Annotated in this window: 50 protein-coding genes and 3 tRNA genes (2 of these 53 running past the window's edge); 35 read left to right on the top strand and 18 right to left on the bottom strand. The window is 54.6% G+C overall.

Going from position 1 to position 57,671, the window contains the following annotated elements; genetic code table 11:
• The 3 genes from infA to aat all read right to left on the bottom strand — a co-directional run.
• A protein-coding gene (gene infA / locus JYB85_RS10185) for a translation initiation factor IF-1 (RefSeq protein ID WP_006081934.1) crosses the window boundary here: on the bottom strand, nucleotides 1–55 show its start. Its footprint begins 164 nt before the window's first position; only the first 55 of its 219 coding nucleotides appear in the window; it begins with the start codon at nucleotides 53–55; its stop codon lies beyond the left edge, outside the window.
• Nucleotides 56–167: 112 nt separating this feature from the next.
• Nucleotides 168–881 carry an arginyltransferase gene (locus tag JYB85_RS10180; protein WP_207324025.1) on the bottom strand — a complete coding sequence of 238 codons (714 nt, stop codon included), beginning with the start codon at nucleotides 879–881 and terminating at the stop codon, nucleotides 168–170.
• Nucleotides 868–1,581 (bottom strand): leucyl/phenylalanyl-tRNA--protein transferase, encoded by a 714-nt coding sequence (aat, locus tag JYB85_RS10175; RefSeq protein WP_207379222.1) that lies wholly within the window; start codon nucleotides 1,579–1,581, stop codon nucleotides 868–870. The genes JYB85_RS10180 and aat overlap by 14 nt, the downstream gene beginning before the upstream one ends.
• Nucleotides 1,582–1,632: 51 nt before the next feature.
• On the opposite strand from aat, the gene JYB85_RS10170 reads away from it, so the two are divergent.
• The gene (locus tag JYB85_RS10170; protein ID WP_207379221.1) at nucleotides 1,633–2,097 is read left to right on the top strand and encodes an outer membrane lipoprotein; all 465 of its coding nucleotides are present in this window, start codon (nucleotides 1,633–1,635) and stop codon (nucleotides 2,095–2,097) included.
• Nucleotides 2,098–2,161: 64 nt separating this feature from the next.
• Here JYB85_RS10170 and JYB85_RS10165 read toward each other — a convergent pair whose 3' ends face one another.
• Complete coding sequence (locus JYB85_RS10165) at nucleotides 2,162–2,524, bottom strand: hypothetical protein (protein WP_207379220.1); 363 nt, start codon at nucleotides 2,522–2,524, stop codon at nucleotides 2,162–2,164.
• Nucleotides 2,525–2,712: 188 nt separating this feature from the next.
• Between JYB85_RS10165 and JYB85_RS10160 the strand changes: the two genes are divergently transcribed.
• A complete protein-coding gene (locus tag JYB85_RS10160; protein WP_207379219.1) occupies nucleotides 2,713–3,465 on the top strand; it encodes a Nif3-like dinuclear metal center hexameric protein in 753 nt (250 codons plus the stop codon).
• 80 nt (nucleotides 3,466–3,545) lie between these two features.
• Here JYB85_RS10160 and tnpA read toward each other — a convergent pair whose 3' ends face one another.
• Together tnpA and metG are read right to left on the bottom strand one after the other, a co-directional pair.
• A complete protein-coding gene (tnpA, locus tag JYB85_RS10155) occupies nucleotides 3,546–3,992 on the bottom strand; it encodes an IS200/IS605 family transposase (protein ID WP_207381940.1) in 447 nt (148 codons plus the stop codon).
• 170 nt (nucleotides 3,993–4,162) lie between these two features.
• Nucleotides 4,163–6,187, bottom strand: coding sequence for a methionine--tRNA ligase (gene metG, locus JYB85_RS10150; RefSeq protein WP_207379218.1), 2,025 nt, complete (start codon nucleotides 6,185–6,187; stop codon nucleotides 4,163–4,165).
• 159 nt (nucleotides 6,188–6,346) lie between these two features.
• Between metG and apbC the strand changes: the two genes are divergently transcribed.
• Genes apbC through JYB85_RS10105 form a run of 9 tightly spaced genes read left to right on the top strand, consistent with a single transcriptional unit; the run spans nucleotide 6,347 to nucleotide 13,263 of the window.
• Nucleotides 6,347–7,459: an iron-sulfur cluster carrier protein ApbC gene (apbC, locus tag JYB85_RS10145; RefSeq protein WP_207379217.1), complete on the top strand. Its 1,113-nt coding sequence runs from the start codon at nucleotides 6,347–6,349 to the stop codon at nucleotides 7,457–7,459.
• Nucleotides 7,460–7,470: 11 nt separating this feature from the next.
• Nucleotides 7,471–8,109: a uridine kinase gene (gene udk / locus JYB85_RS10140; protein WP_207319942.1), complete on the top strand. Its 639-nt coding sequence runs from the start codon at nucleotides 7,471–7,473 to the stop codon at nucleotides 8,107–8,109.
• A 26-nt stretch (nucleotides 8,110–8,135) separates the two neighbouring features.
• Nucleotides 8,136–8,720: a dCTP deaminase gene (gene dcd, locus JYB85_RS10135; protein WP_207319941.1), complete on the top strand. Its 585-nt coding sequence runs from the start codon at nucleotides 8,136–8,138 to the stop codon at nucleotides 8,718–8,720.
• A gap of 2 nt (nucleotides 8,721–8,722) precedes the next feature.
• Nucleotides 8,723–9,538, top strand: coding sequence for an aminodeoxychorismate lyase (gene pabC / locus JYB85_RS10130; protein WP_207379216.1), 816 nt, complete (start codon nucleotides 8,723–8,725; stop codon nucleotides 9,536–9,538).
• Nucleotides 9,535–10,545: an endolytic transglycosylase MltG gene (mltG, locus tag JYB85_RS10125; RefSeq protein ID WP_207379215.1), complete on the top strand. Its 1,011-nt coding sequence runs from the start codon at nucleotides 9,535–9,537 to the stop codon at nucleotides 10,543–10,545. The genes pabC and mltG overlap by 4 nt, the downstream gene beginning before the upstream one ends.
• Complete coding sequence (tmk, locus tag JYB85_RS10120; protein ID WP_207379214.1) at nucleotides 10,542–11,168, top strand: dTMP kinase; 627 nt, start codon at nucleotides 10,542–10,544, stop codon at nucleotides 11,166–11,168. Before mltG ends, tmk begins: the two co-directional genes overlap by 4 nt.
• Nucleotides 11,169–11,227: 59 nt before the next feature.
• On the top strand, nucleotides 11,228–12,103 hold the full coding sequence (holB, locus tag JYB85_RS10115) for a DNA polymerase III subunit delta' (RefSeq protein WP_267459512.1): 876 nt from the start codon (nucleotides 11,228–11,230) through the stop codon (nucleotides 12,101–12,103).
• A 1-nt stretch (nucleotide 12,104) separates the two neighbouring features.
• Nucleotides 12,105–12,431, top strand: a complete 327-nt coding sequence (locus JYB85_RS10110) for a PilZ domain-containing protein (protein ID WP_207319936.1) — start codon at nucleotides 12,105–12,107, stop codon at nucleotides 12,429–12,431.
• 43 nt (nucleotides 12,432–12,474) lie between these two features.
• Nucleotides 12,475–13,263 carry a TatD family hydrolase gene (locus JYB85_RS10105; RefSeq protein WP_207379212.1) on the top strand — a complete coding sequence of 263 codons (789 nt, stop codon included), beginning with the start codon at nucleotides 12,475–12,477 and terminating at the stop codon, nucleotides 13,261–13,263.
• 306 nt (nucleotides 13,264–13,569) lie between these two features.
• Here the strand turns inward: JYB85_RS10105 and rsmF are convergent, their stop codons facing one another.
• Nucleotides 13,570–14,973 carry a 16S rRNA (cytosine(1407)-C(5))-methyltransferase RsmF gene (gene rsmF / locus JYB85_RS10100; protein WP_207379211.1) on the bottom strand — a complete coding sequence of 468 codons (1,404 nt, stop codon included), beginning with the start codon at nucleotides 14,971–14,973 and terminating at the stop codon, nucleotides 13,570–13,572.
• Nucleotides 14,974–15,045: 72 nt separating this feature from the next.
• Here rsmF and JYB85_RS10095 point away from each other — a divergent pair, with 72 nt between their 5' ends.
• The gene (locus JYB85_RS10095) at nucleotides 15,046–16,272 is read left to right on the top strand and encodes a nucleoside recognition domain-containing protein (protein ID WP_207379210.1); all 1,227 of its coding nucleotides are present in this window, start codon (nucleotides 15,046–15,048) and stop codon (nucleotides 16,270–16,272) included.
• A 130-nt stretch (nucleotides 16,273–16,402) separates the two neighbouring features.
• Here JYB85_RS10095 and JYB85_RS10090 read toward each other — a convergent pair whose 3' ends face one another.
• The 3 genes from JYB85_RS10090 to JYB85_RS10080 are packed head-to-tail and all read right to left on the bottom strand — an operon-like array spanning nucleotide 16,403 to nucleotide 20,232.
• Nucleotides 16,403–19,000: a PqiB family protein gene (locus tag JYB85_RS10090; RefSeq protein ID WP_207379209.1), complete on the bottom strand. Its 2,598-nt coding sequence runs from the start codon at nucleotides 18,998–19,000 to the stop codon at nucleotides 16,403–16,405.
• On the bottom strand, nucleotides 18,987–19,613 hold the full coding sequence (locus JYB85_RS10085; protein ID WP_207379208.1) for a paraquat-inducible protein A: 627 nt from the start codon (nucleotides 19,611–19,613) through the stop codon (nucleotides 18,987–18,989). The genes JYB85_RS10090 and JYB85_RS10085 overlap by 14 nt, the downstream gene beginning before the upstream one ends.
• Nucleotides 19,606–20,232: a paraquat-inducible protein A gene (locus JYB85_RS10080; protein ID WP_207379207.1), complete on the bottom strand. Its 627-nt coding sequence runs from the start codon at nucleotides 20,230–20,232 to the stop codon at nucleotides 19,606–19,608. The genes JYB85_RS10085 and JYB85_RS10080 overlap by 8 nt, the downstream gene beginning before the upstream one ends.
• A gap of 191 nt (nucleotides 20,233–20,423) precedes the next feature.
• Here JYB85_RS10080 and JYB85_RS10075 point away from each other — a divergent pair, with 191 nt between their 5' ends.
• The 14 genes from JYB85_RS10075 (at nucleotide 20,424) to bdpA (ending at nucleotide 42,997) form a co-directional block, all read left to right on the top strand.
• Nucleotides 20,424–20,708 carry a YebG family protein gene (locus JYB85_RS10075; protein ID WP_207379206.1) on the top strand — a complete coding sequence of 95 codons (285 nt, stop codon included), beginning with the start codon at nucleotides 20,424–20,426 and terminating at the stop codon, nucleotides 20,706–20,708.
• Nucleotides 20,709–20,736: 28 nt separating this feature from the next.
• Nucleotides 20,737–21,195 carry a GAF domain-containing protein gene (locus JYB85_RS10070; RefSeq protein WP_207319929.1) on the top strand — a complete coding sequence of 153 codons (459 nt, stop codon included), beginning with the start codon at nucleotides 20,737–20,739 and terminating at the stop codon, nucleotides 21,193–21,195.
• A gap of 236 nt (nucleotides 21,196–21,431) precedes the next feature.
• A complete protein-coding gene (proQ, locus tag JYB85_RS10065; protein WP_207379205.1) occupies nucleotides 21,432–22,121 on the top strand; it encodes an RNA chaperone ProQ in 690 nt (229 codons plus the stop codon).
• A 30-nt stretch (nucleotides 22,122–22,151) separates the two neighbouring features.
• Nucleotides 22,152–24,194, top strand: coding sequence for a carboxy terminal-processing peptidase (gene prc / locus JYB85_RS10060; protein ID WP_207379204.1), 2,043 nt, complete (start codon nucleotides 22,152–22,154; stop codon nucleotides 24,192–24,194).
• A gap of 73 nt (nucleotides 24,195–24,267) precedes the next feature.
• Nucleotides 24,268–26,829 carry an aminopeptidase N gene (gene pepN, locus JYB85_RS10055; protein ID WP_207379203.1) on the top strand — a complete coding sequence of 854 codons (2,562 nt, stop codon included), beginning with the start codon at nucleotides 24,268–24,270 and terminating at the stop codon, nucleotides 26,827–26,829.
• Nucleotides 26,830–26,877: 48 nt separating this feature from the next.
• A complete protein-coding gene (locus JYB85_RS10050; RefSeq protein ID WP_207379202.1) occupies nucleotides 26,878–27,096 on the top strand; it encodes a DUF2835 domain-containing protein in 219 nt (72 codons plus the stop codon).
• A gap of 310 nt (nucleotides 27,097–27,406) precedes the next feature.
• A complete protein-coding gene (locus JYB85_RS10045; RefSeq protein WP_207379201.1) occupies nucleotides 27,407–29,461 on the top strand; it encodes a DUF1302 domain-containing protein in 2,055 nt (684 codons plus the stop codon).
• 11 nt (nucleotides 29,462–29,472) lie between these two features.
• Nucleotides 29,473–30,837 carry a DUF1329 domain-containing protein gene (locus JYB85_RS10040; RefSeq protein WP_207379200.1) on the top strand — a complete coding sequence of 455 codons (1,365 nt, stop codon included), beginning with the start codon at nucleotides 29,473–29,475 and terminating at the stop codon, nucleotides 30,835–30,837.
• Nucleotides 30,838–30,890: 53 nt separating this feature from the next.
• The gene (locus tag JYB85_RS10035) at nucleotides 30,891–31,895 is read left to right on the top strand and encodes a YCF48-related protein (RefSeq protein ID WP_207379199.1); all 1,005 of its coding nucleotides are present in this window, start codon (nucleotides 30,891–30,893) and stop codon (nucleotides 31,893–31,895) included.
• Between the two features lie 53 nt (nucleotides 31,896–31,948).
• Nucleotides 31,949–34,255, top strand: coding sequence for an efflux RND transporter permease subunit (locus JYB85_RS10030; protein ID WP_207379198.1), 2,307 nt, complete (start codon nucleotides 31,949–31,951; stop codon nucleotides 34,253–34,255).
• Between the two features lie 278 nt (nucleotides 34,256–34,533).
• Complete coding sequence (locus JYB85_RS10025; RefSeq protein ID WP_207379197.1) at nucleotides 34,534–39,378, top strand: NAD-glutamate dehydrogenase; 4,845 nt, start codon at nucleotides 34,534–34,536, stop codon at nucleotides 39,376–39,378.
• A 150-nt stretch (nucleotides 39,379–39,528) separates the two neighbouring features.
• A complete protein-coding gene (pyrD, locus tag JYB85_RS10020; RefSeq protein ID WP_207324002.1) occupies nucleotides 39,529–40,548 on the top strand; it encodes a quinone-dependent dihydroorotate dehydrogenase in 1,020 nt (339 codons plus the stop codon).
• Between the two features lie 217 nt (nucleotides 40,549–40,765).
• Entirely contained in the window at nucleotides 40,766–41,299 is a 534-nt protein-coding gene (locus JYB85_RS10015; RefSeq protein ID WP_207379196.1) for a cell division protein ZapC, read from the top strand.
• Nucleotides 41,300–41,491: 192 nt separating this feature from the next.
• Nucleotides 41,492–42,997 (top strand): BAR domain-like protein A BdpA, encoded by a 1,506-nt coding sequence (gene bdpA, locus JYB85_RS10010; RefSeq protein ID WP_207379195.1) that lies wholly within the window; start codon nucleotides 41,492–41,494, stop codon nucleotides 42,995–42,997.
• Nucleotides 42,998–43,033: 36 nt separating this feature from the next.
• On the opposite strand, the gene JYB85_RS10005 is transcribed toward bdpA, so the two are convergent.
• From JYB85_RS10005 to JYB85_RS09995, 3 genes are read right to left on the bottom strand one after another with little or no spacing between them, the layout of a single operon-like run.
• Nucleotides 43,034–43,723, bottom strand: coding sequence for a hypothetical protein (locus JYB85_RS10005; RefSeq protein WP_207379194.1), 690 nt, complete (start codon nucleotides 43,721–43,723; stop codon nucleotides 43,034–43,036).
• Between the two features lie 12 nt (nucleotides 43,724–43,735).
• Nucleotides 43,736–45,133: a hypothetical protein gene (locus JYB85_RS10000; RefSeq protein WP_207379193.1), complete on the bottom strand. Its 1,398-nt coding sequence runs from the start codon at nucleotides 45,131–45,133 to the stop codon at nucleotides 43,736–43,738.
• Complete coding sequence (locus JYB85_RS09995; protein ID WP_207379192.1) at nucleotides 45,130–46,152, bottom strand: phospholipase C/P1 nuclease family protein; 1,023 nt, start codon at nucleotides 46,150–46,152, stop codon at nucleotides 45,130–45,132. The genes JYB85_RS10000 and JYB85_RS09995 overlap by 4 nt, the downstream gene beginning before the upstream one ends.
• Nucleotides 46,153–46,379: 227 nt before the next feature.
• Between JYB85_RS09995 and JYB85_RS09990 the strand changes: the two genes are divergently transcribed.
• The 4 genes from JYB85_RS09990 (at nucleotide 46,380) to JYB85_RS09975 (ending at nucleotide 48,966) form a co-directional block, all read left to right on the top strand.
• Nucleotides 46,380–46,610 (top strand): hypothetical protein, encoded by a 231-nt coding sequence (locus JYB85_RS09990; protein ID WP_207379191.1) that lies wholly within the window; start codon nucleotides 46,380–46,382, stop codon nucleotides 46,608–46,610.
• A gap of 81 nt (nucleotides 46,611–46,691) precedes the next feature.
• Entirely contained in the window at nucleotides 46,692–47,579 is an 888-nt protein-coding gene (locus tag JYB85_RS09985; RefSeq protein WP_207382030.1) for a CLCA_X family protein, read from the top strand.
• 36 nt (nucleotides 47,580–47,615) lie between these two features.
• Nucleotides 47,616–48,308 (top strand): SDR family oxidoreductase, encoded by a 693-nt coding sequence (locus JYB85_RS09980; RefSeq protein WP_207379190.1) that lies wholly within the window; start codon nucleotides 47,616–47,618, stop codon nucleotides 48,306–48,308.
• Nucleotides 48,309–48,426: 118 nt separating this feature from the next.
• Nucleotides 48,427–48,966 carry a DsrE family protein gene (locus JYB85_RS09975; RefSeq protein ID WP_324032733.1) on the top strand — a complete coding sequence of 180 codons (540 nt, stop codon included), beginning with the start codon at nucleotides 48,427–48,429 and terminating at the stop codon, nucleotides 48,964–48,966.
• Nucleotides 48,967–49,554: 588 nt separating this feature from the next.
• Here JYB85_RS09975 and JYB85_RS09970 read toward each other — a convergent pair.
• From JYB85_RS09970 to JYB85_RS09960, 3 genes are all read right to left on the bottom strand, one after another.
• A tRNA-Met gene (locus JYB85_RS09970) sits at nucleotides 49,555–49,631 on the bottom strand.
• Between the two features lie 40 nt (nucleotides 49,632–49,671).
• A tRNA-Met gene (locus JYB85_RS09965) sits at nucleotides 49,672–49,748 on the bottom strand.
• A 125-nt stretch (nucleotides 49,749–49,873) separates the two neighbouring features.
• Nucleotides 49,874–49,950, bottom strand: a tRNA-Met gene (locus tag JYB85_RS09960).
• A 343-nt stretch (nucleotides 49,951–50,293) separates the two neighbouring features.
• Here JYB85_RS09960 and rlmKL point away from each other — a divergent pair.
• From rlmKL to rmf, 5 genes are all read left to right on the top strand, one after another.
• Nucleotides 50,294–52,420 carry a bifunctional 23S rRNA (guanine(2069)-N(7))-methyltransferase RlmK/23S rRNA (guanine(2445)-N(2))-methyltransferase RlmL gene (gene rlmKL / locus JYB85_RS09955; RefSeq protein WP_207379188.1) on the top strand — a complete coding sequence of 709 codons (2,127 nt, stop codon included), beginning with the start codon at nucleotides 50,294–50,296 and terminating at the stop codon, nucleotides 52,418–52,420.
• Nucleotides 52,413–52,658, top strand: coding sequence for a glutaredoxin family protein (locus JYB85_RS09950; RefSeq protein WP_207379187.1), 246 nt, complete (start codon nucleotides 52,413–52,415; stop codon nucleotides 52,656–52,658). Before rlmKL ends, JYB85_RS09950 begins: the two co-directional genes overlap by 8 nt.
• Nucleotide 52,659: 1 nt before the next feature.
• On the top strand, nucleotides 52,660–54,576 hold the full coding sequence (locus JYB85_RS09945) for an ABC transporter ATP-binding protein (protein ID WP_207379186.1): 1,917 nt from the start codon (nucleotides 52,660–52,662) through the stop codon (nucleotides 54,574–54,576).
• A gap of 28 nt (nucleotides 54,577–54,604) precedes the next feature.
• A complete protein-coding gene (locus JYB85_RS09940; RefSeq protein ID WP_207379185.1) occupies nucleotides 54,605–56,464 on the top strand; it encodes a DUF3466 family protein in 1,860 nt (619 codons plus the stop codon).
• Nucleotides 56,465–56,642: 178 nt separating this feature from the next.
• Entirely contained in the window at nucleotides 56,643–56,819 is a 177-nt protein-coding gene (gene rmf / locus JYB85_RS09935) for a ribosome modulation factor (protein WP_207319906.1), read from the top strand.
• Nucleotides 56,820–56,882: 63 nt separating this feature from the next.
• On the opposite strand, the gene fabA is transcribed toward rmf, so the two are convergent.
• Both fabA and JYB85_RS09925 read right to left on the bottom strand, forming a co-directional pair.
• Nucleotides 56,883–57,398 carry a bifunctional 3-hydroxydecanoyl-ACP dehydratase/trans-2-decenoyl-ACP isomerase gene (gene fabA / locus JYB85_RS09930; protein WP_207319905.1) on the bottom strand — a complete coding sequence of 172 codons (516 nt, stop codon included), beginning with the start codon at nucleotides 57,396–57,398 and terminating at the stop codon, nucleotides 56,883–56,885.
• Between the two features lie 78 nt (nucleotides 57,399–57,476).
• A protein-coding gene (locus JYB85_RS09925; RefSeq protein ID WP_407695856.1) for a S16 family serine protease crosses the window boundary here: on the bottom strand, nucleotides 57,477–57,671 show its final stretch. The gene runs 1,533 nt beyond the window's last position; 195 of the gene's 1,728 nt are visible here — the last part of the coding sequence; the start codon falls outside the window, past its right edge; its stop codon occupies nucleotides 57,477–57,479.

Raw genomic sequence — 57,671 nt, 5'->3', positions numbered from 1 at the left:
TTGGCAAGGTCTCCAGAATGGTGCCCTGCATCTCAATGTTGTCTTCTTTCGCCATTAATTAATTGTCCCATTAGCCTTCAAATATGAAAAACGGGCGTATCATGCCGCAATTTACCCGGACTGTAAAGGGGAGCGGCTAAATGATTACCGGCCCGGCGAGGGGAAATTCAACTTCTGGCTTCGCCGTATTCCCAACCCATGGGACCAAGAATTTGATAGGGGTGATAGAGGCGTTTGTAGTTCATCTTGCGATTTTCATCTATTTGATATCCAAGGTAGAGAAAGTCCTTTCCCCAATCTCTGGCTATCTGTATCTGAGTCAGGATCAGCTGGCTGCCAAGGGAGCGTTTGTCATAATCGGGATGGAAAAAGCTGTAAATGGCAGAAAGGCTGTTGGGCAGCACATCTGTGACCGCCACAGCCACTAAATTGCCCTCAAGCCGCAGCTCGAGAAATTGCGGTGGCAACCAATGGCAGCGAATAAAGTGCTCGAATTGCTCTCTGCTGGGGGGGAACATGGGGCCATCATGGTGTCTTTGACGAATATAGGCATCGTACAGGGCATAATGCTCGTCACTGCTCTGGCTCACCATATGCCAACTCAAATCCCTGTTACCCGCCAGGGTGCGCTTTTGTCGCCTTGATGCCCTGAATTCCTTGACCGGCAAACGCAGAGGTTTACAGGCATCACAATGGGGGCAGCGGGGCTTGTAAATGGCATCGCCGCTGCGTCTGAATCCCAGTGCCAGCAGTCGCTCAAACAGGCTGCTGTCGAGGCTGCTTTCCTGAATTATCAGCAACTGCTCCTGCTGCCCCTCGATATAGCTGCAGGGAAACAGGCGGCTGATGCCAACGCTGATACGGGTATTAACAGGCTCCAAGTTTCACCTCCCCCGGCTGCCAGCAATTCCGGCTGACTTCCAGATCCCGCAGTTGTTTCAATCGTGCCAGAAACTCGGTTCTGCTGATGCTCTGGGCTCCCAAACTTTCCAGGTGTGGGTTCATGACCTGGGCATCAAGCAGTTTAAATCCATGGGAAAAGAGGTGTTGATGCAGGGCCAGCATGGCAATTTTGGAGGCATCTGTGTGGCGATGAAACATGGATTCACCGCAGAACACCTGGCCAACGGCCAGGCCATAAAGGCCGCCCACCAGGCGCTCGCCGAGCCAAACTTCCACCGAATGGGCACGTTGCTGCACATGTAATTCCCGGTAGGCCATTTGTATTGTGGTGGTGATCCAGGTGCCATCCTGTTTGGCCCTTGGCTGGGCGCAACCGGCCATGACATCGGAAAAGGCCTGATTGATGGTGATGCGCCAGGGATGGCGTCGCAGGGATTTTTTCAGGCTCTTGCTGATGTAAAGCTCGCCCGGAATAAAGACCGCCCGGGGATCCGGCGACCACCAGAGTATGGGGTCATCGGCGTTGAACCAGGGGAATATGCCTTCGTAGTAGGCGGCCAGCAGGCGGTTGGGGTGCAGTGAACCCCCTATGGCAAGCAAACCATTGGGATCGGCCAATGCCAGTTCCGGCGAAGGAAATTGCACCAGCTCGTCATCGATAAAGGACAGAGAGTTCACAATTGCATATTATTTAAGAGAGCCTCTTTATAAGTTAGCGGAAAATATCTTATGTGGAAACCTGTACTCTTTGGGTTGATGCTGGTGCTGATGCCTGTTACCTCCGCCCTGGCGGAGTATGAACGCAACCAGGCCGTGCCGGTGGAAAAGGTGGTCTATGGTGAAGTGCTGTCGGTACGGCAGATCAGCGAGAGCCAATTGGTGGAAGACAGAAATCGGGGGTGGCGCACCTTCGGCGGGGCCTTGCTCGGTGGCGTCATTGGCCATCAATTCGGCAGTGGCACTGGCCGGGATGTGGCGACCGTACTCGGCGCCCTGATCGGCGGTGGTGTGGCCAATCAAAGCGGTGGCGCCTATTACCGGCAATATCGCTTGCTGGAGCTGATGATCCGCCAGGAGGACGACAGTCAGATTATGGTGATCCAGGATGCGGATCCCGGTATGCCGCTCAAGGCCGGTGATCAGGTGCGGGTGGTCTATCTGGTGGGCTCGGTGCGGGTCGATTTGGCCATGTAAAGCAGCGCCAAAGACGGTTGGCAAACAGCAAGGCCGCCCTGGGCGGCCCTGTTGCTATGGGGGTTTAAAAGCCCCGAGGCAATTGGTTCTTTCCCTGGGCCTGCAGTTTTTGGCGCCATAATTCTTTGGGGGTCAGGCCGCCTGCATTGCCATCTGTCTTAACGGCCGGCTTCTTTGTCGGCGCTGCTTTGGCGGCTGTTGGCTTGGCCGTTGTGGGTTTGGCTGGAGCTGCTTTTTTGGCCGCCACGGGCTTGGCGGCGCCACTCAGCTCTGCCAGCATGGCTTCCAGCTCGCCAAAGCGCAGAGACTTGCCATCATCAATCTTGTACCAGCTACCTTTTTGCTCAATCACCACCTTACGGCCTTGTTGTTGTTCCAACGCCGCTTCCAGGGCTGCAATCACCTCTTCTTTGGTCAGTTTTGACATAGAATCAACCTATCGCTGTTATTGTTTACATTTCAGTTATGGCGGCAATTTTAAAAGTCTGGAACGCCTATGTCCAATTTCGAGGGCAAATTTTCGCCAACGGCGATGGATCTGGCTGCTAATCGCCTTGAGTATCAGCGAGCTAAGGGTACACTGGGAACCAAATGGTCACTATGGAGGAGGGCGCAATGAAGCGCACTGAGTTAGACGCATACCTGGCAGATTTTCTGCAAATCAACAGATTCAAAGACTATGCCCCCAATGGCTTGCAGGTTGAAGGCAAGGAGGAGGTCCGCACCCTGGTGACCGGTGTGACCGCCTGTCAGGCCCTCATAGACAAGGCCATAGCGCTAAATGCCGATGCACTGCTGGTGCACCACGGCTTTTTCTGGAAAAACGAGCCCGAGGTCATTACCGGCATGAAGCAGCGACGCATCAAGGCGCTGCTGCAACACGATATCAGCCTCTTCGGTTATCATCTGCCGCTCGATGCCCATCCCGTGGTCGGTAACAATGCCACCCTGGCCGACAAGCTGGGACTGATTGAGGCCGAAGCCCACGAGAGTATGGGCGATGGATTGCTGTGGTGGGGTCATACTGAGCTGTCACAGACTGCCGCCGAATTCACCGCCACCCTGGAGCGAGCCCTTGGCCGCACACCGCTGCACATAGGTGATCCTCAAGGGACCATCCACAGTGTGGCCTGGTGTACCGGCGGTGCCCAGGATTATATCGATATGGCGGTGCAGTTGGGCGTGGATGCCTTTATCAGCGGCGAAGTGTCTGAGCGTACCTTCCACTGCGCCCAAGAGCAGGGGATCCACTATTTCGCTGCCGGGCACCATGCTACCGAGCGCTTTGGCATTGAGGCCCTGGGTCAGCATTTGGCGCGCAAGTTTGGCCTTGAGCATCATTTTGTCGATATCAGCAATCCCGTCTGATCTTTGCCGGATGACAGCAGTAAAAATCCACCTGCATAGCAGGTGGCTTTGACACAGCCCCCTAAAAGGGGGCTTAAAAACTAACCTTCCAACCCTAACGCTATTTGCCGTTTCTCTTCTTCTTTGGCTGTCTTTTCCTGGTGCCGTACATATCTACGGATTATGTCTTCGTTTGCTCCTACTGAGTCCACAAAATAACCCCGTTGCCAGAAGTGATTCCCCCAAAGCTTGTGCTTTCTTAAATAAGGAAATTTGGCAAACATCCTGATCGCGGTTCTCCCTTTAACAAAACCCATTAAATCCGACACGCTTAGACTGGGTGGGGTTCTGACTACTAGATGGACATGATCTTCCTGAACATTTAGTTCCACGACTCTGCATTTCTTCATGTTGCAGTAAACATAGATACTTCGATAAAGCTCTCTGCCGAGATTACCTTTCAGGATTTTGTACCTGTACTTGGGTGTCCAAACGAGGTGATACTGACAACGATAGAATACGTGAGACGCGGATTCATATCTGCTCATGCTACTTACTCCTTGATTTGCTGGTAACAAACCGAGGGAGTATTTAGCATGGGCATTCTCCGGGCAAAGCCCCACCAGAACGATCACCACCTCCATAGGAGGTGGTTTTAGGGTGACAATAAAAAAGGCCGCAAACGCGGCCTTTTTTATTTGGGTCTTATTTGACCCAATTATTTAACCCGCATACCGGGCTTGGCACCTTCGTGCGGCTCAAGTACCCAGAGATCCTTGCCGCCGGGACCGGCTGCCAGCACCATGCCTTCTGACATGCCAAAGCGCATCTTGCGTGGTGCCAGGTTGGCCACCATCACGGTCAGCTTGCCTTCCAGATCTTCCGGATTGTAGGCAGATTTAATACCGGCAAACACCTGACGCACTTCACCGCCGATATCCAGCTGCAGTTTCAGCAGCTTGTCGGCTTCGGGCACGGCTTCGGCCTTCTTGATGAGGGCGATGCGCAGGTCAACCTTGGCAAAGTCTTCGTAGTTGATGGTCTCGCTGATGGGATCGTCCACCAGGGGCCCTGTGGGCTTGGCTTCGGTAGCCTGCAGGTTCTCCTTGGAGGCCTCCACCATGGCGGCGACCTTATCCAGCTCCACACGCTGCATCATGGGCTTGAATACGGCAATTTCGTGGCCGGCGAGATCTAATTCCAGCTTGTCCCAGCACAATTCCAGCTGCAGGAAGTCTTCCACATCCTTGGCCAGGCGTGGCAGCACGGGCTTGAGGTAGGTCACCAGAATACGGAACAGGTTCAGGGCATTGGAGCATACCTGATGGGCCTCTTCCTGTTTGTCGTCCTGCTTAACCAGCTGCCAGGGGGCGGCATCAGCCACATAACCGTTGGCCAGGTCCGCCAGCGCCATGATTTCCCGCATCGCTTTGCCGTATTCGCGGCTTTCGTAATACTCGGCGATAAGATCCTGCTTGAGGAGGAAGGTGTCAGCCAGGCTGGTATCCTTGATTTCTGCCAATCGGCCATCGAAGCGCTTGCTGATAAAGCCGGCGGTACGGGAGGCCAGGTTCACCAGTTTACCCACCAGATCCGAGTTAACCCGCTGGGCGAAGTCTTCCAGGTTCAGGTCCAGATCGTCGATGCGGGCGCTGAGCTTGGCGGCATAGTAGTAACGCAGGTATTCAGGGTCCAGATGATCCAGATAGGTGCGGGCCTTGATAAAGGTACCCTTGGACTTCGACATCTTGGCACCGTTGACAGTCACGTAGCCGTGGGCATAAACGCTGCTGGGCTGGCGGAACCCGGCGCCGTGCAGCATGGCGGGCCAGAACAGGCTGTGGAAGTAGACTATGTCCTTGCCGATGAAGTGGTACACCTCGGCCTTGGAGTCCTTGTTCCAGAACTCGTCGAAATTAATGTCGCCGCGCTTGTCACAGAAGTTCTTGAACGAGCCCATGTAACCTATGGGCGCGTCGAGCCAGACGTAGAAATACTTGCCGGGTGCATCCGGAATTTCAAAGCCGAAATAAGGTGCATCGCGGGTGATGTCCCACTGTTGCAGTCCTTGCTCGAACCACTCATCAAGCTTGTTGGCCATTTCAGATTGCAGCGCACCGGAGCGGGTCCACTCTTTGAGCATGCCCTCGAAGGCGGGCAGATCAAAGAAGAAGTGCTCGGTCTCTTTCATCACCGGGGTGGCGCCGCTGACCGCCGAGCGTGGATTGATAAGCTCTGTGGGGCTGTAGGTGGCACCGCAGGCGTCACAGTTGTCACCGTATTGATCTTCGGACTTGCACTTGGGGCAGGTGCCCTTGACGAAGCGGTCCGGCAGGAACATGGACTTTTCGGGGTCAAACAGCTGGGAGATGGTTTTACTCTTGATAAAACCATTGTCCCTGAGCTTCAGATAGATATCGCTCGCCAGCTGACGGTTTTCGTCGCTGTGGGTGCTGTGATAGTTATCAAAGGCAACGTTGAAATCGGCAAAATCCTGCTGATGCTCGACGTTGACCTGGGCAATCATGTCCTCGGGGGCCATGCCGAGCTGCTGGGCCTTGAGCATGATGGGGGTACCGTGGGCATCGTCGGCACAGATATAGTGACACTCGTGGCCACGCAGCTTCTGATAGCGCGACCAGATGTCGGTCTGAATGTATTCCAGCATGTGCCCCAGGTGGATTGGGCCATTGGCATAGGGCAGGGCGCTGGTGACAAGGATCTTGCGTTGTGAATTTGCCATTTTTCTCAAAATCATGTTAGTCCCGGAATAATTGGCCTAGATACTAACCGATAGCTCACGGTTTTTCATCAAAAGCCTGTGCGACTGTGCTATTTATGCACGCATCTTTTCGTCAATATCTGATACACTTGGCCAAATTTTTGTCCGGGGGAAATTGCCTTGTCTCAAATTGCCGCTGACTATCGTCTGGATGGCGCCTTGCTCGGCCCAGTGCTCGCCCAGCTCGATGCCCACATTGACCTTTATTTGGGGCGCGGATTGGTCAGTGCCGGCTGCGTGACCAGTCTGGCAATGCAAGGCGACAGGCTGCAACTGGGGCTGAGCTATCCCTATCCCTGTAGCGGCGTCCAGGCGGAAACAGCTGGTCAGTTGGCGACCGCGTTAACCCGCTTGCCCGCCATTAAGTCGGTGGATTGTGAGTTCAGCTTCGTGGTCCCCAAGACCTCTGCCGACAGGCAAGGCACCCTGGCCAAGGTGGCCCACATTATCGCCGTGGCTTCCGGCAAGGGCGGCGTGGGAAAATCCACCACGGCGGTGAATCTGGCGTTGGCCCTGGCAGTAGAAGGCGCCAGGGTCGGGATCCTCGATGCCGATATCTACGGCCCCTCAATTCCTTTGATGCTGGGCATTGCCGATTTCAAACCCCAGTCAGACGATGGGGTGCACATGAACCCGGCCAGGGCCCACGGTATCTGCGCCCAGAGCATAGGCTTTATCATTAACGAAGAGCAGGCCGCGGTTTGGCGCGGCCCCATGGCGGCCGGTGCCCTGGTGCAGCTTATCAACGAAACCGCCTGGCCCGAGCTGGATTATCTGGTGGTGGACATGCCACCGGGAACCGGCGATATCCAGCTGACCCTGTCACAAAAGGTGGCGGTCAGTGGCGCCGTGGTGGTGACCACACCCCAGGATATTGCGCTGCTGGATGCCAAAAAGGGCGTCAATCTGTTCCAGAAAGTGAATATTCCCGTACTCGGGATAGTGGAAAATATGAGTTATCACCTGTGTCCCGCCTGTGGACACAAGGAACATCCCTTCGGTGCCCATGGCGGTGACAAAATTGCCCAGCGTTATGGCGTGCCCATGCTGGGTGCCTTGCCACTGAATATCCGCATCAGGGAAGGCATGGATGTAGGGCAACCTTCAGTGGTGGCCGAACCTTCGGGTGAACTTGCTGCAATCTACCGGGAGATTGCCCGCAAGGTGGGGGCGCAATTGGCGCTGTCACACAGTCAATCCGGTGTTTCTATCAGTCTTTCAGATGACGAGTAAGGTCCAAAAGTATGAATTCGCAGCAATGTGTCATTATCGGAATTGCCGGAGCCTCCGCCTCGGGCAAGAGCCTCATTGCCAAAACCATATATGAAGAGTTGTGCCACGATCTGGGCACAGATCAAATAGGCGTAATCGCCGAAGACGCCTATTACAGAGATCAGAGTCATCTGTCGATGGAAGAGCGGGTGCAGACCAATTATGACCATCCCAAGGCCATGGACCATCAGTTGCTGGGGCAGCACCTGAAGGCGCTCAAGGAAGGTCAGCCGGTGGAGATCCCTGTATACAGCTACACAGAGCACACCAGGATGAAAGAGACCCGCACCATGACCCCGAAAAAGGTCATCATCCTGGAAGGGATACTGCTGCTCACCGATCCCGAACTCAGGGAGCAAATGGATGCCAGCGTCTTTATGGATACGCCGCTGGATATTTGCTTCCTGCGCCGCCTGACCCGCGATGTGGCCGAGCGTGGCCGGACCATGGAGTCCGTCATCAGCCAGTACAAGAAGACGGTCAGGCCCATGTTCTTGCAATTTATCGAGCCTTCAAAGCAATATGCAGACATCATAGTTCCACGTGGCGGCAAGAATCGTATTGCCACCGACATATTGAAGGCCAGGATCCAACACCTGTTGGCAAAATAATTACGACTCAGGGAGTAACAGGCAAGATGCGCTTGACCGACATTGAAATTGAACAGGCCCTTGATGAAGGCACCATATTGATTGAACCACGGCCCGGCAGCGATGCCATCAGTGGTGTCAGCGTGGATGTGCGCCTGGGCAACCAATTCCGCGTGTTTCAGGACCATACCGCGCCTTTTATCGACCTGAGCGGTCCGTCCCGTGAGGTACAGGAAGCCCTCGACCGGGTGATGAGTGACAAGATAGAGATTGCCGACGGCAATGCTTTCTTCCTCCATCCCGGGGAGTTGGCGCTGGCGGTGACCCATGAGAGTGTGACCCTGCCCGCCGACATAGTGGGCTGGCTTGATGGTCGTTCCTCCCTGGCCCGTCTGGGCCTGATGGTGCATGTGACGGCCCACCGAATCGATCCGGGTTGGCAGGGCAAGATAGTGCTGGAGTTCTATAACAGCGGCAAACTGCCCTTGGCATTGCGCCCGGGTATGACCATTGGTGCACTCAATTTTGAACGCCTCAGCGGCCCGGTTGCCCGGCCCTACAACACCCGTAAAAACGCCAAGTACAAAGATCAACAGGAAGCGGTAGCGAGCCGCATCAGCCAGGACAGCTGACCATGGCGGTGTGGGTCAATGGTGTGCAAACGGACCAGATCTCGGCCCTGGATCGCGGTCTGGCCTATGGCGATGGTCTGTTCGCCACCATGAGGGTTTCCGGCTCCGGAACCATACTGATGCTGGAACATCACCTGCTGCGTTTGAGCCAGGGCGCTGCGCGTATCGGCATAAAGTGGTCCCCTTCGGACAAGCTGCAAGCACAGCTGCAACACCTTGCCGCATTGCATCCCGGTCAATGCCTTAAATTGGTGCTGACCCGGGGCTGTGGTGGTCGCGGTTATCAGCCGCCAGCAGAGGCCAAGGCCTCCGAAATCATCAGTTTCAGTCCTGTCCCGGCCCATTACCCAAGGTGGCAACAGCAAGGTGTCGCCCTGGCAAGCAGCGAAGTGCGGCTCGGCCGTCAACCTTTGCTGGCCGGCATTAAGCACCTTAATCGCCTTGAGCAGGTGCTGATCCGCAGCCAAGCCTTGCCCGAGTGGGCCCAGGATTGGCTGGTGCGCGACAGTGATGGATTGATCATTGAAACCTCCATGGCCAACCTGTTTTTTGTCACGGAAGAAGAAGTGTTAACGCCTGCTATCACCCGTGCCGGTGTGGCCGGTGTCACCCGGGAGCAAGTGATCAAGGCCCTGTTGGCGCTTGGCTATCGGGTGCGTTGCTGCGATCTTGATGACAGCGTGCTGGCCCAAAGCCGGCATGTGTTCCTTTGTAATAGTTTGCTGGGTCCTGTGAATGTGCTGCGCATAGACCAATGCTCCTATCCGCCTTTTGAACATACGGATAGCATGAGGCACATGATGGATATGAGCCTATGACGCGGCTGTTAAAAACCATAGCTACTGCGCTGTTGAGCCTGTCATTGCTGGCTGCGCTGGCCGCTTACTGGGGTTGGCAGCAGGTACAAGAGTTTGCCGATGCACCACTGTCGCTTGATTCCCCAATTGAATTAAAGGTAGAACGTGGCACCTCCGCCAAGGCCTTGGGCAGGCAACTGGTGGCCCAAAAGCTGTTAGCGGATAATTGGCAGTACCCCTGGCTGTTGCGCCTGCAGCCCGAACTTGGTGCTATTCGCAGTGGTTTGTACCAGGTGGAACCCGGCACCAAGCTCAGGCAGTTGCTGGCGCTCTTGGTCTCAGGAAAGACCAAGGTGTTCAGTGTGACCCTGGTGGAAGGGTTAACGGTAAAGGAATGGCAAAGCCAGTTGCAGACGGCCGCCCACCTGACCTGGGTGGAACAACCATTTTTGAAAACCTTGCAGGATAATGGCGATACCAGTGGCTTGCCTGAGGGTAAGTTTTTTCCTGACACCTACAGCTATCATGCCGGCGACAGTGTGCTCGACCTGCTCGATCAGAGTCACAGGAAAATGCTGCAGGAGCTAAACAGTGCCTGGGCCCAGCGCGCTGCCGGACTGCCACTGAAAGATCCCTATGAGCTGCTGATCCTGGCCTCCATTATTGAAAAGGAAACCGGCCGCGCCGATGAGCGTCCCTTGATAGCCGCGGTGTTTGTCAATCGGCTACAGCGCAAGATGCGTCTGCAGACAGATCCTACTGTGATTTACGGCATGGGCGAACGTTTCAAGGGCAACATCAGTCGTAAGGATTTGCGGGAGGCCACTCCCTTCAACACCTATCGCATTGATGGTCTGCCGCCGACACCCATAGCGGCGCCGGGCCGGGCCGCCTTGATGGCCGCCGCCCAACCTGCCGCGGTTAATTATTTGTATTTTGTGTCCCGCAATGACGGCAGTCACGTATTTTCAGTTAGCCTGGCCGAGCACAACAGGGCAGTTAACCAGTTTCAGAGAAAAGCACAATGAGCCAGAATTCAGCCCGTTTTATTGTTATTGAAGGCCTGGAAGGTGCAGGCAAGTCCAGTGCGGTGAGCCTGGTACGTGATTTTATTGAAAAATACACAGGCCATGCGCCCCTGTGCACCCGAGAACCCGGTGGTACACCACTGGCAGAGAAAATTCGCACCTTAGTGAAGACCGCTGAGCCCGGCGATCCCCTGTGTGATGAGGCCGAGTGCCTGTTGATATATGCAGCCCGTGCCCAGTTGGTGGCGAACGTGATTAAGCCCGCGCTGGCAAGGGGCCAATGGGTGCTGGGTGACCGGCACAATTTGTCTTCTTTGGCCTATCAGGGCGGTGGCCGGGGGCTGATGTCCCTGGTGGAAACCGTCAGTCGCGCCACACTTGGGGACTTCAAGCCGGATTTAACCCTGTATCTTGATATAGAGCCGGCCCTGGGCCTGCGGCGGGCCGCCCGACGGGGCGAGTTGGATCGCATTGAGCAGCAGGAGCTGGCATTTTTTGAGCGTGCCCGCGCCACCTATCTTGCCAAGGCGCAGGAAGATGACAGCATAGTGGTCATAGATGCCGGTCAGGATATGGCCGAAGTACATAAAGATATTTTAGCCATGCTGCAACAGCGTCTTTGATTGCCGGGAAACCAACCATGATACAGATGCCCTGGCTTAGTGCTCCCCTTGGCAGTTTCATGCAATTGCTGATGGCAGGCCGCTTGCCCCACGCCATCCTGGTGGGGATGGACGGGGGATTGGGCGCCGAACACTTGCTTGGCGATATTGCCAAGGCGGCGTTGTGCCTGACGCCGACCGCAAAAGGGGCCTGTGGTCATTGCAAGGGCTGTCAATTGATTGCCGCGGGTAACCATCCGGATCTGTACCGGGTGCAGGCCGATGGTCACCAAATCAAGATCGACCAAATCCGGAGCCTGTGTCAGGATCTGACCAGCACCTCTCAGCAGGGGGGCAGACGGGTTGCCATAATCTACGAGGCAGAGCGCATGAACATAGCCGCTGCCAACGCGCTGCTGAAAACCCTGGAAGAACCGGGGCGAGACACCTTGTTGCTGCTCCAAAGTAACCAGTCAGCGCGCTTACTGCCGACTTTGGTCAGCCGCTGTCAGCGCTTGCCATGCCAGGAACCTTCGCCCGAAGTTGTCTCTACCTGGTTGCGGGGCTTGAGTCCGGAAGGGGAAGATGTCAGCTGGTGTCTGCCGGTATGTGGCGGTCCGGTAAAGCTGGCTGAGTTATTGCAGGGTGATGGCTACAAACAACTGTCACAACTGAGAAAAGATTGGCGCCAAAGTTTGTCGAGCGGACATCTCTATGCTAGTTTGATATCTATAACTGAAGAACAAATTACTGATGCACTTAAAGTTTTATATATCGAACTGAAATCCGATCTAGAACGGGGCTGGCCTCAGGATGCGTTTCAGCGTAATAATATCGCCCGGCTTGCCGCCGAAATTATGCATGTTTGTCAGGGATTAACTGCAATGCCGAATGTGAATTGTCAGGCATTGTGTCAAAAAGTCGTTTTGGATTATCAGCGAATTGTAAGCAGCTAATATGGTAGATCTTGTGGTTAACTTTGACACTTTACACCAGTTGTATCGTGCCTATATGCCTTTTATTAAACCGGCCGGGTTGTTTATTGCCACCAGTGAAGCCCATTACCTGGGGCAGGAGCTGACCATAGGCTACCGCTTACCCGGCGCAACCACGGCCCACGAGTTCAGTGGTGTGGTGGTGTGGATTAATCCGATTGGCGCCTCCGGTGGTCGTCCCGCCGGCATAGGGATCAAGATCCTCACCGATGCCGACACTCACAAACATCACATAGAGACCCTGTTGTCACGGGAGCTGGCCTCCGGTGATTTGACCTGCACCATGTAGCTCTGTATCCTTGCCGTCCCCTTAGTCAGCCGGATATTTTACTGTGCTTATCGATTCCCATTGCCATCTTGACAGGCTTAAAGCTGCCCCCACCCAGGTAGAACTGACGCAACTGCTCAGTGACGCCAAAGCCAGAGGGGTGGACTACATGCTGTGCGTCAATGTACGGCAGAAGGGATTCCAGTCGATGCTGGACAAGGTGGCTGGCTTTGAGCAGGTATTCCTTTCCAGCGGCGTCCATCCCCTGGATGTCAAAGAAGGTCTGGATGTGGATGAGCTTCGCACTTTTGCCGCCCATCCCCGGGTGGTTGCCATTGGCGAAACCGGGCTGGACTATTTTTACGCCGATGATTCCCGCGAACTGCAACAGCAATGTTTTGCAGATCAGATAGCCCTGGCCCGTGAAGTCAACAAACCTTTGATTGTGCATACCCGCGATGCCCGCGAAGACACCATAGCCCTGTTAACTCAGGGTGGGGCAGATAAGGTTGGCGGTGTGCTGCATTGTTTTACCGAGACCTGGGAAATGGCCAAGGCTGCCATGGATCTGGGTTTTTATATCTCGGTCTCCGGGATAGTGACCTTCAAAAATGCCGCCGAGTTGCGTAATGTGATCCGCAAGGTGCCCAAAGACAGGCTGCTGGTGGAAACCGACTCACCCTATCTTTCGCCGGTGCCGCACCGCGGGCAGGAAAATCAACCCGCCTATGTCCGAGACGTGGCCGAGTTTGTTGCCCAGTTGCGTGGTGAAAAGTATGAAGACTTGGCCGAGTATACCAGCGAGAACTTCTTCACCTTGTTCAAGGACGCTGCACGGTTGATTGGCCGCTGATTGGATGCTTATTGGCGGAGCCCCAAGTTTCCTTCCTTGAAAAATCGCCCATAAAAAAAGGCCCAAAACTATTCCAATTGTTTTGGGCCCAGGGGAATGGCTCAATAAATGAGCCGTGCGCTACTGGTTAAAAGCCGCCTTGGCAGCTTTTGCAAAAATCCGCCCCTGACGTTCAGGGTCACTGCCACTAAGTGTAGACACAGCCATCAGCCATTGCTTAATTAATGTGCAATTATTTTTGCTTCAGCTGTAAGAAAATGTGACATGGCTCGCAACTCATGGCGGTAGCAAGTGCCAATGTGCCTATCAACTCTGCACCTTATCCCTGACCAAGTCCCTCGGAAGGCCGTTTTTCAGCCTGTTCCCCAGGTGCTTCACCACACCAAGCGGAGCCCCCTGGCACCAGACCAGTTTTTCGCCTGAGGCCTTGGCGGGGACGTCCAAGGCGATGTCCCGTCCCATAAGGTATTGGCACGCCTGCTCTTCATCCAGCACCAATGCCTTGTTTTGGGTACCGAACGCGATGACTGCTTCGTGGCGCACTTTCAATCCGTGTTTGGCGTCGTCGGCCAGCTTGATGCCGATACGCTGAAAACGCATTTTGCCCTGCAGTGCTTCGAAGCCGTCCGGGAACCACCAGAACTCGTCATCTCTGGCCATAAGTTGTCCTTCGTCGGGCCAGCTCAGTCCCAAGTCTGCAAAGGCCTGTTGTAGCCTGAGTGCATCCTTGTTGGCGGCCTTCTGAAATGGGAACTGCTTCTGCAGCCTGGGTTCTGGATGCTCCCTGGGGACCGAGGCGGTTTTTCGCAGTCTGGCAACAAAGAAGCCCTCACTGTCGTATATTTGGGGCCAAATATGCAGGAACCCTTCGCTGGTCAACGCCTTGTGGGCACCGTCGAACAAGTTTTCCAGGGACTCGAACTCGACCGCATCGCCGTACTTTTGCTTGAGGTGGAGGCAGACATCCTGGTTTTCCCGCCGGTTCAGGGTGCAGGTGGAGTAGACCAGCACACCGCCCGGCTTAAGGGCCAGAAAGGCGGAGCTTATCAGCGCCTTCTGGGTATCGGCTATGGCATCGATTTCGCTTTCATCCCAGTGCTTCAGGGCATCGGCATCCTTGCGCACCGTACCTTCACCGCCGCAGGGGGCGTCGAGCAGCACAGCATCAAAGGTTTCATACAGGTATTCACCAAATACCCGACCGTCAAAATGGGTCAGGGCGCAGTTGTATACCCCCATGCGGAGCAAGTTGGCGTGTAATACCTTAACCCGACTGGAGGAATATTCATTGGCAACCAGCAGCCCCCGGTTGGCCATCAGGGCCGCCATCTGGGTGGTTTTGGAGCCGGGGGCCGAGGCGACGTCCAGCACTGTATTCGGTTCATTGTCCTTGAACAGTGCCGTTGGCGGCAGCATGGAGCTGGCTTCCTGAATGTAAAACAGGCCCTGCAGATGAGCGCTGAGATTTCCGGGTTGACACTCCTGGGGGTATTGCACCCAAAAGCCATCCCGACACCAGGGAACGGGCTCGAATTGCCAGCCCTTGGGCTCCAGCAGCGCCTTCAACTTTGTCGCATCTGTTTTCAGGGTGTTGACCCGAATGGCGGGGCGCAAAGGCAGGCCGCAGTAATGAATAAAGTCGTCCAGCGACAGATGGGCAGGCAAATCTTTGGCGATGCTATTGATAAATTTTTGATTTAACTGAACCATAGTAGGCCATAGCGGTAAAAAACTGGCGCGATTATAGCAAACAAAGGCGCCTCTGTGGCATGGGAGTGCGATGTGCTGAATCGGGTTTGGCTGGGCTTTTTCTTGATCTCCATGGCGGCGGTGGTCATTCGTCTGCTGCAAGGAGAATTGGCGGTATTGTCCCAGACGGTGGAGGCGCTGTTCGCCAGCGCCAAGTTGGCTGCGGAAATCGCCATAGGCCTGGTGGGCGTGCTGGCCCTGTGGATGGGGCTGATGCGCATAGGCGAGCGGGCCGGCATGGTGGCCTGGTTGGCCCGGATAACGGAACCGCTCCTCAGTAAACTAATGCCCGAGATCCCCCGGGGACATCCTGCATACGGCAGCGTGACCATGAACTTGACCGCCAATCTGCTCGGACTGGACAACGCCGCTACCCCTCTGGGCCTTAAGGCCATGCACGATTTACAAAGCGTCAATCCCAGCGCTGCCGTGGCCAGCAATGCCCAGATCCTGTTTCTGGTGCTCAATACCTCCTCCGTGACCCTGGTGCCCGTGACCGTGTTCCTGTTTCGAGCCCAGCAGGGGGCCGTGGCGCCGGCGGATGTGTTTTTGCCTATTTTGCTCGCCACCACCAGTTCCAGCCTGGTGGGATTATTGGCCGTTGCCTGGGTGCAGCGTCTGCCCTTGCTCAATACCCTGGTGCTGGGTTATGGCGCGGTGCTGTTTGCCGGATTGGGCGCCTTGGTGTGGTACCTGATGGGCCTTGGCACAGATGCCATTGGTGCCTTTTCCACCAACCTAGGGAATGGGGTTTTGCTGGCCCTGGTGTTTGCCTTTGTACTGCTGGCGGCGCTGAAGCGGGTGGCGATTTACGATGAGTTTGTTGATGGCGCCAAGGAGGGTTTTGCCCAGGCCGTGGCCCTGATCCCTTATTTGTTGGCTATGCTGCTGGCGATTGGTTTGCTGCGGGCATCCGGGGCGCTGGATGTTGCTCTGGGCGTGTTGGCTACCATGGTGCAGTCCTTGGGACTGGATGGACGCTTTATCGATGCCATGCCAACGGCTTTAATGAAACCCTTCAGCGGCAGCGGCGCCCGGGCCATGATGCTGGAAACCATGAATCATTTTGGCGTGGACTCTTTTGCCGGTCGGCTTGCCGCCGTGGTGCAAGGCAGCACAGAAACCACATTCTACGTATTGGCCGTGTATTTCGGCGCCGTGGGCATAAGGTACAGCCGCCACGCTGTTCCCTGTGCCTTGCTAGCCGATCTGAGCGGGATACTGACCGCCATCGGGGTTTGCTATTGGTTTTACGGCTGATGGTTTTACGGCAAAGGCCAAGCGCTAAGCGCCAATAAAAAAGCCGGAATTATCCGGCTTTTTTATTCTATGTGGCACAGATATCAGCGCTGTGGCATAGATATCAGCGCTGTGGCTTAGATATCAGCGCTTATTGCAGCCAAGCCTCTTCGGCCTTGGTCCGCAGGGGCAGCAGGCTGCCCTCGACCATGGCGGGAGCATTTCGGTCAAGGGTGGATACCCCAATACCGCCGGCCAAAATGGTTTCCAGGGAGCCGGTTTGCACCTTGGCTCCAGAGAACAGGCCTATGTCCACCGAGATCCCGGACAAATCATAAAATACGCTGCTCTGGTTGATGAGCTCGCGATAGCGGCCATCTATGTGGACAAACAACTGCACCTTGTCGCCCTGAAGGTTCAGGGCATAACCATCCACCTGTCCCACGGCAATGCCACGGTAGAAGATCTGACTGCCACGCTTGATGGAGCCGAGATTGGGCCGTTCAAGGGTCAGCGCCAGCGCATCCTTTGGCAAGGCGGCATAGGGGCTGATGCTGGAGTCGACTACAAAATGGTCGGCATGGGTGTCGCTGCGGCCGGGCAGCACCGAAATAAAGGGGCCGGTCAGCAGCGTTTCCGGAGCTTCGATTCCGCGCAGCGAAATTTGTGCATCCACCAACAGGAATTGGGCGTCGTCACGGTTAAAGTGATCGGCATAATCTCCGTATAAGTAGCCTTTGGCATTGAGATGGATCAGATCTTTGTCGAGCCGGACTTCGGTGATTTCACCGACCTGATGCCCCTGATAGCGAATGGCGGCGCCGGCGCTGATCCTTGCATCGGCCTTTAAAGTCAGCGACAGGGCACTGGCTTTGGCCATGGCCAGGGCCTCGGTATCATATAGGTGCTTGCCGTTAACCTTGCTCTGTTCCGGCAAGATCCCCAGGCTGATGCTGCCGCCAAGCATTCCCTTGAGCGGGGCGACATCGACCTTGATACCTGTGAGGCCCGCATCCAGGTGCACAGCGCTGTTGCGCCAAAATACGGTATTGGTACCCAGCAAGGAGTGGAAAGCTTTGTCTATGGCCAGTTTGATGGCGAAACTGTCATCACTGGCGCGCCAGTCGAGAGAGACCACTTCGCCCACTTGCATTTTTTTGTAGTAAACCGGTGAGCCTTGGGATAAATCCGCACCATCGTGACTGCTGAGGGTGAGGTATTTGCGACCGGCCAATGCCTGCTGCTTGTCAGCCTCGTCCACCGAAGCGTACAGGTTCAGTACCGTTCCCGGTGGCAGGGGTTGCCCCTTACCCTGGATCAGACTGAGCGCGCCGCTGACCAGGGTTTTGGCGTCACCCAGTGACATCTTGACGCCGCTCAGGCTGGCATCGATGGACAGCGCCGATTCGGGCACAAAGTAACTGCCCTGGGTCAGCAGCGGTGCAAACTCGGGCAAAATTTCCAGGCGGTATTCCACCGAGTCCAGATCCCGCGCCAAAGACACAGACTTGACCGTGCCTATGGCAACATTGCGGTAGCGTACCTCGGCACCTTCGCTGATATTTTCGTTGCGCTCGGCCCGCAGCAGCAGTTCATGGCGGGCCAGATTCATGGGATCGGGGGCGTTGGTTTCCAGTGGGAAGTTGTCCCGGGCCATGCCCAGGCCCGGCATAAAGGCAATTACATCGCCGGTTACCAGTCGGGCGGCATGCTTGATGCCTGACAGCGACAACTCGGCGCCTTCGCGCCAGAAGCGGGCACTGTCACCCAGAAGCTGCACATAATCGTCGTCAATCTTGACCTCAAGTTCGACACCGTCCTGGCTCAACTGGCTGTCCAGTACCTTGCCTATGACAAGGCCACGGTACAGTACCTGGGTGCCGGCACCTATGCCATCGGCGTCTTTGGCGTTCAGACGGATAATGCGGCCGCCGAGGGCATTGGCTTCGCTGTCATAGAGCATAAAGCTGTCGCCGTGTTTGGCTGAACGGTCGCTGTCAGAGGAGCTGAAGCTGATGCCGCCGGCCAGCAGTGACGAAATGCTTTCGCTTTTGATTTGTACTCCGGCCAGGGAGGCGTCTATGGCAATGCCCGAAACGTTCCAAAATCGTGAATCGGTTTTTACCAAGTGGGCGTATTGCTCCTGAATAAAGGCGCTGATAATGACGCGCCTGTTACCCTCGAGACGATAGCTGACCACCCGTCCCACGGGAAGTTGGCGAAAGAGCACGGACGAACCCACATCCAGTGAGCCCAGACGGTCGCTGGCAAGTTCCACCACTATGCCCTCATTGCCGGGCAACAGCGGCGGCGCTTCACGCTCGGCCTCAAATTGGGTGCGGGAGTCACCATCGCCCGGTTGCACCGCAATATAATTACCGGAAAACAGTGCGTCGAGGCCGGAGACGCCAGTGATGGATGCCTTGGGAGTCACCAGCCAGAACTTGGTTTCATCCTTTAAGTATGCGCCGGCCCGATAGTCCATTTTCACCTTGACGTTCACACCCTCCAGGTTGTCGTCAATAGCGATGTCGGTTACCTTGCCCACGGTCAGGCCCTGATATTTGACCAGGGTTTTGGCCACATCTATGCCTGTGGCACTGGGGAAGTGGATAAGGATTTCCACGCCGGACTCGCGGATGCTTTTAACCCCGAGCCAGGCGCCCAGAGCCAAAGCCACCAAGGGTAAGAGCCAGACAGGTGAAAACAGCTTTTTCTTCACAACTTTCGGGGCTTCAATTTGCGTCATGTTCGAGTTCCAGTCGATCCCAAAGTAAACGAGTATCCAACACCTTGGCAGCCAGCTGGGTCAGCAGGATCACCAAGGCAAAAGCGGTTGCGGCCGGCGCGGGTTTGGCGTCCAGCAGCTGTCCCATATTGACCAGCGCCACGGTCAGGGAAATGACAAATAAGTCCAGCATGGACCAGCGACCAATCCATTCAATGATATGAAAGCCCCCCATCAATAAATGCTTGGGAATGGGCAGGTGAAAGCTGATAGCGCTCAGGTAGATGGCCAGGCCGATAATCTTGAGCCAGGGCACCAGTATGCTGGCGGTAAAGACTATGATGGCTATCGGCAGCATATCCGAATCCACCAGGTGCTTAATGCCGGAAAATATGGTGTCCTGGGTGACCACCCCCTGATTCACCAGGGTGGTGATGGGATAGATATTGGCTGGAACCAACAGAATGGCGGCGGTGAGCAGCAGGGCCCAGCTTTTTTGCAAACTGCTGTAGTTCCGCTCGGATATCGCCTCGCCGCAGCGACAACAATGGCTGAGATGGGCTGAGTTCACCTTGCGGCAGACACTGCACAGCAGCAAGCCTAAATCCTTACCCTGGGTGCCGGCTTCAGACATCGAGGTAGCTCCACATATGTTCGAGGTTGTATTCACGCTGCAGAAACAGGGTTACCAGAAACAGCATGGTGAAACAAAAGGTACCGACACCGAAATAGATATCGGAAAAATCTGCCAACTGAAATGCTGAGACCAGAAAGCTGATCACATAGATTTCCAACATGGTTAACTGGCTCAGCAGCCCGTGCTGCTCCAGCAACCATTCGTAGGTGGTACGTTGCCATCCCTGCTTGAGTCCGGCCTTGATTAACAGGATCTGGCCCAGGATGGACAGCAGCAGGATCCCGGGGGCAATGACGGCGGCGGTTAATACGGCCACACCCACCACCCAGTAACCCAATGCCATCACCGCCATGGCCCCTTCCACCACGCTGGCGGTACGGACGCTGCCGAGAAAATGCAGCTCCAGCACAGGAAACAGGTTGGCGGGCAGATAGAAGGCGAGGGCGGCCACACACAAAGCCAGCATGCCGTTAATGGAACAATATGGCGTGTCGTACAGTGCCGTATGACAGCGGGGACAGAGGGCTCGGACCCCGGAGGGCAGGGCTCGCTTGCGCACCGCCATGTCGCAGGCACGGCAGAGAATGACTGTCTGGTCTACGGCATCGTCTTGCATAATGGCTAAACTGACTTCCTCTTTGGCAGCGGCGGACATTTCTGCACGTAAGTTTGCGTAATCACGTGAAAAGAATTCAATTATTGCCGCTTTTAATGCCATGATACTAGCAGATCCCGTTCCGGACTTGCATCATTAGTTGCACCTGTGACACTCTATGCACTGTATATATAACCAGTAAGAGGGCAATCATGGCAGTTATCACTCAATATGTCGTGGTCAGAGAAGGGGTGGAGAAGATGACATTCACATCGAAAAAAGAGGCCGATGCCTATGACAAGATGCTGGATATCGCCGACAGTCTTATCCCATTTATCCAAGGTGCCGGGCTGGATTTGGACGATGGTAAGACAGAAAAGTTGGCCTTCTATTTAGCCACCCACAAAGATGATCTATCATCCCTGCTCAAGGGCGCTCCGCTTGCCAAAGCAGAAGCCGCGCCCAAGAAAAACACCAGGAAAGAAGCCGCTGATTAATCAGACGGCATTGGCATAAGGTACTTGCATGAAGTCTGAATTTTACCAATCACTGAACCGACAACTGGCAGCTCTGCTTGAGGGCGACGACGATATGGTGTCGGCCATGGCCAATTTCTCCGCCATGCTTAACAGCCAGCTGACCGAATTGAACTGGGTTGGTTTCTATATCCGTCGTGGTGACGAGCTGGTGCTTGGCCCCTTCCAGGGTAAGGTCGCCTGTAATCGCATTCCCTGGGGCAAAGGCGTCTGTGGCACCGCAGCAGCGCTGGACAGCACCCAGAGAGTCGCCGACGTGCACCAGTTCGATGGTCATATCGCCTGCGATTCAGCCAGCAACTCCGAAATCGTGATCCCGGTTCGCAAGCAGGGGCAGGTCGTTGCCGTGCTGGATATTGACAGTCCGGTGTTCGACCGCTTCGACGAAGCGGATCAATTGGGCCTGGAACAGGCTGTCCGGGTGCTGGAAAACACCCTGTTTGGTTGAAATCCCACCAATTTAGCGTAAATCCCGGTCGCATTCGCTCAAGGCCGCCTTATAATAGGCGGCTGCTTCCTGCCGTGCGGGGGGCGGATTAACGGAAATTTGTTAATCAATGTTTATAAGCACTTTGGCATCCGTCGATATAATGCTAACGTGTGCGATGGCTCCGGGTGGCCATAACCTTACATAACCGACGCCGCTATCAGAAAGCCGCGTCCCTGTGAACTGTGGAAGTAGAAATGGAATCAACAGAAAAGTTGACCGACACCAACGCCATTCTGGCGTATTTGTATGAAACATTCCCCCTGTGCTTTATCGCCGAGGGTGAGGCTAAACCTCTGAAAATAGGTTTGTTTCAAGATCTGGCAGAAAGGTTGGCTGATGATTCCAAAGTCAGTAAAACACAGCTTCGTGTTGCCCTGCGCCGTTATACCAGCAGCTGGCGTTACCTCAAGTGCATCAAAGAAGGTGCGGTAAGGGTTGACCTTGATGGCAATCCCTGCGGTGAGTTGGAGCAAGAGCACATAGATCACGCCCAGGCGACCCTGAAAGAAAGTCAGGAGAAAGCCAAGGCCAAGCGTGCCGAGCGCGCCCCCAAGGCCGAGGCAACAGATAAGCCTGCCCGTAAACCACAGGCCAAGCGCCCCCGTCAGGAGCGTCCAGGTCAAGATCGTCCGCGCCAGGACCGTCCCCGTCAGGAACGTGCCGCCAAACCATCACAGGCTGAAACCAAGGCTAAACCCGCCGTGGATGTTTCCAATTTGGTTCAGGCAAAACTGGCCGATCTGAAACCAAAACAGCGTGTGAATGTCAAATTGGGTATGTCACCCGTGGCCGGCACAGTCGTCGATATCAACAAGGAAGATGTACATGTCCAGTTGGATAGCGGCTTGACTGTCAAGGTAAGGGCTGACTATATACTGCTGTAACCCAATCAAGTACAAAGGAGTAACTTGTTGATGCGAAAACTCACTTTAGCCGCGTCAGTCGCTTCAGCTCTGGCTGCTTTTTCAGCTTGGGCAATTCCGCCGGCAATTCAAGTCAGCGAGTTACCCTCCCTTGATCAGGAGCCACAGCACAAAGTGGCCAGCAAGCGAGTGGCCGATCTGTTCACCCGCTCCCACTATCACAGATTCAGTCTGGATGATGGTTTCTCCGCAAGCATCTTCGATCGCTATCTGCAGCAATTGGACTATCGTCGCAATGTGCTGACCCAAGCCGATATCGCCGGCTTTAAGAATTACGCCACACAGTTTGATGACATGCTCAAAAATGGCGATTTAAGCGGCGCTTATGCCATGTTTGACCTGGCGCAGCGCCGTCGCTACGAGCGCTTTGCCTATGCCCTGAGCCTGCTTGATACCAAGATGAATTTCGATGAGCCGGGCGATGCTTACGAGTACGATCGTGAGGAATCCCCTTGGCCAAAAGATGAGGCCGAGCTCAATGAGCTGTGGCGCCAGCGGGTCAAATATGACGCGCTCAATCTGAAACTGACCGGTAAAAACTGGGATGAGATTGTTGAAGTGCTGCAAAAGCGCTACAACAACGCCATCAAGCGTTTGGGGCAAACCCAGAGTGAAGATGTGTTCCAGACAGTAATGAATGCGTTTTCCCGCAGCATAGAACCCCATACCAGTTATCTGTCACCGCGCAACGCCGAGCGTTTCCAGATGGAAATGAACCTGAGCCTTGAAGGCATAGGGGCGGTGCTGCAACTTGATGAAGATTACACAGTCATTAAGAGCATGGTGGCCGGTGGCCCTGCGGCTCTGAGTGAAAAGCTGTCGCCTGAAGACAGAATCGTCGGTGTCGGCCAGGAAGATGGCCCCATAGTCGATGTTATCGGCTGGCGTCTGGATGATGTAGTAGATCTTATCAAAGGCCCCAAGGGCAGCAAGGTACGGCTGCAGATCCTGCCCAAGAAGGGCGGCTCCAACGCCAAGCTGTTTGAAGTCACCATAGTGCGCGACAAGATCCGTCTGGAAGACAGAGCGGCGACATCCAAGGTGATTGAACCTAAAGAAGGCGCTTACGCCAACCGTAAGGTCGGCGTGATTCAGATCCCCGGCTTCTACATGAACCTGTCCCAGGATGTGGCCAGGGAGCTGGTTAAGCTCAATGAAGCCAAAGTAGAAGGTATTGTTATCGATCTGCGTGGCAACGGCGGCGGTGCGCTTACCGAGGCCGTATTGTTGACCGGGCTTTTCATCGACATGGGCCCCGTGGTGCAGGTGCGTGACGCCAATGGCCGTGTTTCCCAGCACAGGGATAACGATGGCAAGGTCAGTTACTCCGGTCCCTTGACCGTGTTGGTGGACCGTTACAGCGCATCGGCATCGGAAATTTTTGCCGCAGCTCTGCAGGATTATCAGCGAGCACTGATAGTGGGTGAATCAACCTTTGGCAAGGGAACTGTGCAGCAGCACAAGAGCCTGGGACGTATCTACGATCTGTACGACAAGCCCATAGGTCATGTGCAATACACTATACAGAAGTTCTACCGTATCAACGGCGGCAGCACCCAGCTCAAAGGTGTGACACCCGACATTCCGTTCCCAAGTGCACTGGCCCAAGGGGAATACGGTGAGGCGGAAGAAGATAACGCTCTGCCTTGGGATCAGGTACCCGTGGCCCAGTATGGTGTGGTGGGAGAGATCTCACCTCAACTGGTGAGCAGCCTGGAAGCCAAGCACGAGCAACGCATCAAGCAGGACGTGGAGTTCGGCTATATCTACCAGGATATCCTCGAGTTCAAAAAGCATCACGAGGAAAAAACCGTGTCACTGGTGGAAAAAGACCGCCTGGCACAACGCGAAGCCGATGACAAAAAACAATTGGACCGCGCCAACGAGCGCCGGGTACAGCAAGGTCTTGCACCGGTGAAGAGCCTCGATGAGCTGGAGAATACTCCGGAAGCGCCGGATCCATTCCTTGATGAAACGGCCTTTATCACCCTGGATATGGTCGATGCCGGTCAACTGGCGAAAAATGCCGGTTGATTTGCCGGTCAATCCATTAAAAAAACGCGCCCTGGCGCGTTTTTTTTCACAAGCTCAGCAATAAGGGAAAACCATGACAGAGCCAACAGCCAAACACCTGGATGACTACCGTGTCAGCGACTTTTTGATCAGTGATATCGAGTTGCGATTTGAGCTGGCACCTGCAGCCACCCGGGTCACCGCCATCAGCCAAATCCAAAGACAGCATTCAGGTGCGACCGAACTGGTGCTAGATGGCGAGCAACTCAAGCTTGAGCGGGTGTCTGTTGATGGCAGGGACGTTGCTTATCGTCTGGAGCCGGGAAAACTCATCATCGCCGACGTGCCGGAGCGCTTCAGTCTGGAGCTGGTTACCCTGATAGACCCTGCTGCCAACTCCAGTCTTGAAGGTCTGTACATGTCCGACGGGGCTTACTGTACGCAGTGCGAGGCTGAAGGTTTCAGACGTATCACCTATTTCCTGGACCGCCCCGATGTGCTGGCTCGCTACAAGGTGCGTATTGAGGCGCCCAAGGCGGAATTTCCCTTTCTGCTGAGCAATGGCAACAAGGTGGATGCCGGTGAGTTGGAGGGGGGCCGTCATTTCGTGTGCTGGGAGGATCCCTTCCCGAAACCCAGCTATCTCTTTGCTCTGGTGGCGGGGGATTTTGACCTGTTGCAGGACAGTTTCATCACCCGCAGTGGCCGCAATGTAGCGCTGCAGGTATTTGTCGACAAGGGCAATCTGCATAAGGCCCACCACGCCATGGCGTCACTGAAAAAGTCCATGGTCTGGGATGAAAAGCGCTTTGGACTCGAATACGATCTCGATATTTACATGATAGTGGCGGTGGACTTCTTCAACATGGGTGCCATGGAGAACAAGGGCCTGAATATCTTCAATACCAAGTATGTGCTGGCCGACACCGCCAGCGCCACCGACGAAGATTACCACGGCATAGAATCTGTCGTGGGCCATGAGTACTTTCATAACTGGACCGGTAACCGGGTGACTTGCCGCGACTGGTTTCAGCTCAGTCTCAAGGAAGGTTTGACCGTATTTAGAGATCAGGAATTCAGTTCCGATCTCGGCTCACGGGCGGTAAACCGTATTCACGCCATCAAGGTAATAAAGAATCAGCAGTTTGCCGAGGATGCCGGACCTATGGCGCATCCCATTCGCCCCCAAAGCGTCATCGAGATGAACAACTTCTATACGGTTACCGTATACAACAAGGGAGCGGAAGTGATCCGTATGCTGCACACCTTGTTGGGCGAGGCCGGATTTCAGGCCGGTATGAAACTGTATTTTGAGCGCCACGATGGTCAGGCCGTTACCTGCGATGATTTTGTTGCCGCCATGGAAGATGCCAGCGGTATAGATCTGCGCCAATTCCGCCGCTGGTACAGTCAGGCCGGTACCCCAATGGTCACTGTCAGTGACAGCTTTGACAATGGCTGTTATCGCCTGAAGTTGAGTCAGCAACAGCCCAGGATAAAGGGACTGAGCGATCCTTTGCCCTTGCATATTCCCTTTGATGTTGAGTTGCTCGGTGAGGGGGGACAATCCCTGATCAATCGGGTACTGGATCTGACAGGTGAAGAGCAGGTGTTTGAATTCCCCGATTTGGCGCAAAGGCCTGTGCCCTCGTTATTGCAGAACTTTTCCGCCCCGGTCAAATTAAAATACGATTTTTCAACCGAGCAATTGGTGACTCTGATGTGCCATGCCGGCAGCGAAGTGGCCCGTTGGGAAGCCTCGGTTGAACTTTTCAGCCGTGCCATTTGGGGCAATGTTTCCAAGTTGGCGGCCGGTGACGCCATGGGTCTCGACAGTCGGGTGGCGGATGCGCTGCGGGCCATACTGTTGGATCCACAGCTGGATCGGGAGCTGGTAGCCGAAGTTTTGTCGCTTCCATCCATTAATTCCCTTATCGAACAAGTGGAAACCGTTGAGCTGGATGCCTTGCTGGCCGCCCGCCGCTTTGTGGTTGAGGAACTGGCGAGCGAGTTGGCGGATGAATTGCAGGCCCGTTACCGCGAGCAAAGTGTGCTTGATGATGCACCGGCCCGGGCATTGAAAAATGCCTGTTTGGCGCTGCTGTGTCAGGCCAGCGCCGAGGCCGAGAGTTTGGCATTGGCGCAGTATCATGGCAGCAACAACATGACCGATACCCTCGGGGCCTTGAAGGCCGTTATGGCGGCGGAGTTGGAGTGTGCCGAACCACTGATGGCCGATTTTGAACGCAAATGGAATACCACCCCACTGGTGATGGACAAATGGTTTACGCTTCAAGCGATGGCAGAGGATGATGCCGTGCTGACACGTATAGACGCACTCAGTCAGCACCCGGCCTTCAGTTTGTCCAACCCAAATCGGGTGCGCTCGCTCATTGGCAGCTTTGCCGCCGGCAATCCGGCCCAATTTCACCGTCCCGATGGCCGGGGATATGAATTGCTGACCGGGTATCTGATAAAGCTTAACAGTGCTAACCCCCAGCTGGCGGCGCGCATAGTCACGCCGCTTATTCAGTTTGCCAAGTTTGATGCTGTGAGACAGGAAAAAATGAAGGCCAGTCTGGGACAATTGTTGGCCATGCCTGATTTGTCGCGCGATCTGTTTGAAAAGGTCTCCAAGGCCCTGGCCACAGATTGATGTCAGCAACGGGGGCAAGTTTCATTTGCCCCCGTTTATGAGGAAAAGATGCAGCTATTTTTTCGAATCAATCTCAGCTTTGATAATTTTCTCCCTTACTATCAAGGGACTGCGGAGATGATCCAGGTAAAGGATGATGCCGGTCGACTGCTGTGGATCCACGGCAGGCATCTGCGCCGTTATTTGACCAGAGAGGGGATAAGAGGGCATTTCAGGCTGGAGTTGGATCAACAGGGTAAATTTGTTTCCATAGAAAAATTAGAGTAAAGACTTAAAACGTTTAATTGGATTTTGTCTTCGGCCAAAAATTTTTGTGAAGGCTCTAAGCTCTTGATAAAAACCGACTAATCCGACCAGTCATTTTCCCCTTCGCGCTCATGGTCGAAAGATTTAAATCAGGCATCTGAAACGGGTGATTGAATTTCGACTAAGTGCCCAATTCTTTAGAAAATTTTCTCAATCAGCGCCTTGCTCAACCGCAGCAATTGCTGTAACAATGGTGTTACCTGTAGGCTAACCATATGTTGGTTGCAATTCCTATAACAAAGAATCCAGCAGGTTACGGAGAGAAGCTAACATGAAAGTTGTTAAGAACGGTTTTAACAAGTCGGCGCTTGCTTTGGGGGTGGCGTCGGCACTCAGTTTGGGGATGGCGTCAAGTGCCAGCGCCGTGTCGTTTGATTGGGGGGCGGTCAAGGGGACATTTGACTCAACCTTTACAGCCGGTGCCAGTTGGCGGGTTGAAGAGCGTGATTGGGACGGCCAGATAGGCAAGGTCAATCACCCACGCTTTGACTGGTCCAATTACACCGCCTTCGGTAACACCAAGTACACTTCCGCCGAGATCTGGGCCCAGCCCGGCTCTTATTCCAGCAACAACGACTTGAGCAACCTGTTGTATTCCAAGGGGGATACCACCTCGGAAATCGTTAAGGGATTGCACGAGCTGTCGTTGAAGTATGAAAACTACGGCGTATTTGCCCGTGGCATGTGGTTTTACGATCGCAAGCTCAATGACGGTGATTTCGGCTACAGCGATCCTCTGACCGGCATGGAATATGACCCCTGTGCCGATAAAAAGGCCCGTGAAGTTCAGTGTAAAGATGTGCGTCTTCTTGACGCCTTTGTCTATGCCAACTTCGATTTGAATGATGGCAATAACCCGCTGTCCATCCGCGTTGGTGATCAGGTGGTGTCATGGGGCGAAAGTACCTTGATAGCCCATGGTATCGGGGTGATTAACCCTGTCGATCTCAATATTCTTAATGCCCCGGGAGCCGAGCTGAAAGAAGCCTTCCGTCCCCAGGGGATGGTGTGGGCTTCTTTGGGCCTCACCGAAAACCTGAGCCTTGAGGCTTTCTATCAATATGATTGGCAGCCAATCTGGATCCCGACCCCGGGCTCTATTTTCGCCACCAATGATTTCGCCGGTTACGGCGGTTACAATCAGAATGCCCAGCTTGGCTTCAACGCCAACCCTGACATCAATCTGGAATTCCTGCTGGCGGAATACAACAAGCTGAGTGGCATGTTGGCCTCAGGCCAAAGCATTCCTACAGAAACCCTGATTGGCCTTGCCCTGGCTTATCCCACCAAGGTAACCCTGGTGGAAGACGAAGCCAAGGCCAGTGATGACGGCCAATACGGTTTCAAGCTGGGCTACTATGCCCCTGAGCTGGGTGAAACCGAGTTCGGCCTGTACTTTATGAACTACCACAGCCGTCGTCCTCTGATCAGCGGTACCACGGCTGATTTCAGTGCCGGCGCCCTGATGCTGGATATGCACACCCTGGGTGTCAATGCCGGCAATATCGACCGGGAAATGCTCCTGGGGCTGAAGAGTTTCTCCAAGGCACAGATAGTGTATCCGGAAGACATCAAGCTCTATGGTTTCAGCTTCAACACCCTGATTGGTGACACCTCGGTGGCCGGTGAAATCGCCCATCGTCAGGATGAGCCGCTGCAAATTGATGACGTGGAACTGCTGTTTGCCGCCATGCCGCAACAGCTGGCCAATGCCGGCTGGCGTCCCGACCTCGACGGTTTGTCCCAGTACAGTGCTTACGTCAATGATGTTGGACTTGGTGAGTATGCAGAAGGCTTTATCCGCCGCGATACCACCCAGGCTCAGATGACCTTTACCCACCTGTTTGGCCCAACCCTGGGCACAGACAACCTGACCATGCTGGCCGAGGTGGGTGGTGTATGGATCCACGATATGCCAGGTTTTGATGAGCTGCGCCTCAATGGCCCGGGCACTGCCCGCTCAGGTGGTAATCCCGATATGCCGGGCATCATCCAGGCGCTGCATAATGGTCCGGAAACCAATCCGTTCCCCACCGATTTCTCCTGGGGTTATCGCGTTGTGGCCAAGGCCGATTACAACAACCTGTTCTTTGGTGTTAACGTGTCGCCAAGACTGATTTGGTCCCATGACGTCGATGGTATTACACCCGATCCCATGTTCCTCTTCACCGAGGGGCGCAAGTCGGTAGCCTTTGGTATCAACTTCGATTACCAAAGCCGTTGGGGAGCCGATATTTCCTATAACAGCTTCTTTGGCGGGGTGGGTACCACCAATGCCATGGCTGATCGTGACTATGTCTCGTTCAACCTCAAGTATTCGATATAAGGACAATAACAATGAAGAAACTTGCGATATTGTCTGCAGCGGTAATTCTGGCCCTGGGTGGTCCCGTTGCTATGGCCAAGGTCTCGGATAGCGATGCCGCCAAGCTCAGCAGTACCCTTACGCCCCTGGGGGCAGAGAAGGGCGCCAATGCCGATGGTTCCATCCCGGCTTGGGATGGCGGCATTACCGCTGCGCCTGCCGGTTATAAAAAGGGCGATCATCATTCCGATCCCTTTACCGGTGACAAGGTGCTCTACACAGTGACCAAGGCCAATATGGCCCAGTACAAGGATCTGCTGACACCGGGTCAGGTTAAGCTGTTTGAGCTGTATCCCGATAGCTTCAAGATGAACGTGTATCAGACCCGTCGTTCGGCTTCTGTCCCCCAGTTTGTCTATGACGCTACCAAGGTCAACGCCACTCATGCCGAACTGGCAGCCGACGGTAACGGTGTCTTGAATGCCGCCATAGGTATTCCGTTCCCCATCCCACAGAACGGTCTGGAGGCCATCTGGAACCATATTCTCCGCTTCCGCGGCGTGGATGTGGAAACCCAGCGTAACCAGGCTGCTCCTGCAAAGGACGGTGGTTACACCCTGGTGGAACTGTCTGAGCAATTGCGCTTTGAGTATTCCCGTCCCGATATGACGGCGGACAAGCTGAAGGCGAGCAATACCCTGGCGCTGTTCAAGCAAGTGGTGACCCAGCCGGCTCGTCTGGCCGGTACCGCGCTGCTGGTAAAGGAAACACTGGATCAGGAAGCGCTGCCACGTCAGGCCTGGACCTATAACACAGGTCAACGCCGGGTGCGTAAGGCCCCCAACGTGGCCTTCGATACCCCGGGCACAGTGTCTGACGGTCTGCGTACCACAGACGATTACGATATGTTCAACGGTTCCCCCAGCCGCTATAACTGGGAACTGGTGGGCAAGAAGGAAATCCTGATCCCGTACAACGACTATAAGTTGCATTCAGACAAGGTTAAGTACGATCAGGTGCTGACTCCAGGCCATATCAACCCCGAGTTGGTGCGCTGGGAAAAGCACAGGGTATGGGAAGTCAAGGCCACACTTAAGGACGGTATGCGCCATATCTACAAGAGTCGCGTATTCTTCCTTGATGAGGACTCTTGGCAGGTATCTGCAACCGACATGTACGACAACCGCGATGAGTTGTATCGGGTCGCATTTGCCCATGGTCTGAACTACTACGAGGTGCCGACTCACTGGAGTACCCTGGAAGTGTTCCACGATCTGCAGTCCCGTCGCTACCTGGCCATTGGCCTGGATAATGAAGGCAGTATGTATAACTTCGATGCCAAGTTGTCAGACTCTGACTTCACCCCGGATGCGTTACGCCGTGAAGGTATCCGTTAATCCAGCCAACATGGGGGGCGCAGTGCGCCCCCTGTTTCTTAAGTAGGTAATGTATGTCGTTTCGCATTCTCTTCACTTGTCTCTGTATCGGGTTAATCACAGCCGCGGCCCATGCCGAGCCCCTGTCACAACTTCAGCCCCTCTCCCGTGCCTCTTTGTTGTTGGATATCGGCCATGCCGGAAAGCATCTCATTGCCGTGGGTGAAAGGGGACATGTGCTTATCAAACAACAGGATTGGCAACAGGTTCCGGCACCGACGAATGCGCAATTAACCAAAGTTTTCTTTTTTAACGATAAACTGGGCTGGGCCGTGGGCCATGATGCCACCATATTGCATACCCGCGATGGTGGATTGAGCTGGCAGGTGCAGCATCAGGATCCCAAGCGCGAAAAGCCCTTCTTCGATGTTTTTTTCAGCACAGAACAAGAGGGCGTGGCTATTGGTGCCTACGGTCTGTTTTTCCGCACCCATGATGGCGGTGTCAGCTGGCAGGAAGAATTCCATCAGGAATTGCTGTTTGAGGAGGACGTCGGTTACCTCAATGAACTCAAGGACAGCGATCCCGAGGCTTACCTGATTGAGCGCGCCTCCTTGCTGCCCCATTTCAATCGCATTATTCCTTTACCGGACAATCGTCTGTTGATGGTGGGTGAACTGGGCCTGGTAGCTGTTTCCAGCGATAATGGCATGACCTTCAACCGCACCGAATTCGACTATGATGGTTCCATGTTCTCGGCTTTGGTCAGTGGCGACAAGGTTTATGTACTTGGTTTGCGCGGCCACGTATTTAGCGCTTCCCTGTCCCTTGATGACTGGCAAGAACTGCAATTGCCGGTGGAGTCGTCCATTAATGGCGGACTTGCCAATGATGATGGCAGCCTGTATCTGGTTGGCAACGCCGGCGTGATACTGCGCCAGGACGCCAATGGTGACATGGCCTTGCTGGCTAGACGCCAGGGCGAAAACATAGTTGCCATCGACAAGGATGATGCCGGTACAGTGTGGATGGTGGGTACCAAGGGGGTGTTTTCCCTTGATGATATTGCCAAGAAATAATCCCGATACTTATAAACATAAAGAAAAACATAAAGAAAAACAGGGCCGAATAGATGTTAGAAAAAATGGTCAACGGATTTGAATCCTTTTTGTTCCGCCGCCGGGGCTATGTGATAGCCCTGTTTGTGTTGGCGACGCTTTTCCTTGGGATCCGGGCCGGACAACTGAAGATGGATGCGGCATTCGTGAAGAATATCCCGCTGGCCCACAGTTACATGCAAACCTATCTCAAGCACCAGAAGGATTTTGGTGGTGCCAACAGCATCATGGTGGCGGTGGAAGACACCGGCGGCAATATATTTAATCCGGTGTTTTTTGACGCGCTGAAGAACATTCATGATCAGTTGTTTTTTATCCCCGGAGTTGAACGCGCCAACGTAAAATCGCTGTTTTCACCCTCGACCCGCTTTACCGAAGTGGTGGAGGACGGCTTTGCCGGCGGTCCGGTGATCCCGGCCGACTATGTCAATGATGCTCAGGGATTGGAGGTTGTCCGGGACAACATAGAGAAGGCCGGCATAGTCGGGCGCCTCATCGCCGAGGATTACAGTGCCGCCATGGTCTCGGCCCAGCTGATGGACTTTGACCCGCAAACCGGCGCGCCGCTGGATACCATTGCCTTTGCCAAGCAGTTGGAAACCGAACTCAGGGGCAAGTTTGAAACGGATCAGATCAAGGTCCACATCATAGGCTTTGCCAAGATGGCCGGCGATGTGGCCGAAGGTGCCAAGGGCGTAGTGCTGTTCTTCCTTATCGCCATCCTGGTGACGGCGGTTATGGTGTATCTCTTCTCCCGCTCCATCATGTTGACCCTGTTGCCACTGGTGTGCAGTTTGATTGCCGTGGTGTGGCAGTTGGGACTGTTAACCGTTATAGGTTTTGGTCTGGATCCCATGTCGATTTTGGTGCCGTTTTTGGTGTTTGCCATAGGTGTCAGTCACGGGGTACAGATGATTAACGCCGTGCGTCGCCGGGTTATCGACGGCCAGACCAGCAAGGCCGCAGCGGCGTCGGCGTTCCGCAGCCTGCTGGTACCCGGTGGTATCGCCCTGTTGTCCGACACAGTTGGCTTTATGACCCTGCTGGCCATTGATATCGGCATTATTCGTGAACTGGCCATTTCCGCTTCTTTGGGTGTGGCCGTGATTATCCTGACCAACCTTATCCTGTTGCCCGTGGTGATTTCCTTCTTTGATCTCAAGGTCAAGGGGGAAGCTCTGGGTAAGAGCAGCGCCGAGAAAATTTGGCAATTCCTGGCCCGATTCGCCAACCCCAAATTTGCCTTGGTGATCCTGGCCCTGAGTGCGGCCCTCTACGCTTTTGGCCTGCAGTATGCCAACAACATGAAGATTGGTGATTTGCAGGGCGGGGCACCGGCGCTGCATCAGGACTCGCGTTACAACCAGGACACCTTCTTTATTACAGATCACTTCTCCATCACCACGGACGTGATGACAGTGATAGTGGAGGGGTTCCCGGAAGCCTGTACCTATAACGAGGTCCTGACCCGCATCGGTGATTTTGAATGGCAAATGGCCAATACCCCGGGCGTTGAGTCAACTGCCAGCCTGGCGTCCGTTGCCCGTAAGGTTAACGCCGGTTTTAACGAAGGTAATCCCAAGTGGCAGGTGTTGCCGCGCAATACCGCCAGTCTGGTCCAGGCCATTGGCCAGATCCCAACCAGTTCCGGATTGCTCAACGGCGACTGCTCTGTGATGCCTGTGTATCTGTTCCTCACAGATCACAAGGCGGAAACCATCGAAGTGGTGGTGGACAAAGTTAAGAAGATTGCTGCGGTTCTGGACAATGACAAAATTCAGTTCAAGCTGGCATCCGGCCCCGTGGGCGTAATGGCCGCCACCAACGAAGCCGTATCCGAGGCCCAGCTGCCCATGATGCTCTATGTCTATGGCGCCGTGTTCCTGCTGTGTTTGCTGAGCTTCCGCTCCCTGCGGGCAACCATAGCGGTGATCCTGCCACTGTACGTGGTGTCGACCCTGGCCCAAGCCCTGATGACCAAGCTCAATATTGGTCTTGCGGTCAGTACCTTGCCTGTGATTGCCCTCGGGGTGGGTATAGGTGTGGATTACGGTATCTATATCCTCTCCACCATGGCTCAAAAGCTGCGCCAGGGCATGGCGGTACAACAGGCTTATCTTGAAGCGCTCGAAGAACGGGGCAGTGCGGTGATCTTCACCGGGTTGACCCTGGCCATAGGAGTCAGCACCTGGTTTTTCTCGGCACTGAAATTCCAGATGGACATGGGCATATTGCTGACCTTTATGTTCCTGGTAAATATGCTTGGAGCGATAATTATTTTGCCGGCGCTGACGTCGGTGTTTTGGCCCAAACGCAGGTAATTAACGGGATCGGGGAGCATGGCTCCCCGATTGTTTTTAAATCTGCCATGAATAGTTACTCTGCTCGATTGATTGTTTGTTCACGAATAGCTAACAAATGCCCGTCGCGGCTGGCTTTGCACAGGATCTACCACTAAAATTTTCCTCGAAAATAGCCAAGTTTAGTAATAAACTGCGCGCCATGACCTTGGTCACATGCCTATTTTCGCCCTGGGTCATACGTCGAAGCATCCATAAAATGAAAAAGCGCTGCCATAGACGCTTAAGGAAACAGCAACATGGCCTTGAAAGATGCAATGCCTTCAGTACTACTTGAAAATGTAGTCAGTTTGATTCACTCCAAAGTCCCTAATTCACAAGCAAAGCAAGTTGAACAGTTCGCCACCTGCCTTTACGCCCACATGTCGAAAGACGACCTGCAGGCTCGTAACGACAGCGACCTCTATGGTGCCGTTCTGAGTCTGTGGAACGCCCTCAACAAGACCCCAGTCGGTGACACTCATATCCGGGTATTCAACCCGAGCCAGTCCAAGCACGGCTGGCAATCCGCCCATACCATCATCGAAGTTATCCAGCCAGACATGCCTTTCCTGGTGGATTCCCTGAGTATGGCCCTGAACCGCATGGGTGTGACTGCCCATATGATGCTGCACACACCTCTGGCCATCTGCCGCAGCGGTAACGATGTGACCGCAGTTAGTCATGTGAACAACAGTCCCGCCGACAGCGATAAGGTCGCGGTATTTTTGATTGAAATCGACCGTCAAAGCAGTGAGGCCGATCTCAAGGTGCTGCTGAAAGAAATGCAGTCGGTCATGGGTGATGTGGCTGCGTCGGTGAACGACTGGCAAGCCATGTCAGACAAGTTGGCCGAGACCATCAAGGAACTACCAAGCCGTCCTTTCCCCGGCAGCAAACAGGATATGGAAGAAGCCATTGCCTTCCTGACTTACCTGAATAACCATCATTTCACCCTGCTGGGCTATCGCCAGTATGACCTTAAGCGCATCGAAGGTGATATGGAGTTGGTGCCGAACCTGGAAACGGGTCTTGGCCTGATGAACAAGCCAGGCAAGGTCCACAGCGATAAAGCGCTCAAACTTTCTACCCTGTCAGACAGTGCCCGTAAGGAAGCACTGGACGAGTCCATGCTGATCCTGACCAAGAGCAGCAGCAAGAGCCGGGTACACAGACCTGCCTATGTCGATTACATCGGCATCAAGCGTTTTGACAAGCAAGGCAACGTGGTGGGTGAAGACAGATTCATCGGCCTGTACGCTTCCAACGTTTATAACCGCAGCCCAAGGGAAATCCCGCTGCTGGCCGAGAAGGTGCAGCGTGTGCTGGACAACTCGGGTCTGGTGCCCCGTTCACACGACTACAAGGCACTGGTGAACATTCTTGAAAACCTGCCACGGGATGAGCTAATCCAGGGCAGTGTTGAAGAGTTGGCCCATGTGGCCCACGGCGTGCTGGAAATGCAGGACAGGGACAAGCTCAAGCTGTTCGTGCGCAAAGACGGTTTCGGCCGTTTCCTGTCATGCCTGGTCTACGTCTCCAAAGACAGATACAACACCAAGCTGCGTCAGGATACCCAACGCATTCTGGCCAAACATTTCAACAGCCAGGACGAAGTGGAATTCACTACTTATTTCTCTGAATCCAGCCTGGCCAGAACCCACTACATAGTCAAAGTCGATAATAACAATATGGAAGTAGACGTGGCCGCCATTGAAAACAACCTGATTGAAGCCGCCCGCAGCTGGGAAGACAAACTTTACAGCGCGCTTAACCACAGCCAGGGTGAGGAGGCAGGCAATCACCTGTCCAAGCGCTACCTGACCGCGTTCCCCCGTTCTTACAAAGAAGACGTGTTGCCAAGTGCCGCCGTGGTGGATATTCAGCAGCTGGAGTCACTCAACGAAGAGCACAAGCTCGGCATGTTGTTCTACCAGCCACAGGAAGCCGCGCTGAACAGCAACAAGGTGCGCCTGAAGCTGTTCCACAAGGACGAGCCTATCCATCTGTCCGATGTATTGCCCATGCTGGAAAACTTCGGCCTGCGCGTCATCAACGAGCGCCCCTATGAGGTCAAGACCCCCGATGGTGCCACTTTCTGGATCCTCGACTTCCTGATGATGGTGACAGGTGGCAGCACCGAAAACCTGGCCGACAGTCAGGACAGATTCCAAAGTGCTCTGGCCCAGGTGTGGAACAAGCAACTGGAAGACGACGGCTTCAACCGTATCGTGCTGGCCACCGGCCTGAGCGGTCGTGAAGTGTCCATCCTGCGTGCCTATGCCAAGTACATGCGTCAAATCGACGCCACCTTCAGCCAGGCCTACATTGAGCAAACCTTCGCCCGCTATCCGCAGATTGCCGATCTGCTGGTGAAGATGTTCATCCGTAAGTTCAATCCCAAGCTGAAGACCCGCACCCTGGACAAGTTCCTGGAGCAGTTGAACCTGCGCCTGGAAGAAGTGGCCAGCCTGGACGACGACCGCATCATTCGCCGTTACCTGGATCTGATCAAGGCCACAGTGCGTACCAACTTCTACCAGACCAAGGCCGACGGCGAGTTGAAGGATTACATCTCCTTCAAGTACATCCCCAGCCTGATCCCCGAGATGCCAAAGCCGCTGCCGAAGTTTGAAATCTTCGTCTACAGCCCAAGGGTTGAGGGTGTGCATCTGCGCGGTGGTAAGGTGGCCCGTGGTGGTCTGCGCTGGTCAGATCGTCGCGAAGACTTCCGTACCGAGGTACTGGGTCTGGTGAAAGCCCAAAACGTGAAGAACACGGTTATCGTGCCAGTAGGCGCCAAGGGTGGTTTCGTCTGCAAACAAATGCCGGTCGATGCCAGCCGTGAAGCCGTGTTCACCGAAGGTCAGGAATGCTACCGCATCTTTATCCGTGGTCTGCTGGATATCACGGACAACATCATCAACGGCGCCATTGTGCCGCCTGCCGATGTGGTGCGTCATGACGAAGACGATCCATACCTGGTGGTGGCTGCCGACAAGGGTACTGCGACCTTCTCGGATATCGCCAACGCCATCTCCATCGAATACAACCATTGGCTGGGTGACGCCTTCGCGTCAGGTGGTTCAAACGGTTACGATCACAAGAAGATGGGTATCACAGCCAAAGGTGGTTGGGAATCCGTTAAGCGTCACTTCCGCGAAATCGGTATCGATTGCCAAACCACGGATTTCACCTGTCTGGGTATAGGTGACATGGCCGGTGACGTATTCGGTAACGGCATGCTGTTGTCCGAGCACACCTGTCTGGTGGCGGCGTTCAACCACATGCACATCTTTATCGACCCAAATCCGGATGCGGCCGCCACCTTCAAGGAACGTGAGCGTCTGTTCAACCTGCCACGCTCCAGCTGGGACGACTACAACCGCGAGCTGATCTCCAAGGGCGGAGGTATCTTCCTGCGCAGCGCCAAGTCCATCACCCTGAGCCCAGAGATGAAGCAAATGCTGGGCACGGACAAGGCTTCCATGAACCCAACCGAGCTGCTCAAAGAGCTGCTGAAAATGGAAGTGGACCTGATCTGGAACGGTGGTATCGGTACCTACGTTAAGTCTTCCCGTGAAACCAACGCCGAAGTGGGCGATCGCGCCAACGACGGTCTGCGTGTTAACGGCCGCGACGTACGTGCCAAGATCATCGGTGAGGGCGGTAACCTGGGTTGTACCCAGCTGGGCCGTATCGAATACGCCATGAACGGCGGCCGCATGAACACTGACTTCGTTGACAACGTGGGTGGTGTGGACTGTTCCGACAACGAAGTGAACATCAAGATCCTGCTGAACGCCATGGTGGCCGAAGGCGAGATGACCCTAAAGCAGCGTAACCGTCTGCTGGAAGAGATGACCGACGAAGTCAGCGACATAGTACTGCAGGACTGTAAGGATCAAACCCGTACCATCTCCGTGACCCAGGTGCGTGGTGCCGAGCAGCTCAAGGAACAGATCCGCTTCATCCATTACCTGGAGAAGGAAGGCAAGCTGGACCGTGCACTGGAATTCCTGCCAAACGACGACGAACTGGCCGAGCGCCTGGCCAATGGCCGTCCGCTGACCCGTCCCGAGCTGTCTGTGCTGGTGGCTTACGCCAAGATGGTGCTGAAAGAGCAGCTGGTTACCGCTGAGATCACCGAGGATGAATTCCTGTCCAAGATGCTGATCTCCTACTTCCCCAAGAAGTTGCAGGAGCAGTTTGCCGACAAGATGACCAGCCACCCGCTGCGCGGCGAGATCATTGCCACTTCACTGGCCAACGAGCTGGTGAACGACATGGGTCTGAACTTTGTGCAACGCATGCAGGATGAGACCGGCGCCAGTGTGGCCGAAGCGGCCATCTGCTATACCATGGCTCGCGAGGTCTTTGGTCTGGCTGACTTGACCAAGGCGATCACCGATCTCAACGGTATAGTGCCAGCCGTGGTGCAACTGGAAATGCTGCATCAGCTGCGTCGCAACATGCGTCGTGCCTGCCGCTGGTTCCTGCGTCATCGCAACCGCACCATGAACATCCAACAAACCGTGGCCTTCTTCAAGCCAGTGTTCGACGAGCTGCGTGCCGACGTTCACAACTACATGGTGGAAGAAGAAGTGGTTGGTATTCAGGCCGAAACCGATGCACTGATCAAGGAACAGGTACCTGAGTCCGTGGCTCGCCTGGTGGCTTACATGAGCACCCTGTTCTCGGCTCTGGACATAGCCCAGATTGCCCAAAATGAAAGCAAGCCTGTGGCCCTGGTGGCCGAGGCTTACTTCAAGCTGGGTGCCAAGGTTGAACTGCACTGGTTCCTGGAGCAGATCAGCGCCCAGCCTGTGGGCAACCATTGGCAAGCGCTGGCCCGTGCCGCCTTCCGCGAAGAGCTGGATTGGCAGCAACGTGCTCTGAGCTCTGTGGTACTGCGCACCTGCAGCGAAACCTGTGATGCCGATACCATCATCACTCAGTGGATCGACACCAATCGCTCATTGCTGGAGCGTTGGTTCCACATGCTGGCCGACTTCAAGACATCGCAAAGCCATGAGTTTGCGAAGTTCTCAGTTGCCCTGCGTGAACTGAACCTGATGATCCTGCACTGCGAAGGTCACCAGTAAGATCCAGGTCAAAAATACCAGCCCCGGCAATTGCCGGGGCTTTTTTTGACCAAGACGTCGGCCCAAGCCTGGTGTAAACTTGGCGCCGTACCCGCCTGGTGCGCCAGGAACTGTGAAAAGCCCATAACAGAAAAGAGTCCAGGAGACCCAATGTTTTATAAAATCGCACAGAAGATCATGTTCCAAATGGACGCTGAGCGAGCCCACCATCTGGCCATTGACGGCCTCAAGCGCAGCGCCAATACGCCCTTGAGCTGTATCTACAGCCAGCAATTGCCGAGCAAACCCGTCTCCTGCATGGGACTGACGTTCCCCAATCCCGTGGGCCTTGCAGCCGGTCTGGACAAGGACGGTGAATCCATAGATGCGTTTCATGCCATGGGTTTTGGTCATGTGGAAGTGGGCACTGTGACCCCAAGACCCCAGCCGGGCAATGACAAGCCCCGCCTGTTCCGCCTTAAGGCAGCCAAGGGCATCATCAACCGCATGGGTTTCAACAACAAGGGTGTCGATAACCTGGTGGCCAATCTCAAGGCCAGAAAAAGCGATATTCTGGTTGGGGTAAACATTGGCAAGAATAAAGATACGCCGGTGGAAGAGGGCAAGAATGACTATTTGATCTGTATGGACAAGGTCTATCCCTACGCCTCTTATATTACGGTCAATATCTCTTCCCCCAATACCCCGGGCCTGCGAACCCTGCAATACGGTGAGCTGCTCGACGATCTGTTGGCCTCGCTCAAGGCAAAACAGCAGGAGCTGGCCGACAAACATGGTAAGTACGTGCCGCTGGCACTGAAGATAGCGCCGGACTTAAGTGATGATGAGATAGCCGACATCGGCCGTTCGCTGCTTAAAAACCGCTTTGATGCGGCCATCGCTACCAACACCACCCTGAGTCGTGATGGTGTGTCTGGCTTGGAACACGCCAATGAGAGCGGTGGCCTGTCCGGTAAGCCGCTGACCGAGTTGTCGACCCAGGTGATCCGCAAGCTTGCCGCTGAACTCAAGGGCGAAATTCCGATCATAGGTGTAGGCGGGATCTGCTCGGCCACGGATGCGCTGGCCAAATTTGATGCCGGTGCCACCCTGGTACAGATCTATTCCGGTTTTATTTATCAGGGGCCGGAATTAATTAAAGATATTATTGCTGCTTATTCCGGCAAATAAATATAAAAACAGATCAATTAACAGACAAAGGATCGCTGAGGTGATCCTTTTTATTTTCCAGATCCGAAACGATCTAAAATAGATCTGAATATGATCTTTTAGATCTGCATAACGTCTTGTTAACTGGATTAAATTCTATTAAAAAGATTTTGATATTGAGTAAAATATCAACTATTATCGGCCTGTTAATCTAATTATCTCATTATGGGTAGACGTTATGTTATTAATGCCAAACAGGGATTGGCAATGGACATATAACGATGCTTACGGTGTATTAAGCGTTTCGTTAGGCGCAGAAATGGAATTTCTGACCCCTTACAAAGCCAAATCCTTAATTCCGGATGCATTGCACGAGCACGAATTTAGCGTCGAGCACGCCAGGTTCTATATTGAGCTGCTCGATCGTCTGCAAAAGAATTTAAAATTAACCGATGCAGCCCTGGTGCAAATAGCCCTTAATGCCACCGCAGCGCACTTTATGCTCAAGCCTCAGATGCCCAAGTCCTGGTTTTTTGATACCAGTGATGTTTGTGTTTATGCTGAAGTGGGCAAGGTATTTGAGCTTAAATGCAACCGGGAAAAATATCTGGTGCTGGTGGTGGAAAATACTCTGCAGGCCGCGCTGGTTATGATGCTTTCAAGCGAATGCTGCTTAAGTGATGCCAAGAGTTTGCAGCAGTTTGATACCATCAAAGTCATGCACAATCGCCTGCACGAAATCAGAGTCAAACGTCACACTGTTGCCGCTTGAACTGCGAGCACTCTATTAATAAAAGGCGCATCAGCGCCTTTTTTCATGGTTATTTTCAGCCCCGTAGACAAAGCAAAAATAAGTTCTGGCAACGCCGGCAGCCCATTTTGTTTTTAAATGGAATTTGCTAGATTTGCGCCACCGCGGGTAGCGGCCGTTCGCTGCCCCAAATCCGTCCGGAGGCGTTCTGCCATGTTTGCCAAAGTCGCAGCCTTGATGCTGCCCGCCATCACCCTATGCCAGTCGGCCATGGCTGTCGCCGGCAATGACATTCAATTCAGCAGTGACTTTGAACTGGGCACCGGCAGTGAGTGGTCCTTTGTCTATGGCTGTGAGCGTCAAAACTCTGTGCCCCACACAGGGGAAGGCGCGCTGCATTGTGGTCCCGGCACTGCCGTGCTTATCAGCAGTCAGGGAGTGGCAGAACTGGGGATGCTGGAGCTGTGGCTGAAGCCCGACAGTGTCCACAGCCGTTTTAAGCTCAGCCTGTACAGCGCCGAAACCGGTGGACTCAACAGCATCTGGACTCCGGTGGCCGTGCTTGAAGGCGAGGGCGATGACAGCTATCAGGCCCAGCGCATAGCCATAGATGAAGCCGGCCAGCGCTTTTTGCGCCTGGATATTGAAACCCAGAATGGCGGCGTCAGCCTCGATGATATCCGCATAGATAAAATTCAGCTCAATGCCGCACTGGCCAAAAACGAGCGCCGCATCATTGGTGGTCTGCTGGAGAAAATCAAGGAAGATCAGGATTACAAGCTGCAGTCGGATTCCATTGCTACCATGGCCCGCAGTTTTGCCGGCCAGCTTGAGAGCCAGCGCCAGTATTTGGAATACGCCAACGGTATCTATTCCTCCATCACCTTTGTGCTGGCCACTTCCGAGCGTAACAAGATGGCCAATCCCCTGGTGTACAAAACCTTCAAGGGCATTTTGAACGACACCAAGCGGGTGGCCACACCGCTGCAGGAAGCCAGGCTCAATTCCATGATAAAGCCCTTCGGCGATCTGGTTGGCGCCACGCTCAAGCTGGTCAGTGCCGGCACCTATGCGGTGTTTGCCGAGCCGTTTAAATCCTTCCTGGCGGCGACCTTTGACAAGTCCAACATAGATAATTCGGATCTCAGTCGCAGCGACAAGAAATTTGCCCGTGAAAACGGTCTGGCCATCTATGAACGGGCCGAGAAATTCATGACCGAGCTGGAGCGGGAGCTGGGGCAGACCACGGCGTTGGATAACGATTTGAGCCAGATCCTGAAAAACATCGACAGCTTTCGCAAAGATCTGGAACGCTTTATGGGCGACACCATGCAATATGCCGATTTGGGGCGTAATCAGGAAAACCGCAGTGCCCTGATGAGCAAGGACGACGCCAGCCGCGCCGCCATTCAGCAAAAGGCCCAAGACAATATTGCCAGGCGGGCCAACGCCCTGGCTGATGCCAGGCGCCAGACGGATCTGGTGCAATACCTGCTGCGAACCTCGGGCTACATAGAAACGACCCAGGGGTATAAGGAGCGTTTCAACCAGATCACCGCCCAGGTGCTTTCATTCTACGATCGCTTCGAACGCTCCGTGGCGCCCGAAGCCAACCCCTTCAGCGAAGGAGAAGATCGCAAACTGTGGGAACAACATGCCGTCCGCGCCCGGGCCTATATCAGGGATTCCAGGGATGCGTTTCACAAGGCCTATATGTAAGCCTGGGAAGAGTGAAAGATTAAACAGCGCCGGCCATTATTGGCCGGCGTTTTGTTGTTGCAAGAGTTCGGCTTCTGTCTGGGTCTGCTGCTGCATGGCCAGCAGGGCAGCGATTTTGGCGCGTGCAAAGGCAATGTCGGCCTGCGGCAGACCTTCGTCCTCGGCCCGGGCTATGGCGGCCTCAAGCATGCTCACCTTGGCGGGCACCGCGGTGGCAAAGCTTTGCAGGAGTTCGGTTCGGCTGCGCCCGCTATAGGCTTGATAGGCGGCGGGGCTGGCCAGATCGTCGGCCGTTGGCAGCTGAGGTTCAAGGTGCTTACCAATCCTGGGGGCGCGGGGATCGCCGCCAATCAGGGCGCCGCGCAGACTGATGGCATCCAGCTCACTGACCTGGGGCAGTGCCTCTTGGTCAAGCTCCTGTTGCTGGACTTTGTCGTCAGTGGCAGCGGACTCATCGCTCGTGACTGCCTGTATGGCAACTGTTGGCGGATATGCAGCGCCGGTTGATAGCGGCACATCCTTGACCGCCACTTTCTCGACTGCCACGTTCTTGACCGCCACTTTCTCGACCGCCGTGTCCTTGGCCGGGCTGTGCCCGGCGGCCTGCGGTGGGGCATGGTCGCTTGCCAGCAGCCAGGCCGTGACCAACACCAGCGAGGCCAAGACCAGAGACACCAACACCAAGGACGTATGGGGCTTCAGGGCAAAAGCGGATCTGGGTTTCATGTGCGTTTCTCCTTATCCCTTGGCTTTCGCTTTCGCTTTCGCTTTAGCATTGGCTTGAGCTTGAGCTTGAGCTTGAGCTTGAGCTTGAGCTTGAGCTTGAGCATCATGGACATCCGCCGCACGTTGGGCAGGAGGCAGACCCAGCTGTATTCGCAATGCCTGCCATTTTTGCCAGGCCTTGTCTGCTGCCAGCGCGTTGCGGGCAATGAAGGCCGTGGTCTCGCTGTCTTCCGGGTACAGATCATAGGCCTTGTCGCCGGTTTGCAGCAGCAGCCACAGTCCCTCGGGACTGCGCACCGGCTGGCTCAAGCTTCGCGCCGGTAAGGCCGCCGCGAGACTTCTGAGCCAGATGCCATCAACGCCAGCGTTGTTGTCATTGCCTTTCCGGCAGGGCAATTCCACCAACCTTGTTGCGTCATCTGCAAGCCTGACACGGGTGGGGGCCTGCTCCCGATTGCGTACGGCCGCGTTTTTGCGTCTTGCCCGCCCGGCTTCTGACTGAGCCCCGTAGCACCAGACCTCGGCCTCGGCCTGTGTTAACCGCAGAAACCTTTGTGGGTATTGGCGGTAGAAGGCACGAATCTCGTCCCCTGTCACCTCAGCCGCCAATGCCTGCAACGCCGGGGTGTCGCCATGTTGATCGGCACCGACGCCAAAATGCGCCAGCAATTTGGGGTAGAGCAGTCTGGCGCGGGTAAGGTAGCGCAGAATGTCGAGTTCTGCTCCGCTCAGCATGCCATTGGCAAGCAGCCACTGCGTCTGTCGCTCCTGCATGGCGCGGCGGGCTATCAATTGCTGCCAGTAAGCCACATCCGCTTGCAACAGTTTTTGCCTGCCCTGCACAGATTGCTCGTTGAAGATCTGCGCCAGGGATATATGCTCACCCGCGCCCAGGTCTATGGCTATCCGTTCGCCGAGGGCTTGCTGCTGCGCGGCGGAAAGCTCATAACCCAGGGGATTAGGATCTTTTAACAGCGCCTGTAGCTCCGCCTTGTCCGGAACAGCGATCCAGGGACTATCGCGGGAGGCCTGGACCCGACTGGCTGCCACCTTTAGCGGCAGTTGCTGCAATTGGGGAAACAATTGCTCCAGAGTGAGCGACAGATTGGCCCGCAGCAGGTAATCCATGTCATAGCCGGTGCGGCCCTGTTGCCACAGGTTCTCCGTCATGTCCCGGTCGTGGTAACGGGTCAGACGCCATTGCTCCAGCAGCATGGCATCGAATGCCTCGCGACTTATGCTGCCATCACCCAGGCGGTACAGACTCTCGCCAAGACTTGGGCTCAGTCCCGGGGTATCGGCTTGCGCGGTTAAAGCAGTCCTGTCGGCGTTCATGTCAGGCCCTGCGGCCATCGCTGCCCACAGGGGCAGCAACGACAGCAGGGCTATAGCGTACCGGCCAGGGTTCATGGTGCAACCCTGTTGCCGGCATGGTTCAGCAGCCGAACCACCATGGCAATGGCGTGGGGGATCACCTGACGGCCCACATCACGGCGCATGGCGTGATCTTCGCTGTAAAGCACCTGACCGCCAGCGGCATAAGCCAGGGTTCCGCCCTGGGTGAGCAGGCCACGGATCTCGGAGCTGGAGGGATCCAGCGGGCTGAAGTCCGCCAGCGCAGCGGTCACCAGATTGGTGTCGTTGAGCTGCTCGGCATCGTAATAGTCACGCACCCAGGACTCCCAACTGGAGTGATTCAGATCCGAAGTGGTCCAGACATGGTGAGGCTGCAGCAGATCCGTGGTGTGAAAGACAAAACCAAGCGACTGCACAGTGGGTTGGACCCAGAACTGTTGGTACCAATATTGCCCCAGGTTATCTATGGGCTGGAAGGGCATGGTCTCGAAGTCTTTATACATGCCGTAACTGGAGCTGCTGCCCTGGCGGTAGTGGGCCTCGGTTACACCGTAGCTGTTGTATTCACTGTCCTCGGCCCCGAACCAGCCGGTCTGTCCGCCGGCGCCATCGTCCAGGTGATCGCCCTTGAGCCAAGTGGCGGCCATGGTATCTACCGTGCCCCACACCGTCAGCTTGGCGTAGTTATAACCGCCAAAGTCGTTGCCGTGGGCATCGCTGCCTTGGGTATGGTTCTGGAAATGCCAGTAGGAGGTGTACTTGACTATGCTTTCTGCCGAGCCCCATACGGGTGCTTGCACACAGTCGCCGGTTACAGCACCGCAGATAAATGTGTCTTCAAAATCGTCCACATCATAGGCGGCCTGGCCCAAGCGTTCGGCCAACTCATCAATGCTGATCCCCGCCGCTGCGGCCATGGCCTGCAGCTTGTTGTAGTTGGTGCTGTCCGGATGGTTTTTCATATAGTTGACCGCGTCTATCACTATGCGTTTATGGGTGATTTGACTGAAGGCATTGGCCTGGCCGGACAGCAGCACAGCGCTCACTGCAGCAGCAAGAAGGAGTTTGTTCATCATGGTAAAACCTTTTTATATTATTGAATGATATAGGGTAAAACCCTGACACCCGTCAGGTGCAGCCGAGTCTAGGGCAAGAAAATGACAGTTCGGCGTCGTTTGCGTTAAAACTCTAATGCAGTGTGTGACAGTCACCCGAGCGGACATTTCCGCTGACATTTGTTGCTGGTGAAAAGCTCGAGTTCTTTACATAATGGGCATACCTAAATAAAGGAGCTCATCCAATGAATGCAGGGACACTCGCATTGCTTATCCCCATAGTCGCCATTGTCGGCGGCTATCTGGTCGCCATGATGAAAATTCGTGAGCGGCAGCAGTTGGCCAGTCAGCAACATCAGCAGGAAATGTTGGTAATGCAAGAAGAGATAGACAAACTCAAGGCACGGATCGAGGTGCTGGAGAAAGTGGTGACCGAAGATGACTGGCAGCTCAAACGTGAAATCGACCGCGCCTGAGCCCCGGGATAAGTCTTATTTCATTTATATGTCGCAGTTATCTTCTGTTACTCGAGAAGGGTTGACGGGCCTTGGTCTGTGCTGAAACGACACCATAACGCTTCAAGGCAGGGGCCGGATCACCGTGAGGGTGAGCAGGTGACTTTTCTTGAGGTCAAACAGCACTTTGGCCTGGGTCATGTGCGGGTCGGCAGCTGGGTCAGTAGGGAGGAGTCACTGCTGGCCGCCAATCTGGTGTTTGATGCCCTGGCGGATCTGGCGCTGATACTGGGATTGCCACCAAAGGCACTGGGGCTTAGGGAAAGTTTGAATCTGGCCTTTGGCCACGGTGGCCGCGAAGGCGTAATGGCCCATTATGCCCCCCAGGAACGGACCCTGGCGCTGGCAAAAAATGCCGGTGCCGGAGCGCTCGCCCACGAGTTCTGGCATGCCTTCGACCACTTTATTGCCCCCAAGGTTTTTGACATAAGAGCCTTTGACAGCCGCGCCTGTGACAATGGCGGGCGCGGTCATGGTCCACATTTCGCCAGCGGTCTCTGGCTCAGGGATGTGCCCATTTTGAGCCATCCTCTCAATGAACGTTTGAGCGAGCTGTTCCGGATCACTATGCTCAGTGAAGACAATCAGCAACCCAGCGACTTTGTTAACCGGGCCGTACAGCTGGATAGGGGGAGTGGTTACTGCTATTTTTCCCGGCCTTCGGAGCTGATGGCCAGAGCTTTTGAGGCCTGTATTGAGAGCTGTGGCAGTTATGAGCGCCTGGATCAAGACACCGGCGAGCTTTGCTTGCTGCCACTTGTTAACCCTTATCTGGTTACGGGAACCCAGGCCAAATCCGGGGCCAGGCGTTCCGGCTGGGGCACCATGCCAGATGGCGCCTTCCCGGATGAATCACACAGAAAGCTCATCCACGGGGCGCTGTGCTGCTATTTTCACCCATTGGGACGGGCGCTCATGTCACGGCAGTAGCCGGGGTAAAGGCCTGCACATAAGGAGAACTGCATTATGCATCATTCAGTGTTGATCACCGGTGCCAACCGGGGGATAGGACTGGCGTTGACCCGGGCCTATCTCGAGGCGGGAAGTGACGTCATCGCCTGCTGCCGTAATCCCCACGATGCCAAAGAATTGCAATCCTTATTGGATGAACACGAGGGCCTGGAGGTTTTTGAACTGGATGTGACCTCCGTTGAGTCCATTGCCGCGCTCGCGGAGGACCTGGCAGGTCGACCACTGAACCTGCTTATCAATAATGCCGGAGTCTATGGCCCCAACGGTGTTTGTATCGGTAATACGCCTGCGGCGGAGTGGCTTAAGGTTTTTGAAGTCAACAGCATAGCGCCGATGAAAATGGTGGAGGCCTTGCTGCCGAACCTGATGGCAACCAAGGGCACGGTCGCCAACATGTCATCCAAGATGGGCAGCATGGCCGATAATGACAGTGGCAGGGCCTACATATATCGCTCTTCCAAGGCGGCCCTCAATGCCGTGACCAAGAGTCTGGCAATTGATCTGACTGACAAGGGCATTATTGCGGTAGCCCTGCACCCGGGCTGGGTGCAGACTGAGATGGGGGGCCCCAATGCGCCGCTGGAAAGCAAGGCCAGCGCTGCCGGCCTCAAACGGTTGCTTGATGGCCTGAGTCTTGTCGACAGTGGCGGCTTCTATGACTTTCAGGGAAACAAGGTTCCCTGGTGAATACAGCACGGTTTTAGATTCGTGTGCTAAATCAAATACCTCCGAGACATCATACTTGAGTATTGGTGCTGTTTTATGCAAGACTCGTCTTGATAACAAAAATATAACGGGAGGCATGATGCAAGGTAAATTATTGGGCATGGCGGCAATAGTCGCCGCACTGCTGGTACCGGGCGCCGCAGCGGACGGTTTTCGTTCAGGACCTGTCATTGAAGGTTTCGGCAAGGTGGCGTATGTGAAACAAACCTTTCCTGTGGCCAAAGATCAGCACTTCAAAGTGGTATTTGATACCGGTGAGCAGGGTAAAGAGGGGGATGTCAACCGCACCCTGGACAGTATGGCCCGCTTTCTGAATATGCATGGAGCGGCCGGCGTGCCTTTGGAGAACATCCAGTTGGCGCTGGTACTGCATGGCAAGGCTGCCTGGGATGCGCTGACCGATGATGCCCACCAGAGGAAGTTGGCCAAGTCCAATCCAAACAGTGCCTTGCTGCAGGCCCTTTTGGACAAAGGAGTCAGGATCATAGTATGCGGTCAGACTGCGGCGTATCTGGGGATTGACAATAATATGTTGGCTCCCGGAGTGGAAATGTCCCTGTCTGCCATGACTGCCCATGCGCAGCTCGCTCAGCAGGGCTACAGTCTCAATCCTTTCTAACGGCATCTTTATGACAAACATAGGGAACCCCGGCATCCAGTCGGGGTTTTCTTTTTCTCCCCCGTTTTCACCAGGGCAATGCCCACAGCAGCAAGGTTCACAAGAGCGAGGCTCATTGCAATAGATTAGCGGCCTGATATCCGGCCAAGCGGCAGCTTTTGGCTGTAACCGTAAAATCGATTGAATATAAAAGATAACCAGGCGGCGGGAGCCGGATTACTTTTATTACGAAGAGGGTTTGAAGAAGAGGGCGACGACCTTCGCTGCGGTTAATGGAAAGCTGAGCCCGGCGAGCTACTGCTCCATCCCGCGTCCGGATGTGACTGTGAAGTCGATTGATACACAAAAGAATTGGTTGCGGGAGCCGGATTACTTATTTAAAGGAGAGGGCGACGACCTTCGCTGCGGTTAATGGAAAGCTGAGTCCGACGAGCTACTGTTCCATCCCGCGTATGGATGTGACTGTGAAGTCGATTGAATACACAAAAGAATTGGTTGCGGGAGCCGGATTTGCATCTCGACCTTCGCTGGCTGTTTATGAAGAGCTGAGCCCGATGAGCTTTTTCTTTATAACGGCTTGACCAAAATTGGTTGCGGGAGCCGGATTTGAACCGACGACCTTCGGGTTATGAGCCCGACGAGCTACCATGCTGCTCCATCCCGCGTCCGGATGTGACTGTGAAGTCGATTGATACACAAAAGAATTGGTTGCGGGAGCCGGATTTGAACCGACGACCTTCGGGTTATGAGCCCGACGAGCTACCATGCTGCTCCATCCCGCGCCATTTTGTGCTTTGCGTTGAATTATGATTGGTTGCGGGAGCCGGATTTGCATCTCGACCTTCGCTGGCTGTTATGAAGAGCTGAGCCCGACGAGCTTTCTCTTTATAACGGCTTGACCAAAAATTGGTTGCGGGAGCCGGATTTGAACCGACGACCTTCGGGTTATGAGCCCGACGAGCTACCATGCTGCTCCATCCCGCGTCCGAATAATCAACGCTGCTTTTGTGACCGCCAGTCTGTGCGTTCCAGTTACCCTGTACCTGCCATCTTGGCTACGTCCTTCAAAGCGGGGCGAACTATAACGAGCCTGTAAGCCAATTACAAGAACCAATTTCAAATTCCTGTGTGAATGCTCAAATATGAACCGTTATCCGCTGTCGACAGGGAAATGTACTGACCTTATCGGTACTGGCCTTACAAAATTCGGTGCCATGGTAAGGCTTTTATCCGCTGGCAATCGAGCCTTTAAGGCTAACTTTGCTTATCTTTTGCGGTATTCCACGGGTATAATGTGCGCTTCGATTTTCTGTTGGCGCTTATTTACATGTTTAATTTTTTCGCGGCGGCCCCCAAGGGCTTTGAATATGCATTGGCAAATGAACTCACGGCCCTTGGTGCAACCGAGGTGCGTGAGAGTGTCGCCGGGGTATATTTCAGTGGCTCATTGGAATTGGGTTACCGTGTCACCCTGTGGAGCCGCTTGGCCAGCCGGATTATTTTGTTGGTATTCAGTGGTGAGTGCACCAGCGCCGAGCAACTGTATAACGGCGCCTATTGCATCGATTGGCCGGCGCATTTATCCAATAAGTCCAGTTTCAGCGTCGATTTTCACGGCAGTGGCGGCTTTATCAACAATACCCAGTTCGGCGCGCTGCGCATCAAGGACGCCATAGTTGACCGTTTCCGCGACGATGGCCTCAATCGCCCCAATGTGGGCCGCGGTGACGCCAACTTCAGGGTTGATGCCCACTACCGCAACGGCAAGATCAGCATAGGGCTGAACTTCTCAGGCCCGGCGCTGCACCAGCGCAGTTATCGCGGCAACACGGGCGAAGCGCCGCTGAAGGAAAACCTGGCGGCCAATATGTTGGTGCGCAGTGGTTGGCAGGCGGAGCCAGTGACCCTGATGGATCCCTTCTGCGGCAGTGGCACTGTGCTGATTGAGGCTGCCATGATGGCCTGCGATATGGCACCGGGATTGCTGCGTAACAAGTTTGGCTTTGAGCACTGGCGTCGTCACGATCCCAAGTTGTGGCAAGGCATAGTGGAAGAGGCCCGTGCCCGGGCCAGTCTGGGTAAAAGTCGCTGCGAGCTGAAGTTCTACGGCTCCGACATAGACTCCAGGGTGGTGGCGCTGGCCAAGCGCAACGCCAACAACGCCGGCGTATTTGAATTTATCGATTTTAAAGTGGTCAATGTCCTCAATGTGACGCCTCCTGCCGAGACCGGCATGGTGGTCACCAACCCCCCTTATGGTGAGCGCCTTGGCAATGTCACCAGCCTGCTGCAGTTGTATTTCCAACTGGGGGAAAAATTCAAACAGGATTTTGGCGGCTGGAAGTTGGCCATGCTGTGCAGCGATATTGAGCTGGTGTCTTCGCTCAAGCTTAAGGCTGACAAGCAGATGAAGATGTTTAACGGTGCCCTGGAATGCGCCTTTAACCTCTATACCCTGCATGCCAGCAGCACCCGCCGTGAGATCCCCATTGCACAGGAAGGACAGGGCGGCGAGATAGCGCCGGCCTTTGCCAACCGCATCAAGAAAAATGCCAAGCAACTGGATAAGTGGGCAAAACGCGAGGGCATAGACAGCTATCGCCTTTACGATGCCGACATTCCGGAATACAACGTGGCGGTGGACAGGTATCTGGATCACCTGGTGGTGCAGGAATATGCCGCCCCGGCCGCGATTCCCGAAGCCGTCAGTAAAAGGCGCGTGACAGATGTCTTGCTGGCCCTGCCACGGGCCCTTGGGGTGGATCCGGAAAACATTATTCTCAAGACCCGTGAACGCCAAAAAGGGACCAGTCAGTATCAGAAGCTGGACATGGAAAAACTGGAACTGGTGACCACTGAATATGGCTGCCGTTTCAAGCTTAACCTCAGCGATTATCTGGATACCGGTCTGTTCCTTGACCACCGTCTGACACGCAAGCTGGTGGGCGAGAAGGCCAAAGACCGTGATGTTCTGAATCTGTTTGCTTACACTGGGTCGGCCTCGGTGCACGCCGCCAAGGGCGGCGCCAAATCGGTGACCACTGTGGACATGTCCAATACTTACCTGAATTGGGCGAAAGACAATTTTATGCTCAATGGTTTGGTGGGGCGACAGTACCAGTTTATTCAGGCCGATTGTCTGCAGTGGCTGGCCGAATGCGAGCAGAAATTTGATCTGATCTTCATCGATCCGCCCACTTTCTCCAACTCCAAGCGCATGGAAGATTCCTTTGATGTGCAACGGGACCATGTGAAGTTGCTGTCGGCGCTGAAAAAGCTGCTCAATCCGGGCGGTGAAATCCTATTCTCCAACAACAAGCGCAAGTTCAAGATGGATATGGACGCCATGGCCGCCGCGGGCCTGCAGGTGGTCAACATCGACGATAAGGTGTTGCCCATGGATTATCAGCGCAATCCGCAAATCCACAATTGCTGGCTGGTGACCCATGCCTGAAGTGTTGCCGTCCCCTGATTTCATTTTGTATCACACCGAAGGCTGTCACCTGTGCCACGAGGCGCAGGCCTTGCTGGAGCAGGCAGGTATAGCCTACCGTCTGCAGGATATCTGTGAAGACGAGCAATTGGCCGAGCGTTACGGCGTCCGCATTCCCGTGGTGCGCTGTAATCACAGCGGCGCAGAACTGGGCTGGCCCTTCGATTTGAACTTATTACTGGATTTTGCAGGAGCCTGAAGTGAGTCTGGTCCGTATTAATAATGGCTCTTTGGCCTATGGTTATACCCCACTGCTGAAAAATGCCGATTTCAGCATTGAACCCGGTGAGCGGGTTTGTATCGTCGGCCGCAATGGCGCCGGCAAGTCCAGTCTGCTGAAGATCCTCGATGGTGAAGTGGTGCTGGACGATGGTGAGCTCAATATCGCCAGCGATCTGAAAATCAGTCGCTTGCAGCAGGATCCACCCAAGGCCGAGTCCGGCTCGGTATACAGTTATATCGCCATGGGGCTTAAAGACGCGGGTGAAGCGCTGGAACGTTATCATCAGCTGTCCCACGACGTTGCCACCGCTGACGGCAGCGAGATGGAGCGTATGCTGAAAGAGATGGAAAGGTTGCAGGCCCAGTTGGATCACCTGAACGGCTGGCAACTGGACAGTCGGATTCAGGCACACTGCAAACGCCTGGACCTGGATCCCGATACGCCCTTGTCCGCTCTGTCCGGTGGCTGGCAGCGCAAGGTGGCACTGGCCCGGGCGCTGGTGAGCGAGCCGGATCTGCTGCTGCTCGACGAACCTACCAACCATCTGGACATTGACACCATTGAATGGTTGGAACAATTTCTACTCGGCTTTGCCGGCGCCATAGTGTTTATCAGCCATGACCGTGGCTTTATCTCGCGCATGGCCACCCGGATTGTCGATCTCGATCGCGGTGTGGTGACCTCCTGGCCGGGTAACTATCAGACATATCTTGATGGCAAGGCCGAATGGCTGCGACTGGAAACTGAAGCCAATGCCCAGTTCGATAAGAAGCTGGCCGATGAAGAAGTGTGGATCCGCCAGGGGATTAAGGCCCGCCGTACCCGCAACGAGGGCAGGGTAAGAGCCCTTAAAGCGCTCAGGATGGAACGCAAAGAAAGGATCAATCGCCAGGGCGGCGTCAGAATGGCGGTATCCGATGGTGAGCGTAGCGGCAAACTGGTGTTTGACGTTAACGAGCTGAACTTCAACTTGCCGGATAAAGATCTGGTGAAGCAGTTTTCCGTGTCCGTCATGCGTGGCGATCGCATTGCGCTGATTGGCCCCAACGGTTGTGGCAAGTCGACCTTGATCAAGCTGCTGCTTGGCCAGCTGGCGCCCCAGTCCGGGGAGATCAAGGTCGGAACCAAGCTGGATGTGGCTTACTTTGACCAGTACCGGGAAACCCTGGATCCGGAAAAGACGGTGGAAGAAAACGTCGGCGAAGGCAAACAGACGGTCACAGTTAACGGCAAGGACAGGCACATCCTCAGCTATTTGCAGGATTTTTTGTTCTCGCCGATGCGGGCCAGAACGCCGGTGAAGGCCCTTTCGGGGGGAGAAAAGAACCGCTTGCTGCTGGCGCGTTTACTGCTCAAGCCTGCGAACCTTATCATCCTCGACGAGCCTACCAACGATCTGGATATTGAAACCCTGGAACTGCTGGAATCCATGCTGGCGGACTACGAGGGCACCCTGCTTATCGTCAGTCACGACAGGGCCTTTATTGATAACGTGGTCACCAGCAGTTGGTGGTTCGCCGGTAATGGCCGCTGGAGCGAGTATGTGGGCGGCTACCAGGATGCCCTGGAGCAGGGCGCAAGATTCTATCGCGAGCCCGAGGAACCCGCAGAGCAAAAGAGTGTCCAACCTGAGGCCGCTGTGGTAAAACAGCAAGTCGGTGTAAAACCTGCGAAAAAATTGTCGTACAAGTTGCAGCGTGAGCTCGAGGAATTACCGGCTCTGATGGAAAGTTTGGAAGCGGAAATCTCCGCGCTGCAGGCCGAAGTAAATCAGGCCGATTTTTATGCCCAGGGGCAGGACAAGGTAAACGCTCGGCTCGCAGAGCTGGCGGACAAAGAGCAGCAATTGGAAGTTTGCTTCGAGCGGTGGGAAGAGCTCGAGTCCATGAAGTAAACCCATAATAAAAAACGGGAAAAAGTGAATGAAGTTGAAGCTGGATAAAGCATTGACCCTGGTGGCACTGAGTGTTGCCGGTGTATTGGGAACCGCCCAGGCAGCACCTGTTTATGAAGTCGTCAATATCGAAGATTTTGATCTCAATGGCACCCTGGAGGGTACCCGCAACGGCTACGCCATGGGCATTAATGCCAACAATGAATTGGTGGGTGTAGCCCAGGGCCGCAAGAAGCTCAACAGCAGCGATGTGGAAGGTGGCATTATCGATGCTGAGGATGGGGTGGCCGATGCCGAGAAAATCACCTATTCGGTGAATTCCCCCATAGTCGCCAACAACTTCACCTTTGTTGCCGGTGCCAATGGCGAAGCTGGGGCCTGGATCCCGACTTTTGAAAGCCTCGGGGGCACCACAGATCCTGCTTTGACCGATACCGATGTGCCGGAAAGTATCAACTCGGTTGATACCTACTACTACGACATCAATGATGCCGGCATCAAGGTGGGCGCTCTTACCGCACCTGAGAAAAAGGTTGATTATACCGGCAGCAGCACTACCCAGGAATTTTGGTATTACCGTGATTTTGAGCAGCGTGCGGTAGTGAAGACGCCGGGTGGTGAAATCGAGCTGCCTCCTCCTTATACCACCTATGTCAATGAGGACAAGACGGTGGAACTGGGCGGCATGTCGCTGGCTTCGGCCATCAACAACAATAATCAAATTACCGGCTATGCCAGTACTGCCCTGAGCAGCTTCAGCTCTGACCGGGTTGCCGCCTGTATTACAGCCGATGAAGCTGGCACCGGCCTGCCATTGGATATTTGTGTCCAGCAGGAGCAATATCCCTCCGGTAGCCAGAACACCCGCAATATCCAATACCAAAATCGTGCCTTTGTCTGGCAGTTGGGTGAAGAGACAGTTACCGAGATGGAATTGCCTCTGGGTCTGGAGCCGCCGGCCGATTCCAAGGTGGTGTATTCGGCCCAGGGCCTTGGCATTAACAATGAAGGTGATGTAGCCGGTCGTTCTCACATCTTTCGCGACAACGACACGAAAAAGTTACGTTTGGACGCCGCTTATTGGCGTAAAAATGCCGAAGGTCAATATGAATATCACTGGGTACCGGTAATCAATAAGGATGTCACATCATCGATTGCCTTTGATATCAACGACAACGGCATTTTGGTGGGCAGTTATCGCAGTTATATCCAGGGTGTACTGCGGGACAAGTTTTTCTACTTTGACACCAAGGCAGACGCTGCCAGTGTGGTGGTGCCGAACGATTTCTCCACCAGTCTGACGGATCTGAGCAGCAAGCCCAGAGACATCAACAATCAGGGGCAGGTGGTTGGTTTTATCGAAACCGAGTATGACAAGGACAAGCCAAGACCAAAGGCCGGATTCCTGTTTGATATGAACTCGGCCGAGTTCGTCAACCTCAACAGCCAGTTGACCTGTCAGTCCAAGGGCTTTGAGCAGGGCACCGATGGCAACTGGCAACGCCACAAAGTAGAGGTGCAGGACGGTACCGGCAAGACCCTGAGTTACGAAACCGATATCCAGATTGTTGAGGCCAACAGCATCAATGAGGCCGGGCTTATCGTGGGTACCGCGTTTGTGCGTAAGCCGGTGTACCAGACCGATCTCAATGGCATTCCTGTGGTGGGCGAAAATGGCTTGCCGCTGTTCTCCCTCGATGGCAATGGCGATCCCGTGACCTCGTATCTGCCGCGCATGGTGGTGCTGGCCCCGGCCGCCTCGGGCGCCGAGGCCTGCGATGCGGTTGATGGCGGTACAGAAACCAAGTACGAGCGCAAAGGTGCAGCCGGTGGATTGTTGGCCTTGTTGTTGCTGCCGCTTACCTGGATCAGACGCCGTATTCGCTGATCCCCCTCAAAATACCGAAACGGGACAAAAATATTTGTCCCGTTTTTTATTACGATCTCAAAAGCTTAAAAATTGAGCGCTATAATCGGCGATTTTTTGATTGATCTTGGATCTGAAAAGTTCTATTTCTACTTGGGAAGCTGTTGCTTCTTCTTTATGTAGAACAGAGGACGCTTGCATGAAAAGACAAAAACGAGATCGTTTAGATAGGGCTTTTTCAAAAGGATTCCAGGCTGGGGTCGGTGGCCGTTCAAAAGAACTTTGTCCCTATGCCAATCTTGATTCGCGTTCCCAGTGGCTGGGGGGATGGCGGGAAGGAGTCGATGGTAGACTCAACGGGCTGTTCAACAAATAGTGCAAACCTAAGCAACAACAAAAACGCCCTCCATTGAGGGCGTTTCTGTGTCCGGGCCTAAGCTCAAAAGGTTGATGTGTCGGTGAATACACCCACTTTCAGATCGGTGGCGCTGTAGATCTGGCGGCCATCCACTTCGAGAATGGCATCGGCGATACCCATCACCAGTTTGCGGTGAATGGTGCGTTTAATGTTCAGGCGGTATGTCACCTTCTTGGCACCGGGCAATACCTGACCGGTAAATTTCACTTCACCCACACCCAGGGCACGACCTTTGCCTTCTGCGCCTTCCCAGGCGAGGAAGAAGCCCACCAGCTGCCACATGGCATCCAGACCGAGACAGCCTGGCATCACTGGGTCATCAACGAAATGGCAACCGAAAAACCAGAGATCCGGATTGATATCCAGTTCAGCAACAATCTCACCTTTACCGAACTCGCCGCCGTGATCATTGATTGTGGTTACCCTGTCGATCATCAACATATTGTCGATGGGCAGGCGAGGAGAATTCTTGCCAAATATGTCCCCGTAACCGCAGGCGATGAGTTCTTCTTTGTTGAAACTGTTTGCTTTATTCATTGTAATAGTTACCACTCCAGCATATAGAGTGGCCAAGATTAGCGAACAGGTGTAAGCCAGACAACTCCGATCAGCTGTTTAGTTGCCTCTGGATGTCCATTTTGCGAGCAGTCTGGCAAAAAAGCCCAGCGGTTCTTCGTCGTCATGTCCGGCAAGCTTGTCCAGGCGCTGCTGCACCATGCCGTAGAGTGTGCCCTCGGGGAAGTTATCATCCTCATCGGCGACTCCGGCAGGCAAATCCATCAGCAGTTCCACTGCTTCATCCATATGGGC

Origin of the sequence: Shewanella sedimentimangrovi (genome assembly GCF_017354965.1) — a bacterium.
In the GTDB taxonomy this organism is placed as follows: Bacteria; Pseudomonadota; Gammaproteobacteria; order Enterobacterales; family Shewanellaceae; genus Shewanella; species Shewanella cyperi.
This window is presented reverse-complemented; position numbering and strand designations above follow the sequence as displayed.

Excerpts from the sequence above, each read along its gene's own strand:
- JYB85_RS10170 (WP_207379221.1), top strand. The coding sequence starts at position 1,633 with ATGTGGAAACCTGTACTCTTTGGGTTGATGCTGGTGCTGATGCCTGTT.
- JYB85_RS10165 (WP_207379220.1), bottom strand. The coding sequence starts at position 2,524 with ATGTCAAAACTGACCAAAGAAGAGGTGATTGCAGCCCTGGAAGCGGCG.
- JYB85_RS10160 (WP_207379219.1), top strand. The coding sequence starts at position 2,713 with ATGAAGCGCACTGAGTTAGACGCATACCTGGCAGATTTTCTGCAAATC.
- tnpA (WP_207381940.1), bottom strand. The coding sequence starts at position 3,992 with ATGAGCAGATATGAATCCGCGTCTCACGTATTCTATCGTTGTCAGTAT.
- metG (WP_207379218.1), bottom strand. The coding sequence starts at position 6,187 with ATGGCAAATTCACAACGCAAGATCCTTGTCACCAGCGCCCTGCCCTAT.
- udk (WP_207319942.1), top strand. The coding sequence starts at position 7,471 with ATGAATTCGCAGCAATGTGTCATTATCGGAATTGCCGGAGCCTCCGCC.
- dcd (WP_207319941.1), top strand. The coding sequence starts at position 8,136 with ATGCGCTTGACCGACATTGAAATTGAACAGGCCCTTGATGAAGGCACC.
- pabC (WP_207379216.1), top strand. The coding sequence starts at position 8,723 with ATGGCGGTGTGGGTCAATGGTGTGCAAACGGACCAGATCTCGGCCCTG.
- mltG (WP_207379215.1), top strand. The coding sequence starts at position 9,535 with ATGACGCGGCTGTTAAAAACCATAGCTACTGCGCTGTTGAGCCTGTCA.
- tmk (WP_207379214.1), top strand. The coding sequence starts at position 10,542 with ATGAGCCAGAATTCAGCCCGTTTTATTGTTATTGAAGGCCTGGAAGGT.
- holB (WP_267459512.1), top strand. The coding sequence starts at position 11,228 with ATGCAATTGCTGATGGCAGGCCGCTTGCCCCACGCCATCCTGGTGGGG.
- JYB85_RS10110 (WP_207319936.1), top strand. The coding sequence starts at position 12,105 with ATGGTAGATCTTGTGGTTAACTTTGACACTTTACACCAGTTGTATCGT.
- rsmF (WP_207379211.1), bottom strand. The coding sequence starts at position 14,973 with ATGGTTCAGTTAAATCAAAAATTTATCAATAGCATCGCCAAAGATTTG.
- JYB85_RS10090 (WP_207379209.1), bottom strand. The coding sequence starts at position 19,000 with ATGACGCAAATTGAAGCCCCGAAAGTTGTGAAGAAAAAGCTGTTTTCA.
- JYB85_RS10085 (WP_207379208.1), bottom strand. The coding sequence starts at position 19,613 with ATGTCTGAAGCCGGCACCCAGGGTAAGGATTTAGGCTTGCTGCTGTGC.
- JYB85_RS10080 (WP_207379207.1), bottom strand. The coding sequence starts at position 20,232 with ATGCAAGACGATGCCGTAGACCAGACAGTCATTCTCTGCCGTGCCTGC.
- JYB85_RS10075 (WP_207379206.1), top strand. The coding sequence starts at position 20,424 with ATGGCAGTTATCACTCAATATGTCGTGGTCAGAGAAGGGGTGGAGAAG.
- JYB85_RS10070 (WP_207319929.1), top strand. The coding sequence starts at position 20,737 with ATGAAGTCTGAATTTTACCAATCACTGAACCGACAACTGGCAGCTCTG.
- proQ (WP_207379205.1), top strand. The coding sequence starts at position 21,432 with ATGGAATCAACAGAAAAGTTGACCGACACCAACGCCATTCTGGCGTAT.
- prc (WP_207379204.1), top strand. The coding sequence starts at position 22,152 with ATGCGAAAACTCACTTTAGCCGCGTCAGTCGCTTCAGCTCTGGCTGCT.
- pepN (WP_207379203.1), top strand. The coding sequence starts at position 24,268 with ATGACAGAGCCAACAGCCAAACACCTGGATGACTACCGTGTCAGCGAC.
- JYB85_RS10050 (WP_207379202.1), top strand. The coding sequence starts at position 26,878 with ATGCAGCTATTTTTTCGAATCAATCTCAGCTTTGATAATTTTCTCCCT.
- JYB85_RS10045 (WP_207379201.1), top strand. The coding sequence starts at position 27,407 with ATGAAAGTTGTTAAGAACGGTTTTAACAAGTCGGCGCTTGCTTTGGGG.
- JYB85_RS10040 (WP_207379200.1), top strand. The coding sequence starts at position 29,473 with ATGAAGAAACTTGCGATATTGTCTGCAGCGGTAATTCTGGCCCTGGGT.
- JYB85_RS10035 (WP_207379199.1), top strand. The coding sequence starts at position 30,891 with ATGTCGTTTCGCATTCTCTTCACTTGTCTCTGTATCGGGTTAATCACA.
- JYB85_RS10030 (WP_207379198.1), top strand. The coding sequence starts at position 31,949 with ATGTTAGAAAAAATGGTCAACGGATTTGAATCCTTTTTGTTCCGCCGC.
- JYB85_RS10025 (WP_207379197.1), top strand. The coding sequence starts at position 34,534 with ATGGCCTTGAAAGATGCAATGCCTTCAGTACTACTTGAAAATGTAGTC.
- pyrD (WP_207324002.1), top strand. The coding sequence starts at position 39,529 with ATGTTTTATAAAATCGCACAGAAGATCATGTTCCAAATGGACGCTGAG.
- JYB85_RS10015 (WP_207379196.1), top strand. The coding sequence starts at position 40,766 with ATGTTATTAATGCCAAACAGGGATTGGCAATGGACATATAACGATGCT.
- bdpA (WP_207379195.1), top strand. The coding sequence starts at position 41,492 with ATGTTTGCCAAAGTCGCAGCCTTGATGCTGCCCGCCATCACCCTATGC.
- JYB85_RS10005 (WP_207379194.1), bottom strand. The coding sequence starts at position 43,723 with ATGAAACCCAGATCCGCTTTTGCCCTGAAGCCCCATACGTCCTTGGTG.
- JYB85_RS10000 (WP_207379193.1), bottom strand. The coding sequence starts at position 45,133 with ATGAACCCTGGCCGGTACGCTATAGCCCTGCTGTCGTTGCTGCCCCTG.
- JYB85_RS09995 (WP_207379192.1), bottom strand. The coding sequence starts at position 46,152 with ATGAACAAACTCCTTCTTGCTGCTGCAGTGAGCGCTGTGCTGCTGTCC.
- JYB85_RS09990 (WP_207379191.1), top strand. The coding sequence starts at position 46,380 with ATGAATGCAGGGACACTCGCATTGCTTATCCCCATAGTCGCCATTGTC.
- JYB85_RS09980 (WP_207379190.1), top strand. The coding sequence starts at position 47,616 with ATGCATCATTCAGTGTTGATCACCGGTGCCAACCGGGGGATAGGACTG.
- JYB85_RS09975 (WP_324032733.1), top strand. The coding sequence starts at position 48,427 with ATGCAAGGTAAATTATTGGGCATGGCGGCAATAGTCGCCGCACTGCTG.
- rlmKL (WP_207379188.1), top strand. The coding sequence starts at position 50,294 with ATGTTTAATTTTTTCGCGGCGGCCCCCAAGGGCTTTGAATATGCATTG.
- JYB85_RS09950 (WP_207379187.1), top strand. The coding sequence starts at position 52,413 with ATGCCTGAAGTGTTGCCGTCCCCTGATTTCATTTTGTATCACACCGAA.
- JYB85_RS09940 (WP_207379185.1), top strand. The coding sequence starts at position 54,605 with ATGAAGTTGAAGCTGGATAAAGCATTGACCCTGGTGGCACTGAGTGTT.
- rmf (WP_207319906.1), top strand. The coding sequence starts at position 56,643 with ATGAAAAGACAAAAACGAGATCGTTTAGATAGGGCTTTTTCAAAAGGA.
- fabA (WP_207319905.1), bottom strand. The coding sequence starts at position 57,398 with ATGAATAAAGCAAACAGTTTCAACAAAGAAGAACTCATCGCCTGCGGT.